This window comes from Pantoea allii, from assembly GCF_002307475.1.
GTDB classification, from domain to species: domain Bacteria; phylum Pseudomonadota; class Gammaproteobacteria; order Enterobacterales; family Enterobacteriaceae; genus Pantoea; species Pantoea allii.
This window is the reverse complement of sequence record NZ_NTMH01000035.1, coordinates 1-56,965: the sequence shown is the minus strand read 5'-3', so window position 1 is coordinate 56,965 and position 56,965 is coordinate 1. Positions and strand designations below refer to the sequence as shown.

General features: G+C 54.5%; 53 protein-coding genes, 1 tRNA gene and 5 pseudogenes (1 of these 59 cut by a window edge). 36 read left to right on the top strand and 23 right to left on the bottom strand.

Features of this window, described 5'->3' with window-relative positions:
* Nucleotides 1-274, bottom strand: partial view of a spore coat protein U domain-containing protein gene (locus tag CMR03_RS14530; protein ID WP_063880923.1) — the 5' portion only. Its footprint begins 293 nt before the window's first position; 274 of the gene's 567 nt are visible here — the first part of the coding sequence; its start codon is at nt 272-274; the stop codon falls past the left edge of the window.
* A gap of 705 nt (nt 275-979) precedes the next feature.
* Between CMR03_RS14530 and CMR03_RS14525 the strand changes: the two genes are divergently transcribed.
* Both CMR03_RS14525 and CMR03_RS14520 read left to right on the top strand, forming a co-directional pair.
* The gene (locus tag CMR03_RS14525; protein WP_063880922.1) at nt 980-3,076 is read left to right on the top strand and encodes a putative bifunctional diguanylate cyclase/phosphodiesterase; all 2,097 of its coding nucleotides are present in this window, start codon (nt 980-982) and stop codon (nt 3,074-3,076) included.
* Between the two features lie 79 nt (nt 3,077-3,155).
* On the top strand, nt 3,156-4,559 hold the full coding sequence (locus tag CMR03_RS14520; RefSeq protein ID WP_063881257.1) for an aminotransferase-like domain-containing protein: 1,404 nt from the start codon (nt 3,156-3,158) through the stop codon (nt 4,557-4,559).
* Here CMR03_RS14520 and CMR03_RS14515 read toward each other — a convergent pair.
* Together CMR03_RS14515 and CMR03_RS14510 are read right to left on the bottom strand one after the other, a co-directional pair.
* Nucleotides 4,556-5,038, bottom strand: coding sequence for a YlaC family protein (locus tag CMR03_RS14515; RefSeq protein ID WP_014594608.1), 483 nt, complete (start codon nt 5,036-5,038; stop codon nt 4,556-4,558). The genes CMR03_RS14520 and CMR03_RS14515 overlap by 4 nt on opposite strands.
* 76 nt (nt 5,039-5,114) lie before the next feature.
* Nucleotides 5,115-6,281 (bottom strand): amidohydrolase, encoded by a 1,167-nt coding sequence (locus CMR03_RS14510; protein ID WP_096011858.1) that lies wholly within the window; start codon nt 6,279-6,281, stop codon nt 5,115-5,117.
* Nucleotides 6,282-6,895: 614 nt separating this feature from the next.
* On the opposite strand from CMR03_RS14510, the gene CMR03_RS14505 reads away from it, so the two are divergent.
* The 12 genes and pseudogenes from CMR03_RS14505 (at nt 6,896) to CMR03_RS14450 (ending at nt 16,561) form a co-directional block, all read left to right on the top strand.
* Nucleotides 6,896-7,894 (top strand): LLM class flavin-dependent oxidoreductase, encoded by a 999-nt coding sequence (locus tag CMR03_RS14505; RefSeq protein WP_096011857.1) that lies wholly within the window; start codon nt 6,896-6,898, stop codon nt 7,892-7,894.
* Between the two features lie 26 nt (nt 7,895-7,920).
* Nucleotides 7,921-9,065, top strand: a pseudogene (locus CMR03_RS14500) (amidohydrolase).
* 76 nt (nt 9,066-9,141) lie between these two features.
* The gene (locus CMR03_RS14495) at nt 9,142-10,455 is read left to right on the top strand and encodes an LLM class flavin-dependent oxidoreductase (RefSeq protein WP_096011856.1); all 1,314 of its coding nucleotides are present in this window, start codon (nt 9,142-9,144) and stop codon (nt 10,453-10,455) included.
* An 11-nt stretch (nt 10,456-10,466) separates the two neighbouring features.
* Entirely contained in the window at nt 10,467-11,405 is a 939-nt protein-coding gene (locus tag CMR03_RS14490) for an ABC transporter substrate-binding protein (RefSeq protein WP_063880916.1), read from the top strand.
* Nucleotides 11,406-11,415: 10 nt separating this feature from the next.
* Nucleotides 11,416-11,928 carry a GNAT family N-acetyltransferase gene (locus CMR03_RS14485; protein WP_096011855.1) on the top strand — a complete coding sequence of 171 codons (513 nt, stop codon included), beginning with the start codon at nt 11,416-11,418 and terminating at the stop codon, nt 11,926-11,928.
* Between the two features lie 9 nt (nt 11,929-11,937).
* Nucleotides 11,938-12,864: an amino acid ABC transporter permease gene (locus tag CMR03_RS14480; RefSeq protein WP_063880914.1), complete on the top strand. Its 927-nt coding sequence runs from the start codon at nt 11,938-11,940 to the stop codon at nt 12,862-12,864.
* Nucleotides 12,848-13,642 (top strand): amino acid ABC transporter ATP-binding protein, encoded by a 795-nt coding sequence (locus CMR03_RS14475; RefSeq protein WP_063880913.1) that lies wholly within the window; start codon nt 12,848-12,850, stop codon nt 13,640-13,642. The genes CMR03_RS14480 and CMR03_RS14475 overlap by 17 nt, the downstream gene beginning before the upstream one ends.
* A gap of 9 nt (nt 13,643-13,651) precedes the next feature.
* Nucleotides 13,652-14,551, top strand: a complete 900-nt coding sequence (locus CMR03_RS14470; protein WP_096011854.1) for an ABC transporter substrate-binding protein — start codon at nt 13,652-13,654, stop codon at nt 14,549-14,551.
* A gap of 17 nt (nt 14,552-14,568) precedes the next feature.
* Nucleotides 14,569-14,766 (top strand): hypothetical protein, encoded by a 198-nt coding sequence (locus CMR03_RS14465; RefSeq protein ID WP_141248568.1) that lies wholly within the window; start codon nt 14,569-14,571, stop codon nt 14,764-14,766.
* Between the two features lie 158 nt (nt 14,767-14,924).
* Complete coding sequence (locus tag CMR03_RS14460; RefSeq protein ID WP_063880910.1) at nt 14,925-15,527, top strand: cupin domain-containing protein; 603 nt, start codon at nt 14,925-14,927, stop codon at nt 15,525-15,527.
* Nucleotides 15,528-15,672: 145 nt separating this feature from the next.
* Nucleotides 15,673-15,966, top strand: a pseudogene (locus CMR03_RS14455) (hypothetical protein); the annotation flags it as partial.
* A gap of 286 nt (nt 15,967-16,252) precedes the next feature.
* Nucleotides 16,253-16,561: a hypothetical protein gene (locus CMR03_RS14450; protein ID WP_096011852.1), complete on the top strand. Its 309-nt coding sequence runs from the start codon at nt 16,253-16,255 to the stop codon at nt 16,559-16,561.
* Nucleotides 16,562-16,595: 34 nt separating this feature from the next.
* Here CMR03_RS14450 and CMR03_RS14445 read toward each other — a convergent pair whose 3' ends face one another.
* Nucleotides 16,596-17,129 carry a DUF2335 domain-containing protein gene (locus CMR03_RS14445; RefSeq protein ID WP_096011851.1) on the bottom strand — a complete coding sequence of 178 codons (534 nt, stop codon included), beginning with the start codon at nt 17,127-17,129 and terminating at the stop codon, nt 16,596-16,598.
* A complete protein-coding gene (locus tag CMR03_RS14440) occupies nt 17,080-17,292 on the bottom strand; it encodes a hypothetical protein (RefSeq protein WP_072015855.1) in 213 nt (70 codons plus the stop codon). Before CMR03_RS14440 ends, CMR03_RS14445 begins: the two co-directional genes overlap by 50 nt.
* A 653-nt stretch (nt 17,293-17,945) precedes the next feature.
* Between CMR03_RS14440 and olsF the strand changes: the two genes are divergently transcribed.
* The 5 genes from olsF (at nt 17,946) to CMR03_RS14410 (ending at nt 24,623) form a co-directional block, all read left to right on the top strand.
* Nucleotides 17,946-19,652 (top strand): bifunctional ornithine lipid synthase OlsF, encoded by a 1,707-nt coding sequence (gene olsF, locus CMR03_RS14430; RefSeq protein WP_096011849.1) that lies wholly within the window; start codon nt 17,946-17,948, stop codon nt 19,650-19,652.
* A gap of 74 nt (nt 19,653-19,726) precedes the next feature.
* A complete protein-coding gene (locus CMR03_RS14425) occupies nt 19,727-20,794 on the top strand; it encodes an ABC transporter ATP-binding protein (protein WP_096011848.1) in 1,068 nt (355 codons plus the stop codon).
* Between the two features lie 15 nt (nt 20,795-20,809).
* Nucleotides 20,810-21,802, top strand: coding sequence for an ABC transporter substrate-binding protein (locus CMR03_RS14420; RefSeq protein WP_096011847.1), 993 nt, complete (start codon nt 20,810-20,812; stop codon nt 21,800-21,802).
* A 2-nt stretch (nt 21,803-21,804) separates the two neighbouring features.
* On the top strand, nt 21,805-23,547 hold the full coding sequence (locus CMR03_RS14415) for an ABC transporter permease (protein WP_096011846.1): 1,743 nt from the start codon (nt 21,805-21,807) through the stop codon (nt 23,545-23,547).
* Nucleotides 23,535-24,623: an MBL fold metallo-hydrolase gene (locus CMR03_RS14410; protein WP_096011845.1), complete on the top strand. Its 1,089-nt coding sequence runs from the start codon at nt 23,535-23,537 to the stop codon at nt 24,621-24,623. The genes CMR03_RS14415 and CMR03_RS14410 overlap by 13 nt, the downstream gene beginning before the upstream one ends.
* Before the next feature lie 15 nt (nt 24,624-24,638).
* Here the strand turns inward: CMR03_RS14410 and CMR03_RS14405 are convergent, their stop codons facing one another.
* On the bottom strand, nt 24,639-25,703 hold the full coding sequence (locus CMR03_RS14405; protein WP_063880904.1) for a LacI family DNA-binding transcriptional regulator: 1,065 nt from the start codon (nt 25,701-25,703) through the stop codon (nt 24,639-24,641).
* Nucleotides 25,704-25,923: 220 nt separating this feature from the next.
* Here CMR03_RS14405 and CMR03_RS14400 point away from each other — a divergent pair, with 220 nt between their 5' ends.
* Together CMR03_RS14400 and CMR03_RS14395 are read left to right on the top strand one after the other, a co-directional pair.
* Nucleotides 25,924-27,231, top strand: a complete 1,308-nt coding sequence (locus tag CMR03_RS14400; RefSeq protein WP_063880903.1) for an MFS transporter — start codon at nt 25,924-25,926, stop codon at nt 27,229-27,231.
* 10 nt (nt 27,232-27,241) lie between these two features.
* The gene (locus CMR03_RS14395) at nt 27,242-29,605 is read left to right on the top strand and encodes a glycoside hydrolase family 31 protein (protein WP_096011844.1); all 2,364 of its coding nucleotides are present in this window, start codon (nt 27,242-27,244) and stop codon (nt 29,603-29,605) included.
* A gap of 70 nt (nt 29,606-29,675) precedes the next feature.
* On the opposite strand, the gene ftnA is transcribed toward CMR03_RS14395, so the two are convergent.
* On the bottom strand, nt 29,676-30,182 hold the full coding sequence (ftnA, locus tag CMR03_RS14390; RefSeq protein ID WP_063880901.1) for a non-heme ferritin: 507 nt from the start codon (nt 30,180-30,182) through the stop codon (nt 29,676-29,678).
* 444 nt (nt 30,183-30,626) lie between these two features.
* On the opposite strand from ftnA, the gene CMR03_RS14385 reads away from it, so the two are divergent.
* The 11 genes from CMR03_RS14385 (at nt 30,627) to mrdA (ending at nt 42,925) form a co-directional block, all read left to right on the top strand.
* Nucleotides 30,627-31,226 (top strand): pentapeptide repeat-containing protein, encoded by a 600-nt coding sequence (locus tag CMR03_RS14385; protein ID WP_063880900.1) that lies wholly within the window; start codon nt 30,627-30,629, stop codon nt 31,224-31,226.
* Nucleotides 31,227-31,581: 355 nt separating this feature from the next.
* Entirely contained in the window at nt 31,582-33,168 is a 1,587-nt protein-coding gene (gene prfC / locus CMR03_RS14380; protein ID WP_063881256.1) for a peptide chain release factor 3, read from the top strand.
* 256 nt (nt 33,169-33,424) lie between these two features.
* Nucleotides 33,425-34,039 carry a molecular chaperone OsmY gene (osmY, locus tag CMR03_RS14375; RefSeq protein WP_063880899.1) on the top strand — a complete coding sequence of 205 codons (615 nt, stop codon included), beginning with the start codon at nt 33,425-33,427 and terminating at the stop codon, nt 34,037-34,039.
* 99 nt (nt 34,040-34,138) lie between these two features.
* Nucleotides 34,139-34,300 (top strand): DUF1328 domain-containing protein, encoded by a 162-nt coding sequence (locus CMR03_RS14370; protein ID WP_003848537.1) that lies wholly within the window; start codon nt 34,139-34,141, stop codon nt 34,298-34,300.
* A gap of 240 nt (nt 34,301-34,540) precedes the next feature.
* Nucleotides 34,541-35,590, top strand: a complete 1,050-nt coding sequence (locus CMR03_RS14365; RefSeq protein ID WP_063880898.1) for a patatin-like phospholipase family protein — start codon at nt 34,541-34,543, stop codon at nt 35,588-35,590.
* Nucleotides 35,587-36,360: a TatD family hydrolase gene (locus CMR03_RS14360; protein ID WP_096011843.1), complete on the top strand. Its 774-nt coding sequence runs from the start codon at nt 35,587-35,589 to the stop codon at nt 36,358-36,360. Before CMR03_RS14365 ends, CMR03_RS14360 begins: the two co-directional genes overlap by 4 nt.
* 232 nt (nt 36,361-36,592) lie before the next feature.
* Nucleotides 36,593-37,372, top strand: a complete 780-nt coding sequence (gene deoC, locus CMR03_RS14355; RefSeq protein ID WP_096011842.1) for a deoxyribose-phosphate aldolase — start codon at nt 36,593-36,595, stop codon at nt 37,370-37,372.
* A 59-nt stretch (nt 37,373-37,431) separates the two neighbouring features.
* On the top strand, nt 37,432-38,760 hold the full coding sequence (deoA, locus tag CMR03_RS14350; RefSeq protein ID WP_096011841.1) for a thymidine phosphorylase: 1,329 nt from the start codon (nt 37,432-37,434) through the stop codon (nt 38,758-38,760).
* Nucleotides 38,761-38,854: 94 nt separating this feature from the next.
* Nucleotides 38,855-40,078 carry a phosphopentomutase gene (deoB, locus tag CMR03_RS14345; protein WP_063880894.1) on the top strand — a complete coding sequence of 408 codons (1,224 nt, stop codon included), beginning with the start codon at nt 38,855-38,857 and terminating at the stop codon, nt 40,076-40,078.
* Between the two features lie 33 nt (nt 40,079-40,111).
* Nucleotides 40,112-40,825: a purine-nucleoside phosphorylase gene (gene deoD / locus CMR03_RS14340; RefSeq protein WP_063880893.1), complete on the top strand. Its 714-nt coding sequence runs from the start codon at nt 40,112-40,114 to the stop codon at nt 40,823-40,825.
* A 216-nt stretch (nt 40,826-41,041) separates the two neighbouring features.
* Nucleotides 41,042-42,925 carry a penicillin-binding protein 2 gene (gene mrdA, locus CMR03_RS14335; protein WP_096011840.1) on the top strand — a complete coding sequence of 628 codons (1,884 nt, stop codon included), beginning with the start codon at nt 41,042-41,044 and terminating at the stop codon, nt 42,923-42,925.
* Here mrdA and CMR03_RS14330 read toward each other — a convergent pair.
* The 4 genes from CMR03_RS14330 to CMR03_RS14315 are packed head-to-tail and all read right to left on the bottom strand — an operon-like array spanning nt 42,922 to nt 45,838.
* Nucleotides 42,922-43,632 (bottom strand): GGDEF domain-containing protein, encoded by a 711-nt coding sequence (locus tag CMR03_RS14330; protein WP_063880891.1) that lies wholly within the window; start codon nt 43,630-43,632, stop codon nt 42,922-42,924. The genes mrdA and CMR03_RS14330 overlap by 4 nt on opposite strands.
* Nucleotides 43,629-44,033 (bottom strand): DUF1987 domain-containing protein, encoded by a 405-nt coding sequence (locus CMR03_RS14325; RefSeq protein WP_096011839.1) that lies wholly within the window; start codon nt 44,031-44,033, stop codon nt 43,629-43,631. The genes CMR03_RS14330 and CMR03_RS14325 overlap by 4 nt, the downstream gene beginning before the upstream one ends.
* Nucleotides 44,026-44,592 (bottom strand): SiaB family protein kinase, encoded by a 567-nt coding sequence (locus CMR03_RS14320; protein WP_063881255.1) that lies wholly within the window; start codon nt 44,590-44,592, stop codon nt 44,026-44,028. The genes CMR03_RS14325 and CMR03_RS14320 overlap by 8 nt, the downstream gene beginning before the upstream one ends.
* Before the next feature lie 16 nt (nt 44,593-44,608).
* Nucleotides 44,609-45,838, bottom strand: coding sequence for a SpoIIE family protein phosphatase (locus CMR03_RS14315; RefSeq protein ID WP_063880890.1), 1,230 nt, complete (start codon nt 45,836-45,838; stop codon nt 44,609-44,611).
* A 294-nt stretch (nt 45,839-46,132) separates the two neighbouring features.
* Between CMR03_RS14315 and CMR03_RS14310 the strand changes: the two genes are divergently transcribed.
* Nucleotides 46,133-46,208 (top strand) — tRNA-Phe (locus CMR03_RS14310).
* 325 nt (nt 46,209-46,533) lie between these two features.
* On the opposite strand, the gene CMR03_RS25805 is transcribed toward CMR03_RS14310, so the two are convergent.
* The 4 genes from CMR03_RS25805 to CMR03_RS14290 form a co-directional block, all read right to left on the bottom strand.
* Entirely contained in the window at nt 46,534-46,941 is a 408-nt protein-coding gene (locus CMR03_RS25805; protein WP_341865404.1) for a DinB/UmuC family translesion DNA polymerase, read from the bottom strand.
* A 339-nt stretch (nt 46,942-47,280) separates the two neighbouring features.
* Nucleotides 47,281-48,273 (bottom strand): Vgb family protein, encoded by a 993-nt coding sequence (locus tag CMR03_RS14300; protein ID WP_244181381.1) that lies wholly within the window; start codon nt 48,271-48,273, stop codon nt 47,281-47,283.
* A 30-nt stretch (nt 48,274-48,303) separates the two neighbouring features.
* A complete protein-coding gene (locus CMR03_RS14295) occupies nt 48,304-49,275 on the bottom strand; it encodes an aldo/keto reductase (protein WP_096011838.1) in 972 nt (323 codons plus the stop codon).
* A 12-nt stretch (nt 49,276-49,287) separates the two neighbouring features.
* Nucleotides 49,288-50,085, bottom strand: a complete 798-nt coding sequence (locus CMR03_RS14290) for an SDR family NAD(P)-dependent oxidoreductase (protein WP_096011898.1) — start codon at nt 50,083-50,085, stop codon at nt 49,288-49,290.
* A 109-nt stretch (nt 50,086-50,194) separates the two neighbouring features.
* Between CMR03_RS14290 and CMR03_RS14285 the strand changes: the two genes are divergently transcribed.
* Nucleotides 50,195-51,088 (top strand): LysR family transcriptional regulator, encoded by an 894-nt coding sequence (locus CMR03_RS14285; RefSeq protein ID WP_096011837.1) that lies wholly within the window; start codon nt 50,195-50,197, stop codon nt 51,086-51,088.
* A 79-nt stretch (nt 51,089-51,167) separates the two neighbouring features.
* Here the strand turns inward: CMR03_RS14285 and CMR03_RS25595 are convergent.
* A pseudogene (locus tag CMR03_RS25595) lies at nt 51,168-51,305 on the bottom strand (SAM-dependent DNA methyltransferase); the annotation flags it as partial.
* Nucleotides 51,306-51,460 (bottom strand): annotated as a pseudogene (locus tag CMR03_RS14275) (transposase); the annotation flags it as partial.
* Between the two features lie 1,063 nt (nt 51,461-52,523).
* On the opposite strand from CMR03_RS14275, the gene CMR03_RS25040 reads away from it, so the two are divergent.
* Nucleotides 52,524-52,910: a hypothetical protein gene (locus CMR03_RS25040; RefSeq protein WP_128604170.1), complete on the top strand. Its 387-nt coding sequence runs from the start codon at nt 52,524-52,526 to the stop codon at nt 52,908-52,910.
* Nucleotides 52,911-53,092: 182 nt separating this feature from the next.
* On the opposite strand, the gene CMR03_RS25400 is transcribed toward CMR03_RS25040, so the two are convergent.
* Both CMR03_RS25400 and CMR03_RS25395 read right to left on the bottom strand, forming a co-directional pair.
* Nucleotides 53,093-53,287, bottom strand: a complete 195-nt coding sequence (locus CMR03_RS25400) for a hypothetical protein (protein WP_208625027.1) — start codon at nt 53,285-53,287, stop codon at nt 53,093-53,095.
* 206 nt (nt 53,288-53,493) lie between these two features.
* On the bottom strand, nt 53,494-53,694 hold the full coding sequence (locus CMR03_RS25395) for a hypothetical protein (protein ID WP_172897903.1): 201 nt from the start codon (nt 53,692-53,694) through the stop codon (nt 53,494-53,496).
* Nucleotides 53,695-53,803: 109 nt separating this feature from the next.
* Between CMR03_RS25395 and CMR03_RS14265 the strand changes: the two genes are divergently transcribed.
* On the top strand, nt 53,804-53,980 hold the full coding sequence (locus CMR03_RS14265; protein WP_096011897.1) for a PerC family transcriptional regulator: 177 nt from the start codon (nt 53,804-53,806) through the stop codon (nt 53,978-53,980).
* A gap of 202 nt (nt 53,981-54,182) precedes the next feature.
* Here CMR03_RS14265 and CMR03_RS14260 read toward each other — a convergent pair whose 3' ends face one another.
* The 4 genes and pseudogenes from CMR03_RS14260 to CMR03_RS14250 all read right to left on the bottom strand — a co-directional run.
* Complete coding sequence (locus CMR03_RS14260; RefSeq protein ID WP_096011836.1) at nt 54,183-54,941, bottom strand: hypothetical protein; 759 nt, start codon at nt 54,939-54,941, stop codon at nt 54,183-54,185.
* 442 nt (nt 54,942-55,383) lie between these two features.
* Nucleotides 55,384-55,787 (bottom strand): annotated as a pseudogene (locus CMR03_RS25590) (hypothetical protein).
* A gap of 265 nt (nt 55,788-56,052) precedes the next feature.
* Nucleotides 56,053-56,229, bottom strand: coding sequence for a hypothetical protein (locus CMR03_RS25245; RefSeq protein ID WP_158087006.1), 177 nt, complete (start codon nt 56,227-56,229; stop codon nt 56,053-56,055).
* Between the two features lie 275 nt (nt 56,230-56,504).
* On the bottom strand, nt 56,505-56,965 hold a 461-nt coding region (locus CMR03_RS14250), incomplete at its 5' end, for an MFS transporter (RefSeq protein WP_141248567.1).

Here is a 56,965-nt window from a genome sequence, read left to right as displayed (position 1 = left end):
GGACGTTAAACGTTTGCCCGGTAGTACAACGCACATAGATACCGTTTCCTGCCGCGCCCACCAGGGTGGCATTCAGGGTATCGAAGGTGGCGGCACTGCTACCAAAGTTCAACGAACCAAAGTTTACGCCCGTGGTGGCTGACTGGCCGTTCACCAGACAACCTGTGGTTAATGTCAGCGTAGCGTTAATTGCACCCGTGGTGGTGGCAGCAAACGTCACGGACGGCAGCGCCGTGGTGAAACTGACAGCTAACAGAAAAAGCTTGAATTTCATAATCATTCCTTACCGATTATTCAGGACTTGTGCTTTTTCACCTGATGGCGTAATACAAAAAAACCAGAGAAAAGAAAACCTAACCGTAGAGTGTCAGCATCCTGCCGTTGTTTTTCCCGACAATCCAGAAAACAGGTAAGTCGATTTATATTAATTTTTTTTACTATACATCAGCCTGGCCGTTGTAGCGAAACCCGACGATAAATTTTTTATTAATTTGTTACATTCGTGCCCCCGGACACCCTTCATGGCCGCTCATTCTCGGTAAATGAAAATAAAAACAGGGGCATATTTTGCGCACCGTGACCCTTTCGAATCAGGTGGGATAGTCTTGCGCCGGTCAGAAACGGTTTCAGAATAATCGTCTAAGATAAGCAGATGTGGACGGAGGCGAGCAGACGAGTTGGCGGTATGTTTAATTATAATTTATTGGAATAGCAGTCTTTTTTAATTTTTTCTGCGTTTCTGTGCCTGTCGTTCCATGCCGGGAGAGCGGTAATCGCCTGGATAGCGCCCTGCGGACAACAACAAATTTCCTCGGTCGGCAGACCAGGTTGATTGGTCCGGACGCTCGGAAGCATTGGGAACCTCTATTAAAAAAGCCTAATTTAGTCTTTTTTCGCGCCGATAACCGGTAAATAAGACAAAACATCTTTTCAACGTCAACATCACAGCTGCGCGCTCGGCGCTGTTCGGATAAACACTATGCTAGTGGCCTCATATAACGCATTCATCGTCGTCATTTCGGTATTAGTGGCGATGCTGGCTTCCTTTACCGCGCTGGATATGGCGGGACGTGTAGCCACTTCAACCGGTAAGGTCGCACTCGTGTGGCTGTTTGGCGGTGGCTTTGCCATGGGCATTGGTATTTGGGCCATGCACTTTATTGGCATGCTTTCCATGGACCTGGACATGATGATGAGTTATGACGCATCCCTGACGGCGCTGTCTGCCGGTATTGCGGTGTGTGCATCCATTTTCGCCCTGTGGCTGGTCTGTCAGGGGGACCTGCCTCTGCCGCGCTTAGCCGGCGGTGCTGTTGTCCTCGGCAGCGGCATTGTCGCTATGCATTACACCGGCATGGCCGCCCTGGTGCTCTCGACCCGTATCATCTGGAACTGGGGCTGGGTGCTGATTTCGGTGATCATTGCGCTGGCCGCCTCCGTTGCCGCCCTGTGGCTGGCGTTTAAGCTGCGCGAAGGGCATCAGGGACGCGTCGCCACACTGCGGCTGTGTGCATCGGTGGTGATGGGCGCCGCGATTGCCGGTATGCACTACACCGGCATGATGGCGGCTTCATTCCCTGCAGGCAGCCATACCATGTCTTCGGGCGTTAACAGCAACTGGTTAGCCATTGTGGTCACCGTAGTGACCATCGCCATACTCGGTATCACCCTGCTGGTTTCCATGCTGGATGCGCGCATGCAGGCACGTACCTCTATCCTGGCCAGTTCACTGGCTGAGGCCAATCGTGAACTGGCCCAGCTGGCGCTCCACGATAATCTTACCCGACTGCCAAACCGCATCCTGCTGGAAGACCGCCTTGAACAGGCGATGAATAAAGCCAATCGTGAGAGCAGCCAGTTTGCTCTGATGTTTATGGATCTCGATGGGTTTAAAGCGGTCAACGATGCCTTTGGTCACCACATTGGCGACAGTTTGCTGGTCAGCGTCACGGAAAGAATGAGTGAACAGATGAAAGGCTACTACACGCTGGCGCGTCTGGGTGGCGATGAATTTGTCCTGCTGATTGAAATCACCGAGCCAAATGATGCGGCGGCGGTCGCCGATCAACTGGTAAAAGCGGTGGTTCGCCCGTTCTCGATTTCCCGTTACGAGTTAGTGGTCTCCTTGAGCATCGGCATTGTGGTATATCCCGGTGACGGCGAGGATGAGCGCGAGCTGATGTTCAATGCGGATGCCGCGATGTACCACACCAAAAATAACGGCCGCAACGGCTATACCTTTTTCCAGCCCTCCATGAATCTGCTGGCGCAAAGTCAGTTACAGCTGAATAACGATCTGTGGCATGCGCTGGATAACAACGAGCTGCGGCTGTTTTACCAACCCAAATACTGTGCACCGCACGGCCCGATTATGGGCTTTGAAGCCCTGCTGCGCTGGCAGCATCCGAAACACGGCTTGCTGACGCCGGACTGCTTTCTGCCGATGGCGGAAAAAACCGGCATGATAGTGAATATCGGTAACTGGGTAATTAACGAAGCCTGCCGTCAATTGCATCAGTGGCACCTGCAGGGCCATCTGGCATGGTCCGTGGCGGTGAACCTGTCGGCGCTGCAGTTTGAGCAGAGCAATCTGGTCGAAACGGTTAAAGCGGCGCTGGCGCTGCACCATATTCCCGCCACGCAGTTAACGCTGGAGGTGACGGAAACGACGGCAATGCGTAATCCCGATGAAAGCGTCCGTATTCTGACCGAACTGACGGAGCTCGGCGTCAAAGCCTCGATTGACGATTTTGGAACCGGCTATTCCAGTTTGTTGTATCTCAAACGCCTGCCAGCCAGTGAGCTGAAGATCGATCGGGCCTTCGTGAACGAGCTTCAGCACCAGTCGGAAGATGCGACCATCGTCTCGGCGATTGTGGCGCTGGCGCAGTCTTTACAGTTAAAAGTCGTGGCTGAAGGCGTCGAAACGCCCGAGCAGCAGGCCTTTCTGACCCAACTTGGCTGCAACACGCTACAGGGATATCTGTTGGGTCGCCCCCTTCCACCGGAGCGTATCGAAGAGCTTAACGAGTTTGTGGGCACTGAAGCAGACAAACCCGCAGCGCTGGAGTGCTAAGGCGTTAACCGCCACGGCTTTTTTTGTTACAGGTGATCAACATGATAAAGTGACGCCTCAGCATCAGGAGCGACATGCCGTGGCGAAATATCAGCAGTTAATGGATGACATTCAGCAGCAAATCGAAGCCGGTATCTGGCCGCCGGGCACCCGTTTGCCTTCGCTGCGCCAGCAGGTCGCCCGGCAGGGGCTGAGCCTGATGACCGTGCTGCATGCTTATGAATTGCTGGAAAGTCAGGGATGGATTGTGTCGCGCCCGCAGTCCGGTTATTACGTCGCGCCACGGGCGCTGGCAGCCGCACCGCTCAGCGTGGCTATCAGCGAGCGGGTGGATATTAATGACTTTGTGTTCGACGTTTTGCAGGCCACGCGCGATCCGGCCATTGTGCCGTTTGGTTCGGCGTTCCCCGACCCGGCTTTATTTCCCCAGCGTCAGCTGATGCGTTCGCTGGCGAACGTCTCACACCAGCTGACGCCCACCGATGCATTGCATAATCTGCCCCCCGGCAACGCCACGCTGCGCCAGCTGCTGGCGCAGCGTTACGCCCGACAGGGCATCACGTTATCCCCCGATGAAATCGTGATTACCAGCGGGGCGCTGGAAGCGCTGAATCTCAGTCTGCAATCCCTTACCGAACCCGGCGATTATGTGGTGATTGAACAGCCCAGTTTCTATGGCGCACTGCAGGCGATTGAACGGCTTAAGCTCAAGGCGCTGGCTATTCCCGTCGACACGCAGAACGGCATTGATTTGCAGCAGCTTGAGGACGCGCTTCAGCGCTGGCCTGTTAAAGCCTGTTGGTTAATGACGACCCTGCAAAACCCCTCAGGTGCCACGCTGACCCCCGAGCGTAAACAGCAGTTGGTGGAATTGCTTGCCCGTCATCGGGTGCCGCTGATCGAAGATGATGTCTACGCTGAGCTGTCGGGTGAGGGCGCGCCGCCCCTGCCGGCAAAAGCCTGGGACAGTCATGGCAATGTGCTGCACTGCGGTTCTTTTTCAAAATCGCTGGTGGCGGGGTTTCGTGTGGGATGGGTCGCTGCGGGCCAGCATGCTCAACGTATTCAACGCCTGCAGTTGATGAGTACGCTTTCGACCAGTGCACCGATGCAGTTGGCACTGGCGGATTTTCTGGCGACCCGCCGCTACGATAATCATCTGAAACGGCTTCGGCAAAGTCTGGCAAAGCGCCAGCAACTGGCGCGTCAGGCACTGATGAAGGTGCTGCCCGCACCGTCCACGGTGAGCGACGCCGCCGGGGGCTACTTTTTATGGGTGACGCTACCGGACAGTATTAATACCACCCAGCTTTACCAGCGCGCGCTGGCAAAAGGTATCAGTATTGCACCGGGGCAGTTGTTTGCCGCTGGCGAACAGTTCAGCCACTGTTTTCGGCTTAACACCGCCTGGCCCTGGGATTCGCGAGCCGAGGCGGCGGTCGTCACCCTGGGTGAGATCATGGCCGACATGGCGCGCGGTTAAACCTGCGCAGCCTGGCGGTGCCCCCAGGTCAGGTAATAAACGTCGTAAAAGTCCACTTCCCCTTTCTGCTTCAGCAAACGGTCAATCCCTGTTTTGACGCGCTCTGGCGCATCCGGCAAAGACATAATGCGCGATACCGCCTGTTCAGGCACCGGCTGCACGTAATACCATTCGCCGTTGTAGCAAACCCGCAGATCCAGCGCATCGATATCTTCAAAACGGTATTTGGGATTGATATCCAGCAACATCAGAAAGCTCATCACCAGTACAAAGGCAGTCGCGAACCAGAAGGCTGGCCAGCCCAACATCTCAGTGGAAAAAATCAGTGCCACGCACAGGCCGTAGCACAGGTACATCACTGCCCACAGTCCAGGATGTTTTTTCAAAAAAGAGAAGCTGAAGCGCGGCAGGTTATCCCGGCGTTCTTCACGGTTGAGCGTATTAATTTCGTCGATCAAGATCTGTTTAATGGCGTCCATCGTTCCCCTCACTTTCAACTGATAGCTATTAGAACAGATAACAGTCAAGGCGTTCAGACACAGATTAGGCCATTTTTTATATAACAGTTTCGCGTTTGCTGACCGACTGCGCCGCCACCCGCGCCAGGGCGCGCGGTGCCAACTGTGTAAAATAGTCGACAGCGGGCCCCAGCATGGCTTCATCGGGATTAAACGCCGGATGATGCAGGCCATATTCGCTGGCACTGCCAATATTCACAAAGGCCCCCGGCACCTGTTGCAGATAAAAGGCAAAATCTTCACCGCCCATTAGCGGCGTAACGGCCTGTTCAGCGCGATAACCGCTTTGGGCGGCCTGATCCAGGGCCATTTCTGTCCATTCTGGCGTGTTTATCAGGGCAGGTGGCCCCGCTATCCATTCCAGCCCGGCGCGAGCGCCAAAGCCCGATGCGATTCCCTGAATCAGCGCCGTCATACGTTCAGGGATTTGCTGACGCAGCGCAGCATGGTGAGTGCGGACCGTGCCTTCCAGTTCCACTTCCTGCGGAAGCACGTTCCAGGTATTACCCGCCGTGAAACGGGTGACGCTCAGCACGACCGTTTCCAGGGCGCTAAACACCCGCGCAGGTAACGTCTGTAATGCCGTCACGATGTGGCTGGCAATCACAATGGCATCAATACCTTCCTGAGGCCGGGCGGCATGTGCGCCCTTGCCGTGCACCCGAATAATAAAGCGGTCGACATTGGCGTAAAACGCGCCAGGCCGGGTTCGCAGCGTACCCAGTGGCAGATCCGGCGCGTTGTGCATACCAAATATGGCCTGCACGCCGTCCAGCGCGCCTGCGGCAAGCAGCTGTCGGGCACCTTCAAACGTCTCTTCTGCGGGCTGAAAAAGAATACGTACCCGGCCCGGAAGCGTGGCTTCACGCTGCTTAAGCTGATGGGCCACGCCGAGCATTACCGACGTATGAATATCGTGTCCGCAGGCGTGCATCACGCCGGGTTGTTGGGACATCCAGGCAGAACGCACTTCCTCGTTGACAGGCAGAGCATCAATATCGGCGCGCAGGGCAATAAGGGGCTCGCCCTGGCCGATTTCCGCGACCACGCCGGTCGTCAATGGCAAGGGCAGCAAACGAATATCGCCCTGCTGCAACCAGCGCGTAATACGTTCCGTGGTGGCAAACTCCTGATTTGAGCGTTCAGGATGTTGGTGCAGTTCACGACGCCACTGCACCAGTCGTTCCAGTAAAAATGAAGTCATGGGTCTCCTTATTCAAACAGTCCAACGCAATCTCGGCTATACCTGCTTAGCCGTTACAGGTTATTGGGTTGCCAGGGGTAATCGGGCAATTGCGTCAGGGCATGATCCTGGGTTGATAACACCGACACAGACGTCGAGTACGCATCATAATGATGATTTTTATTCTCTCTGCCTGAATAATCGCGGGTGGATAATTCTCTGTCAGACCCAGAGCAAGCACCTGCTCGGGGCTTTTTTACGGGACTGCGCTGGCAAGCCGCCTCGCTGTTATGCGTGAACAGCATTTGTAATAAGCTACTGACTTTTAACATACTTTATCCCTCTCTCTCACCTGTTTGACCCGATGGATCATCATCGGGCAATACCGTGAGTCGATAAAGTAAGGAATTAATCAAAGCTTAGCGAAAATTAGCAAATACAGCATGGTTAAACGCGGACGTAATATCGATTCTGGTGGGATTGGCAGGAAGGTAATAAATAATGTCATCGCGGAATGCGTTTATTCATTTAATTCTATTGCCACTTTTTAACTTCATATTGTCATATTTATTGTTTTACGAAATATACCCGCATCGCCACACTGAGCCTTAACGGAAATGAGTGAGGACAGGTGAATGGCATATCAATTAAGTCTGTTAGATAAATCGCCCGTGGCAGAAGGTGAAACACCGGCGGCGGCGCTTCAGCGCACGTTGCAGCTGGCGAAACAGGCTGAGAAATGGGGCTATCACCGTTTTTGGCTGGCGGAACATCACAATATTGAACAGCTGGCGAGCCCGTCACCTGAAGTTTTAATCGCCTGGCTTGTGGCGCAAACCCAGCACATTCGTATTGGCTCTGGCGGGGTGATGTTACAGCACTACAGCCCCTATAAAGTGGCGGAAAATTTTAATTTGCTGGCGTCGCTGGCACCGGGGCGGATCGATCTGGGCATCGGTAAAGCGCCTGGCGGCCTGCCGCTTTCAACCCGGGCGCTACAGCTTGGGGTGCATCAGGATGAAAAGGGCAGTTTTGCCGAGCAGCTTCAGCAACTGGACAGCTGGCTGCAACCTGAGGTGGAACGGCACGACGACGAAAGGCTACGGGCCACGCCCTTGCCCGCGCGTCCGGCGCAGCGGTTTCTGTTGGGGGGGAGCGAGCAGAGCGCCCAGCTGGCGGCGCAGTTGGGCTGGCAGTTTGTATTTGCCGCGCACATCAATGGCGATCGCCAGCGTCTTGAGCGATCCCTGCAGGCCTATTCACGGCAGGCACAGGGTAAACGGGCGCTGGTAGCGGTGCAGGTCGTGGTCGCTGATTCGCCAGCGCAGGCCGATTTGCTGGTTGCCGATCTCAAACATTTCCACGTGCAGGTGAAAGGCGGCCCGGGCGTCAACGTTGCCAGCCTGGAACAGGCGGAACGCTATGTTCGTCAGGGCGGCTTTACCGATTATCTGATTGAGCCGCGCACGCCATCCCTGCTGAAAGGCACCGCGTCCCAGGTTCATGCCCAGCTCGACGCGCTACAGCATAACTTCGGTATTGATGAGTTTGTTATCGACACGCCGATTGCCGATGCCCGCGCACGTTACCGATCGCTGGAGTTACTAGCAACCCATCAGTGGGTCGCCGCCTGAGCATGATGTGTTAGCCGAGGTACACCATGAGTCTGAACGAAGCACAGTTAATTGCGTGGCGACGTGAGCTGCATACCTGGCCCGAACTCTCCGGCCAGGAGTTCGCCACCACCGCGCGGTTGCGCCAGTGGCTCCATAACGCCGGTATCCGTTTACTCGACTACCCGCTTGAAACCGGCGTGGTCGCGGAAATCGGCAACGGTGAAAACCTGATTGCGTTGCGTGCCGATATTGATGCGCTGCCGATCCATGAGGCCAGCGGCGTCAGTTTTCACTCTCGCCAGCCAGGCGTGATGCACGCCTGTGGTCACGATCTGCACAGTGCCGTGATGCTGGGCGCGGCCCTTGAACTGCAGGCACAGCAGCAGCAACTGCGCGGTCGGGTACGCATCTTATTTCAGCCCGCCGAAGAGATTGCACGCGGTGCCAGACAGTTTATCCAGGCCGGCGTACTGGATCAGGTACAGGCTATTTTTGGTATGCATAACGAACCCGGCCTGCCGAGCGGGACCTTTGCCACGCGTTTTATGCCAACGCCGACAAGTTTGTTATCCACGTGACAGGTAAGGGCGCGCACGCGGCGCATCCAGAGCAGGGCGTGGATGCCATCGTGGTCGCCAGCCAGATTATTCAGGCACTCCAGACGCTGACCAGTCGCAGCTTTAACACGCTCGACAGCCTGGTGCTCAGTATTACCCGCATTGACGGCGGTAAAACCTGGAATGTGCTGCCGGGAACGGTGGAGTTTGGCGGCACCGCCCGCACTCACGATCTGCACCTGCGCGCCGAACTGGAAAAACGCGTACGCACGCTGGTGGAGAACATCGCGCAGGCCAATGGCGCGCAGGCCAGCCTGAGCTGGCACGCCGGGCCGCCCGTGCTGATCAATGACGCGCGCTGGGCGCAGTTCAGCAGTGAGGTGGCTCGCCAGGTGGGCTATCGGGTACAGACTGCCGATTTACATCTGGGGGGCGAGGATTTTGCCTTCTACCTGCAGCAGGTACCGGGCGCGTTTGTCAGCATTGGCAGCGCCAGCGACTTTGGCCTGCATCATGCCGGTTTTACGCCCGACGAATCCTCGATAGCGCCCGCCGCCCACTACTTTGCACAGCTCGCCCGGCAGGCGTTGCACCATCTTCACGACCGATGTCGTGAACCCGCCCTGAATTAAGTTCAACTTTCTGACTTGCCTGAGCGGCTGTCCCGGACAACCGCCTGGCATCCTGACGCATAAAAGAGAGCACATCATGACCACAAGACAGCTTCGACTGGGTACCATTTTGCATGGCGCGTCCGGAAATATGTCGGCCTGGCGCCACCCGGCCGCCCAGGCGGACGCCAGCATCAGCTTTGACTATGCGAAAAAAATCGCGCGGAAAGCCGAGGAGGGCAAACTGGATTTTCTGTTTGTCGCCGACGGCTTATATATTAATGAAAAATCGATCCCCCACTTTCTGAACCGGTTTGAACCCTTAACGCTGCTGTCGGCGCTGGCCGGTGTCACCGAACATTTAGGGCTGGTGGGCACGGTCTCGACCTCCTACAGCGAACCCTTCACCGTGGCACGACAGTTTGCCAGTCTGGATCACCTGAGCGGAGGACGTGCCGGCTGGAACGTAGTGACCTCACCGCTGGAAGGATCGGCAAAGAATTTCTCACGGCAGCAGCATCCTGAACATGCACTGCGTTATCGCATTGCGGATGAGTACCTTGAGGTGGTGAAAGGATTATGGGATTCCTGGGAACAGGACGCGTTTGTCCGCAATAAAGACAGCGGCCAGTTTTTTGACCCCGCTAAGCTGCACACCCTTAACCATCACGGCGACTTCTTCCAGGTACAGGGACCGCTCAATATTTCACGCACGCCACAGGGCCGACCGATCATTTTTCAGGCGGGCGCCTCTGACGACGGTAAAAAGCTGGCAGCCCGTCATGCCGATGCCATCTTTACGCATCAGCCGACGCGCGAGGAAGCCCAGGCATTTTATCGTGACGTCAAAGCGCTACAGGTGAAAAACGGCCGTCAGCCGCAGGATCTGCATATTTTCCAGGGCGTGAGCGTCATCGTTGGCAACGATGCTGAGGACGTGGAGCAGCAATATCAAACCACCGCCGCGCTGGTTTCCCTTCATGATGCGCTCAACTATCTTGGCCGCTTCTTCGACCATCACGACTTTTCCCAGTACCCGCTCGATGCGCCTTTCCCCGATATTGGCGACATCGGCCAGAACAGTTTCCGCAGTACCACCGACGAGATTAAACACAAAGCGCGTGAGCAGGGTCATTCACTGCGCCAGGCAGCACTGGAAGCGGCAACGCCGCGTCCGCTGTTTCATGGCACGCCCGAGCAGGTCGCCGACGGTCTGCAACTGTGGTTTGAGAGCGAGGCCGCAGACGGTTTCATTATCAATGGCGGTACGCCAGACACTTTTGAACGTTTTGTTGACCAGGTGGTGCCTGTACTACAGGCGCGCGGTTTAGCGCGCCGTCACTATCCGGGCTCCACGCTGCGTGACAGCTTTGCCCTGTCGCAGCCGGTTAATCAATTCACATCACAATAAGAGCCTTTGCTATGCAGAAAAATATGCTTATCGCCTTGCTGATGCTGACCGCCAGTGGTAGCAGCCTTGCGGAAGGAACCCGTGTTGCCGTGAATGGTCAGCGCGTCAGTCTTGAGGCCAATAAAACCCCCATCCACACCGTTAAAAATGCGCAAGCCGTGGCGCAACTACCTGCCCACTATCGCTTCGCCGTACCGGGCGCGTTTACCGTGGCGGTGGCGGCTCTGAACTCACCGCCGCTGACCGTTTTCTCTGATGACAACAAAACGTTGTTGGGCAGCGAAGTCGATATTGCCCGGCTGGTGGCGGACAGCCTGGGGCTGAAACTTAACGTCGTGCCGGCTTCCTGGGAAGACTGGCCGCTTGGTGTGGCATCGGGGAAATATGATGCTGCCATCACCAACATCACCGTGACGAAGGCGCGCAAAGAGAAGTTCGATTTCGCCACCTACCGAAAAGATTCTCTGGGGTTTTACGTGAAAACCAGCAGCCCCATCCAGTCGCTGACCAAAGCCGAAGATATCGCCGGGCTGCGCATCATTGTCGGTTCCGGGACCAACCAGGAGGCCATTTTACTGGCCTGGGATAAAGAAAATCAGGCCAAAGGCCGTAAGCCGTTTACGCCGATTTATACCAAAGATGACGCCGCCCAAACGCTGGCGCTGCAGGCGGGACGTGCGGATGCCTATTTTGGTCCAAACGTGATTGGGGCCTGGAAGGCGTCACTGAACGGCAAAACCCGCCTGGTCGGCAGTGTGGATGGCGGCTGGCCTAACGCCGCGCACATCGCCGTCACGGTCAAAAAAGGCAGCGGATTAGCGGAACCCATCAGCACGGCTCTGAATGGCGTCATGCAAAATGGTGACTACCAGAAGGTGCTGGATCGCTGGGGAGAAGGCGTTGAACGCATCGATCATTCCGAGATTAATCCACCGGGTCTGGGTGACTGAGGAGCGCACAATGAGTGAACTGCAATTTCGCGAGCTGTCACCGGATGCGCCTGAACTGGTGCCGATCCTGACCGGTTTGTTCGGTGAGTATGCGGCCCGCTATGGCGATTATTTTAGCCGCCACCAGGAACAGGAGCGGGACGAATGGTATCTGCCCCCGCACGGCTTATTTATTGTGCTGGAGCGCGACGACGAGATTATTGCCATGGGCGCGTACAAACCTTATGACGCACAAACCGCCGAACTAAAACGGATCTGGACGCGTGGCGATCTGCGCCGCCAGGGATTAGCGCTGGTGGTGCTGAAAGAGCTGGAGCGGCGAGCAAAACGGGCGGGTTATCAGCGTCTGTTTTTGACCACCGGCTTTCGCCAGCCCGAGGCCGTGCGCCTGTATATCGGCCACGGTTATCAGCCGCAGTTCGACCTGAATGGCGATCTGGAACGTTTTGGTCAGCCGCCACACGATGGTCGCCTGCGTTTTATCAAAATTATCGATGTGCACAGCGTTGCGCAGGCAAGCTAAGGATCGCTCATGAGTCATCATCAACAGTTACAGGTGGTGCCCGCCCGCTATCCAGCCCGAACGCTGGGTGCCGTGGTGGCGCTGTTTATTCTGGCAGGCGTTGTACAGTCGGTGGCGTTTAATCCCCGCTGGGAATGGGGCGTATTTGCCCGCTGGTTCTTCGACCCGGTGATCTTGCATGGCCTGGGGCAGACACTGCTGTTGACCCTGCTGGGCACGGTGTTCAGCCTGCTGTTAGGCGGTTTGCTGGCGCTGGCGCGGCTCTCCTCTTCCTGGCTGTTAAGCAGTCTGGCATGGGGATACATCTGGCTGTTTCGATCGCTGCCGTTGATTGTCGTGCTGATCATTCTCTACAACTTCTCCTATCTCTACGACACGTTGTCCGTTGGGGTGCCATTTACCCACCTGTCATGGGGCCACTTTCAGACGATTAACGTGCTGGGGCAGTTTCCCGCAGCGGTGATTGGTCTGACGCTGGTTCAGGCGGCGTACAGTGCCGAGATCATTCGCGGCGGCTTTTTAGGCGTCGATCACGGTCAGGTGGAGGCGGCCTCTGCCCTGGGGCTGTCAGCCTCGCGGCGTACTTTTCGCATCATTTTGCCCCAGGCCTTACGCGCCATTATTCCGACCGCCTTTAACGAAATTATCAGTCTCGCGAAGGGCACGGCGATGGTCTATGTGCTGGCGATGCCGGAGCTGTTTTACACCATTCAGATGATCTACAACCGCAATCAGGAAGTGATCCCCTTACTGATGGTCGGCGCAGCCTGGTATCTGATTATCACCACCGTCCTGTCAGTGATTCAGCACAGCGTTGAACGCTGGCTGGCTCGCAGCGTCAGCCGTGAACCGCAACCGTCGCGCTGGCGACAATGGCGCACGCGCGTCGCACCGCTTAATCCTGTTGAGGAGATCAGCCATGTCCGAAGCCATTGATTACCGTTTATCCCCTGCGCAGGGGGCCATTAGCATGACCGGCGTCAGCAAACGTTTCGGCAAGCTCAAGGCGCTGGACGATGTCTCACTGGCGCTGGAGCCGGGTTCCGTCACGGTAATTCTTGGCCCCTCAGGATCAGGAAAATCGACCCTGCTGCGGACCATTAACCATCTGGAGCGGGTAGACGAAGGATTTATCCAGATTGACGGGGAGTACATTGGCTATCAGCGCCGGGGTGACCGGTTGTATGAACTGAAGGAGCGGGCGATTCTGCGTCAGCGCATTAACGTTGGCTATGTCTTTCAGAACTTCAACCTGTTTCCCCATCTCACGGTGCTGGAAAATTTAATCGAAGCGCCCATCGCCCATCGCCAGCTCTCAAAGCGCGAGGCGATAACCCGGGCGGGCGAGCTCCTGGATATTGTGGGCCTGCGCCATAAAGCCGATGCCTGGCCTCGTCATCTGTCTGGCGGTCAGCAGCAGCGCATAGCGATTGCCCGGGCCTTGATGCTGCAACCGCGCGTCATGCTGTTTGATGAGCCGACGTCAGCGCTGGACCCCGAACTGGTGGGGGAGGTGCTGGACGTGATTAAAAAGCTCGCCCGGTCAGGTACGACGCTGGTGATCGTCACGCATGAAGTGGGCTTTGCCCGTGAGGTGGCCGACAACGTGGTGTTCATGGTGGACGGTAAAATTGTGGAGCAGGGCAGCAGTACGCAAGTGTTAAACCATCCACGTCATGAAAGAACGCGCCGCTTTCTGGCTCGCGTATTATAAGAGGCCGAGATGAAATATGCGTATCTGACGCTATTGGCGATGCTGGTGAGCGGCGCGGTGTTTGCCGGGGAAAAACGGGATGCCGCCAACAATGAACAGCCGATTCATGCGCCGGTGAATCCCGACGCGGTAAAAAAAATCCCGGCGGATTTTCATTTTGTTGAGCCGGGCACCTTAACCGTGGCGACCTCTGCCACCAATTCGCCCCCGCTGGCGCTGCTGGCGTCGGATAACCTGACCCGCATTGGCAGCGATCCTGACATTGCCCGCCTGCTGGCGGACAGTCTGGGGCTGAAACTTAAGCTGGTCCCCGCGTCCTGGGAGGACTGGCCGCTGGGGATTCGCGCCGGACGCTACGACGTGGCCATGTTTAACATTGCGGTCACCGAAGAGCGGAAAAAGAAGTTTGATTTTGCCACCTATCGTGCCGATAACCACGCCTTTGTCGTCAAAGCGGACAGTCCTGTCAGCACGATCAACTCACCGGCAGACGTGGCGGGCAAGCGCATCATCGTGGCATCAGGCACCAATCAGGAGCGCATTTTACTCAGTTGGGACGCGCAGAACCGGGCCAAAGGGTTGCCCCCTGTCCAACCCATCTACCTGACGGATGATGCCTCGGCGACGCTCTCTCTGCTCTCCGGGCGGGCCGATGCGCTGTTTGGCCCGCATTCTACGGCGGCATGGAAAGTGGCGTCGCGCGGGCAAACGAAAATAGTCGGCGAGGGGCCGTTCCGCGCCTGGGTGGCGGTGACCACCAAAAAGGGCAACGGCCTGGCTGCGGCGCTGCAAACCGCGCTGGATGGCACCATTGCCGGCGGGCAGTATCAGCAGGTTCTCCAGCGTTGGGGCGAAGAGGATGAAGCGGTCGCCCATTCCACCGTCAATCCACCCGGCATTGTTTACTGAGTCAGATGAGCCTGAAAATGGCGTCAGCCACAGGACATCACCGCGCATCGACCCGCCAGCCCTGGCGGGTTTTTTTTGTCTTCGCGAAACAGATTAATGCCTTGTCATCGGCCCGTCATTTTCTGGGGTTATTAGCCTTAATCTTCACTTTGACGGATGCGCAGCGACTGCCGGTTCAGCGTGCAACCACGGGCGTTGTCTCTTTTACAGATTAATCCTACCACGTAAAAGAGACTTACTTACTTAGGGTGAAATTGTTAACAACTAATTTGGCTTTGGTTAGCGAGTTAGGGTGGTTGTGTAAATTGTGATGCATAGCGCACATTACAAACCCTGCGACCTTTGTCACACTAAAGAAAAAAGGAGACATTGTATGACTGCCCAAACTTCCAGTCTGATGTTGCTGATGTCTTTCGCAGCAGGAACATTTTCAGCCGGGGCATCAGATAACCCTCAGCATTTGATGTTCGCCAGTCCGTCTGGCGGAGTGCCGAATAATCCGTTACCGCTCATTATCTGGCCGCGCGTGGTGCCAGAGGATGAAGAGTATATCGCCGCCTGGTTCGAGCAGACGTTTGAAAAAAATGGCTGGCCACCCGACTGGCGCGATCAGCTGTTCCCTTACATGCATTACCATCCCAACACGCATGAGCTCCTCGGCGTGGCTGAAGGCTGGGCGGAAGTGCTGTTTGGTGGCGACAGTGGTCGTATGATTACTCTGCGGGCAGGCGATGCCGTGCTGATCCCGGCCGGTGTCGGACATCGACAGGTGTCTGCCAGCGAAGATTTCCTGGCGGTGGGTGCCTATCCGGAAGGCCTGAAACCTGAAATCCTGCGCGATGAAATTGCCCATTTGAAGCTGTCGCAGGAAAAAGTGAAAACAGTAGCGCTGCCGAAACGGGACCCGTTCACCGGTAAAGCGGGCGCGATGACCGAGATCTGGCTCCCGGTTGCGACCATGATGCACAACCAGTAACGCGAAACGGGACCGGCTGCTCAGGATTAATGACAGTGCCGCTGCCGACAAACCGGCAGCGGAAACCGGTTCCGCCTTTTCTTGTCAAGCGGTGGCGAACGAGTACGAATGCCGTTATCGCCAGCAGTATTAAGATTTTGCATAAATGATAGGCCCGGTTGCCTGGTTGGTGGACGACGTGGTTAAGCTGAGGTAGGGAATATCGCTCAATGCCGTGGAAGGTAAGCGAGAACAGACCGGCGGCGGCCTGGTAAAACTTGAAAAAGGATTAAGTCCTGGTGCTAATCTTTGGTACGCAAAAGCGGCTTTGGATCATATGATCTTCAATCAAATGCAGGAATACGTCTCATCTCGATATCTCCGCAAGGTTGAGCAACGGTCAAAAAAAGATTTTAATCAGACTTATTGGTGGAAGCCACAAAACATCACTCCGCAGTAGGGTAGAACACGGATGGTTTTCTTTTATTCGCAATAATCTCTGGCGTAATTCTTGCTTACGATAACTTAAGCAATTACGGAGTAAATGACGCCCTCAAGGTATTCATTTGATTTGTATTTTTCGTAAGCGTAATCGTTTTCATCGGTAGGAATATATAATTAGTTGAAGGGCGGTGGGTTCGGTGCCGATGGCGACTTCTGACTGATAATGACTGCTATTTTTGTTGGACGTGCTGGGCTCTTAGAATTGCTATGGTCCCGAAAAAATTTTAATAATAGGAATTTAAGTGAGAAAAATTTTAATACTCTGTGTTTTATTTCTGGCTGGATGTGCAACAAAACAGTATCCACAGTCACCTCAACTCACACCTGAGGAGTCTGCAGCTTTTGATTGCCGAGCTATTGAGCAGGAAATCGCAAAGATGCATAGTATTCAAAGCGAGATCGACCGAACGGGGCAGTTCGATGCCAGGACTGTTTTAGGTTTTATTGCTGATTTTGGTATAGGTAACGGGTTGGCTAAGGAAAGCGCCAAAGATAAAGCACAACAACGTTTGAATCAGCTTCAAATCCTGAAAACCACGAAATGCCATTAGAAAAAAGCCCGCTTTCGCGGGCTGATTTTTAATATTAGTTATCATCTTTTTCAGATGGCGATATGCTAGTTCTGCCCAAAAGAAACACTGATGCCAGACCAATGAGATCAATGGTGATAAGTGTACCAGCGAAAACAGTGTTACCTTTCCAGGCAAAAATGGCCGCAATGGCGAGGACAAATACAGTGATTGTAAACGCCATCCACTGACCACGAGTATCTCGCGCGAGTGTGCCATCGACGATTTTATCTTTTACTGCATGGCGATGAGCTTGTTCTTTCTCGCCTTTTGCCATAATACGCTCTGCGCCATTTTCAACAATTTCATTGTATTCGCGAAGCATGGCAGGCGGAGGCAAGGGGCCTCTGAAAGACTGCTGACTGATTATTGCTCTGAACTGTGGTCTTGAGAGAAGCCTCTCAAGAACCACGGGATTTTCGTTAAGCTCTTCCTCAATCTTGAGGGCTAGCTCGGTTGTTTCTGCATCTTCTTCAGCGGCAGTGTTTTCAATTTCTTCTTCAGCGAGTGGCCAACTGGCGCTTTGTTGCTTTGGCTCTGATCCTTGCATAAGACCTCATTGATTTCCTTATATCATCACCAATCGCCTGGAAATCTGAACTAATGGCTTCAGCATCACTACGACGATCAACAAACTCTGAGTAGTCTGTAGCCGGAATCAGATCAAACACACTACCTGCCGCTGTCATAAAACGACGAGTCGATCTCTTCATGTTTACTCCTTAGGCATTCAACCTTTGGTTGACTTACCAATCTGGTTGCAGTTTATGCATAGCGTGAATAATACGCAACTAATACCACTAGTCTTATCGCAACAATTGCCAAACGAATGCGCCTTAGTTATCGGCGCATTCAGGCTAACGTTGAGGCTTCATTTTGCCGCTAGCTGGGTGATGTATTGTCCATGAGTCGTCAGTGCTGCTAACAGCTTTCTCTGTTCTGCCAGATGCAGGCGGATCGCTTCAAGCTCCCTCCACTTTATGGTCGTTACTAGTCAGTTCTGCCAGTAGAGCATGTAACTGAAGCCCGCGGCGATGCTTCGACAACAGTGCCGGAATCACCTCAGCGGGGCCAATGCCACAGTTCGAGTAGTGATACTGACTTTCGCGCATTTCCCTCATGACCTCGGGTACGCACTTTTCGCCAATGCGCGCGGCAGTCTTTTGTCCGTTTCCTTTTTTACCGTATCGCCCCGGTGAAATATCCTGCCTTATCCCTCTGTTTTTATGGCTAAAAACCTGATGTGGCACCCATGTGTCGCTGACTGCGCCAACATATTTGCCTCTCGACCACTCGTTATTCATAAAAGTGCAAACAATGCGACTTACTTTCGCTGTATCTCCGGGACAGGCACGAAAGGTTAACTATGTTTTCAGTCGATCAGGTTATTGAGAGTTTCTGGCCCAACCAGCATCCCGCCAACTGGCAGAAACGGATTCTGAAGTGGATCTTACGTGAAGATGAATTCCAGCGATTTGCCGCGCGCTATCCTCACCTGAAAGGCCTGGATATGGTCGAGCAGGTGCTGGAGCACCTTGATGTACGTTGCGAGCTTAGCGAGCGCGATCTGGAGCAGATCCCCCCGCGCGGGCCAGTGGTCATCGTGGCCAACCATCCACTGGGAACCATTGACGGCATGGCGTTACTGCATGCGATATCACAGGTGCGCCCCGACGTGAAAATTGTGGCTAACCGGTTGATTATGCTGCTGGAACCGCTCAACAGCCTGATGTTGCCCGTCGACAATATTGGGAACCGCACCAGCCGCCAGCAGTTGCAGAGCATGCAGCAGCATCTTAGCAATCAGGGCGTGCTGATTATCTTCCCGGCGGGTGAAGTGTCCCGTCTTAGCAGTGCGGGCGTGCGTGACCGTGAATGGCATCACAGCTTCCTGCGTCTTGCGGCGAAAGCGCGGGCACCGCTGGTGCCGGTACACGTTGAGGGCCGAAACAGCTGGCTGTTCTATGCTACCGCCAAAGTCGCACCGCCTGTGGCAATGTTAATGCTGGTGCGGGAAATGTTTAAACAGCGCGGAATGCGCATCAAACTGCGTATCGGTGCGCAGATTCCGTTTGCGCACTGGCACGACGGCCACACGCCAGGCAAAGAGCTGGCAAAGCGCGTGCGTAAACATGTCTATCGTCTGGGGCAGGGAAAAAAGGGCCTTTTTCAGACTGAATCCGCCATTGCGCTGGCGGAAGATCGTGCCGACCTGAAAAAAGCGCTGCTGCAAAGCGAACTGTTGGGGAATACCCCGGATGGCAAGCAGATCTATCTGTGGCGGCGTAACGGTGCCACCTCAGTGCCGATACTGCGTGAGCTGGGCCGACTGCGGGAGATTGCCTTTCGTGCCGTGGGCGAGGGCAGCGGTCGCCGACGTGATTTAGACAGCTACGATGATGACTACTATCACCTGATCCTGTGGGACGATGCAGAGCTGGAAATCGTCGGTGCCTATCGGTTTATTCCCGGTGGCGAACAGTTGGAACGCCGCGGCATGGAAGGACTCTACAGTCACAGCCTGTTTCATTACGACGAACGCATGATCCCTATCCTGCGTCAGGGCATCGAGCTGGGACGTAGCTTTATCCAGCCTGCTTACTGGGGCAAACGCGGGCTGGATTATCTCTGGCTGGGCATCGGGGCTTACGTCGCCAGATACCCTGAGGTGCGCTATCTGTTCGGACCGGTCTCTATTTCTGGCACCATGCCGCTGGCGGCGCGTGATTTGCTGGTGGCCTTCTACCGCATCTATTTTCCGACGGACTTCCCTCTGGCCACGTCGCGCTGTCCTTATCCGGCCTCGCTGCCTGACGTGCTGGCCCAGTTCAGCGGCAATGATTACAAAGAGGATCTCCAGCGGCTGAAGCAGTTGCTCAGCAACCTCGGCGTGGCAATCCCGACGCTCTACAAACAGTATTGCGAAGTGTACGAACCCGGCGGCGTGCAGTTTATTGATTTTGGCAGCGACCCCGACTTCAACAACTGTATTGACGGGCTGGTTCTGGCGGATCTCACCAAAATTAAGCCGTCGCGCTATGAGCGCTACGTGGCGGTCCATCTGCCGAAGTAGCCTGCTGTCACGGTGTTGTCATCAATGTGTCGTAACGTTTTGCATAGAACGTTTATGGCACAGGCGACGTAATCATGGCCGCAATTTCACTCTCCGGGCTGCATAAAGCCTTCGCGGCGCAGCCGGTTCTTAACGCGGTATCGCTGGAGATCCAGCAGGGTGAATTTATCGCCGTGCTGGGTCCCTCCGGCTGCGGCAAGACAACCTTACTCCGCTTGATAGCCGGATTCGAAACTCTGGAACGCGGTGAGATCTGGGTAGGCGACACCTTGTTTGCCACTCAGGGTTTTCATCTTCCCCCCGAAAGTCGCGATCTTGGCGTGGTATTTCAAAACTACGCGCTCTGGCCGCACATGACGGTAGCCGAAAACGTGGGCTACAGCCTGAAAGTCAACGGCGTGAACCGTACAGAGCGGGCGGATCGTATCCGGCAAGCCCTGACGCTGGTCGATCTGTTGCCCTTTGCCGATCGTCGCCCGGCCGATCTGTCCGGCGGCCAACGTCAGCGCGTGGCGCTGGCCCGCTGCCTGGTGGCAAAGCCCAGGCTGGTCCTGCTTGATGAACCTCTGGCTAACCTTGACGTGCATTTGCGTAGCGCGATGGAAGAGGAGTTTCGCCGCTTTCATCGTCACAGTGGGGCAACGCTGGTCTACATCACCCACGATCAGCGCGAAGCGATGGCGCTGGCCGATCGCGTTGTGGTGCTGAATGCGGGGCAGGTCATGCAGTTTGCTTCGCCCCAAACGCTGTGGCGCGAGCCCGCCAACGAGATGGTCGCCACCTTCATTGATGAGGGACGGGTTCTGCCGGTACAGGATATTGAACCGGTGGGACAGGGGCAGGCATCGGTCATGCTGTTCGGCGCACGACTGCTGCTGCGCTGCTCAGCGCAGCAGGCAACGTTACCCCACGGCAAAGCCAGCTTTCATCGTGCCAGTTTCCGCCTGATGCCTGTTAATCGCGGTCAGTTTAACGCGCAGGTTGAACGCATTATCTACCGTGGCGGTCATTACGACATTCACCTGTGCCCGCTGGCGCAGCCGGATGTCTCTTTCACCCTGGCCCTTGATGATGTTTCTGCGCTTGCGGTGAACGACACCGTAAGTATTGCTGTTAATGACGGCTGGATTCTTCCCGCATAAAGGACTTCAGACAATATGAAAAAGGTCATTCTTTTCTCGCTACTGTTCACGGCTGTGCTGACAGGTTCAACGCTGGCGCAGGCGGCTGACAAGCCCAGCGGCAAGCTGGTGGTGTACACCTCGCAGGCACCGGAAATTGCGCAGCAAACCATGGATGCGTTCAAAGCCGCTTATCCCGCGATTCAGGTGGAATGGACGCGCAACGGCACCACGCAGTTAATGAATGTCCTGCACACGGAAATGATGAGCGGCAAGGTCAAGCCTGACGTGCTGCTGGTGGCGGATGCCATCAACCTCGGCGCGCTGAAGAAAGAGAAGCAGCTGTATGCGTATCAGGATGCGCCTGTGGATCACCTGAAGCCTGCGTTTTATGACCGTGATAAAACCTTTTTTGGTACCAAAATCATCGCCACCGTGATTGCCTATAACACGCAACGTGCCAAACCGGTCAACAGCTGGAAAGCGTTGCTCAATGCTGATAACAAAGGGCAAATAGCCGTACCCAGCCCGCTCTACTCCGGGGCGGCCCTGTATAAACTGCACACCGATATTACGACGCCGGACATCGGCTGGAACTTCTATAAGCAGTTGGCGGCGCTGGGTATTGCGCCGCAGGGCGGCAACGGACCGGCTTTAAAAGCCGTGGCCAGCGGGATGGATAAATATGGCGTGATTACCGATGCTGACATCATCCGGGCCAAAAAACAGGGTTCGCCCATCGACCTGGTTTATCCCGAAGAAGGGGTTTCTTACGTCACCGAACCGGTTGCCATTATGAAATCGGTACATAACCTGCCTGCCGCCAAAACCTTTGTGGACTTTTTACTCTCCGAACAGGGGCAGAAACTGGTGGTGCAGCAGGGTAACCGGCCGGTCGATGACCGCGTTGCCGCGCCTGAAGGATTTGTCCCTGTCGACCAGATCAAACTGCTGACGCCGGACGTTGAGAAGGCGGTCGCGGACGATGCGCAGGTGCGGGAGCAGTTTACCGCGCTGTTTGGTGGCTGAACATGAGCGTGCTGAGTAACGACTGTCGGCCCCGCCGTTTGCAGCCCGCACGCTGGCGTTTTCGCGCCGAGCCGTGGGTGCTGGGGCTGCTGGTGCTGACGATCGGACTGCTCTCCGTCGCGCCCTTTGGGCGGCTGATCTGGACAGCGGTGGCGCCGCAGGGCGTGCCGGATCTGGCCCGGCTGACGCAGTTGCTGGTCAGCCGTCGGGTTCTCAGCGCCACGCTAAATACCTTAAGCGTCGGGCTGAGTGCCACCCTGCTGTCGCTGCTGCTCGGTACATTTGCCGCCTGGCTGGTCGCGCTGAGCGATATGCGCGCCAAAGCGGCCTGGGTCTTTGCGTTTATCTTACCGTTAATGATTCCGCCGCAGGTGACGGCGCTCGCCTGGCTCCAGGCACTGGCACCGGGTAGCCTGCTGGCATCGCTGTTTCAGCGGCTGGGTTTACCCTGGTTTGCGCCGGGTGAGCAGCCGCTCTGTTCGTGGGGCGGAATCGTGCTGCTGCTGGGTTTGCACAATGCGCCGCTGGTGTTTCTGACGGTACGAGCCGGCCTTCGGCGTTTACCCGCCGAACTGGTGGAGGCGGCGCAGATCAGCGGTGCGTCGCACGGGCAAATCCTGCGTACCATCATTCTGCCGCTGGCGCGCCCCGCCATTTTTGCCGGGGCGGCGCTGGCATTTGTGGCGGCCGTCGGTAATTTTGGTATTCAGGCGATGCTGGGCATTCCGGCGCGATTACCGACCTTAATTACCCTGGTCTATCAACAGCTCAACGCCATCGGCCCCAGCGCGTTGCCGGATACCGCCGTCTATTCCTTGCTGATTGCGCTGATCACGCTGACCGGCATGATGCTAAGCGCGTGGCTGGGCGGTCGGCAGGATGTCCGGGTCAGTGGCTCGCCGCGCCCGTTCCATCAACCGCTAAAAGGCGCTCGCTTGCCCATGGAAGTCATGGCCTGGCTGTGGATGGCCGCCACGCTTATCATGCCCGTCAGCGCGCTGCTGACCACGGCGCTGACGCGGGGTTTTGGTCAGGCCTTAACGTGGCAAACCCTGACGCTGGAGAACATTTATCAGGCGCTGTGGGGCTATCCTGCAATCCGTCATGCTTTCGCGACCAGCCTGTGGCTGACCTCCCTGGCGACGCTGATCCTGACCACCATGGCGTTGTTTCTGGCTTTTTTCCTGAGCTGGCAGCGCACCCGACTGGTTCGCGGCCTGTGGTTTGCCAGTGAACTGACGTACGCGCTGCCCGGCATTGTGACAGGCGTGGCGGCCATACTGTTCTTTCTGCCGCCGCTTCCGCTGCTGGAGGTGTCGATTTACGGCACGGTCTGGATCATTCTTGCTGCCTATCTGTCCAACTTTCTGGCTTTAGTCTTGCGGCCCACGCTGGCAGGCTTCGCACAAATTGAGCCGTCGCTGGATGAAGCCGCCCGTCTGTGCGGGGCTGGTTTTATGCGTCGTATGCGCGATATTTTACTGCCGCTGGCGGCACCGTCGGCGCTGGCGGGAAGCCTGTTGGTGTTTCTGACCGCGTTAAATGAAATTCAGGTATCGGTACTGCTGGTGACGTCTGACACACAAACCCTGGGGCCTACCATCATCTTTCTCGATGAAGGCGGTTCCGCCCCGCTGGCTGCCGCCGTGGGATGCCTGATGATTCTGGTTGTTCTGACCTTAATGCTGCTGGCAACGCGTCTGACGCGCCGCCTGCCGCAAGGAGTATTGCCATGGCAAGCCTGACGGTGGTGAGCGGCGTGGGCGGTAAATTGCCCGCCGCTTTCCTGCTTGAGATTCAGGGATATCGCCTGTTGTGGGACCTGGGCGCAGGGCCTGAACCGGGCGTAAAGCCTGATCTGACTAAGACAGGCCAGGTTGATGCGATTTGCCTTACCCACTCCCACGGCGACCATGCCGGTGCGCTCGACAGCTGGCAACAGCTGGGATCGCCGCCGGTTTATGCTACGGAGCTGACCTGGCAGCAGTTGGCTGCTTGCCCGGTGCCCGCCCGCTGGCGGCATTCTCTGCCGTTGCACGGGCAGTGCGCGATGGGGCCGCTTAACCTGTTTACCGGCCGGAGCGGGCACTCGCCCGGCTCCGTCTGGTTTCATCTGCCGGTCGCGGGCGGGATTACCTATATGGGAGACTGGAGCTGTGAGTCGCTGCTGCTGCCTTTTGACCGGCCGCCACGGGCGCGCTGGCTGATTACCGATGCATCCTACGGCGACCGCAATCAGCGTCTGGATCAGCAGGTTGATGCCCTGGTGCAGGCAGCGCGAAAAGGCGCGGTGGTCACGGCGCCGTTGCATGGCAGAGGCCCGGAGATGGCATTATGGCTGCGTAGCCAGGGTTTATCTGTCGTACTTTGCCCGCAGGTACGTGAGGAAGTGTCACAGCTGCTGGCGCAAAATACATTACCTGCCGCTACCGCGCTGGCGTTACTGCCGCTACTGCGCGAGCCGACGCCAACGCAATGGCGGCCTGACAGCATTATTGTCGCAGCCGATGCGGTGGCAGACAGTGGCCTGGCTGCCACGCTGAGCCAGCGACCCGAATTCAATCTGATTTTTAGTAGCCATGTGGCACGCGGCACGCGGGCCTTCGAGATGCTGCAAAACGGGTTGGCGCAGTGGCTACCCTGGAATGTTCACCCACCACTGGACGATCAACTGGCGCTGATCCAACACAGCGGGGCGGAACAGGTGATCCCCGCTTTTGTCGAGCCGGCATTGTGTCAGCAGTTAATCGCCCGAACGCCCGCGACGCTGAACTGGCAGCGTCATTTCACGCTGTCATCCCGCTGGGAAAGCTTTGCCTGAGCGCGCGATGCCTCCTCAGCTGTAAAGCCCGTGTTGCTGCACCGAGGCATGGCCCGGATTATCCCGGATGCGGCGGACAGAGTCGCGTACCACCAGCTTGCCGTTCAGCAGCAGATTGCCGGGTGGCAGGTCCGGGTCTAAACGCAGGGCCTGAAGGACTTTGACCGCGGCTTCTCCCAGCTCATCCCGCGGCACCTGCACCGAGGTTAACGGAATCTCCTGTACGGTCGCCAGATTAAAACCATCCATGCTCATGACGGACACATCCTGCGGCACCCGCAGGCCGGCCTGTTGTAATGCCTGCACGGTTCCCGCCGCAATATAATCCCCACTTGCCAGAATCGCCGTGGGCCGCTGTGCCTGAGGACAATGACGCAGATATTCACCCAGACAGGCGCTGGCTTCGCTGCTGCTAAAGCTGTTGAGCGTAATCAGGTGCTGGCGGCTGTCGAAGCGCAGATTCATGGCATGCCAGGCATCGCGCACTCCCTGCAGCCGCTGCTCCATGGTGTAACGCCGCAGGCAGTGCAGCGACAGAATTTGCCGGTGACCCTGTTCAAACAAATAGCGCGCCGAAAACTCCCCAATGAGCTGATGATCGGGCGATACCGAGGGCAGCCGCATTCGGCGATCGCGGGCATTGATCAGCACGCAGGGCTTATTCATTTCGGCTGCCAACTGATGGATGTGCTCGTCGTCGATACCGATTAACAGCGCCGCCTCCGTCTGCTGCATCTTGTCGATAAACAGGGCGGCATCGCTTTCCACCTCTTCCAGCGGGCAGTAGCGCAACCGGACATCGTGCGGTTTGACGGCCTCGCTGATGCCCTGGATCACCTTGTAATAAAAGATATCCGTGCGGATATCAAACGCGCGCGGCGGTGCAAACACCATCAGATCGTTAAGCAGCAGCCGCCCATGATGAAGGTTGTCCAGTACGCCTTGCTGTTGGGCAATGCGCAGGACTTTATCGCGCGTGGCGGTGCGGATATTGGCTTTCCCGGCCAGGACGCGAGAAACCGTGCTGACTGACACGCCGCTCAGGGCGGCAATCTCGCTCACTTTTAAGCTTTGTTTCATTCTGTGATCGCCCTCAAATCTGCAAATGAAAAAATTTTCATAACGTGCTGAATCGTGTCCCTACTGGTCTGAGAGGGGTTTTTTGTTATTTCCAGATAGTGTCATGAAAAGAGTTGCAAAAAATGGGCTGTACCCACGTTTTGCGCTTTTTTAAGGTCGGATCAGACAAAAAGGTTTGCTTCGCGGCAACGCGGTTATTACTGGCTACAGGAGTTTCATCATGAGTCTCGACTCGACCACCCGCACCAGCGCATCGCGCACGGTGCGGGTTATTAAAAATCTGCGCTGGTGGATGCTGGGGATGTTCCTGCTGGGCGTGACGGTGAACTACATCACCCGTAACTCCCTGGGCATTTTGGCCCCCGAACTGAAAAACACCCTGAATATGACTACGGAGCAATATTCCTGGGTGGTAGCCGCCTTTCAGCTGGCCTATACGCTGTTTCAGCCTCTTTGCGGTTGGTTGATCGATATTATCGGCCTGAAGATGGGCTTTTTAATCTGCGCCGTTATCTGGTCCATTACCTGTCTGCTGCACGCCGGAGCCGGAAGCTGGCTGCATCTGGCGCTGCTGCGCTTTGTGATGGGGGCATCCGAGGCCGCAGCCACGCCTGCGAATGCCAAAGCCATTGGGGAATGGTTTCCGAAAAAGGAACGACCGGTAGCAGCAGGCTGGGCTGGCGTGGGGTTCTCCATTGGCGCGATGCTGGCACCGCCCATTATTTATGTCGCGCATATCTCGTTTGGCTGGCAGGGCGCATTTCTGCTGACCGGTGGGCTGGGCCTGATCTGGGTCGCGCTCTGGTGGTGGGGTTATCACTCACCTGAACATCATCCGCGTCTGTCGGAGGAAGAACGGGCGTTTATCACCCAGGACAAAGAAGTCATCGGCGAAAAGCTGCCGTTTTTCACCGCCATGAAAGAGATTGGTAAAGAGAAGAAATTTTACGGTATTGCCATTCCGGCCTTTCTGGCTGAACCCGCATGGGCGGTACTGAGCTTCTGGGTGCCGCTCTACCTGGCCAACGAACGCGGCATGGATCTGAAACAGATCGTGATGTTTGCCTGGCTACCCTTCCTGGCTGCGGATCTGGGCAGCATCGCCAGTGGTTATCTGACCAAACTCTATGTGCGCTGGTTTGGCTGCTCCCGCGTCAACTCTATCGTTGCCAGTTCTGTGACCGGGGCTGCCCTGATGATCTCTCTGGCACTAATGACGCTGGTTAAAGATCCCTATCTGGCCATCGCCCTGATCTCCATCGGCGGGTTCGGTCACCAGGTGATCTCCTGCATGTTGAGTGCGCTGGTGGTCGAGCGTTTTGATCGCCGCCAGATGGCAACGGTTAACGGGATGCGCGGCTCCTGTGCCTGGATCGCCAGCTTTATTTTCTCGCTGATTATCGGCGTCACGGCCGACACCATTGGCTTTAATCCCCTGTTTATTGCCATGGGCTTTTTTGACCTGATTGGCGCGGTTTTCCTGGTGATGTTTATCGCCGAACGCCGCCAACGTACTGCTAAAAATTGAGGGTAACCTGATGAAAACGCTTAAGACATGGACGCTTCATCACCAGGCGGCGAATTTCGTCGAACTGAAAGTCGAGCAACGTCACTTTTTACGTATTTACGTATTAGAAAATGGCCTGATGCGCGTGCTGCTGAAACGCGATGGAGAGCTGGCGCTCAACCGCACCTGGAGCATTGCTCCCCAGGAGGATGTGCCATGGGAGGGACGCGATCGCGAATCGTTAGAAGGCTTTACGCTGCCCGCCTTTACCGTTGAGCAGGAGGCGCAGCAAATCCGTCTGGCCACTGACCGGCTGCGCGTCACCGTGCATTATCCGCTGTGCCTCAGTTGGGAACATTTTGACGGCACTGGCTGGCAACCGCTGGCGGTCGATCGCCATACCGGGGCTTACCTGCTGAACATGCATGGCGATGGCGTGGAACATTATCAGCGCCGCCAGCCGCAGGATCGGGTTTACGGCCTGGGTGAAAAAAGTGGCGACCTCAACCGGGTTAACCGTCGTTATGAGATGCGTAACCTGGACGCCATGGGCTATAACGCGGCCAGTACCGATCCGCTCTACAAGCATATTCCCTTCACGCTGACCCAGCGTGACGGCGTCAGCTTTGGCCTGTTTTACGATAACCTCAGCAGCAGCTGGCTGGATCTGGGCAATGAGTTAGATAATTACCATCTGCCTTATCGTCGCTACCGTGCGGAGGCGGGCGATCTGGATTACTACATGATGCTGGGTCCGACGCTGCTGGACGTCACCAAGGCCTTTGTTCGCCTTACCGGTCGTACCCTGTTTCAGCCGAAGTGGAGTCTGGGCTATAGCGGTTCCACCATGCACTACACGGATGCGCCAGATGCGCAGCAGCAACTCCTGTCCTTTATCCAGCTGTGCCGCGAGCATGAAATTCCCTGCGATTCGTTTCAGCTGTCGTCGGGTTACACCTCCATTAACAACAAGCGCTACGTGTTTAACTGGAACTACGACAAGGTGCCGAACCCGGAGGGGATGAGCGCTTCTTTCCATCAGGCCGGGATGAAGCTGGCAGCCAATATCAAGCCTTGTCTGCTGCAGGATCATCCACGTTACAAAGAAGTGGCGGACCAGGGACTGTTTATCCGCGATTCGGAACATGACCGGCCTGAACGCTCGGTGTTCTGGGATGACGAAGGCTCGCATCTGGATTTTACCCACCCACAAACCGTGGCGTGGTGGCAACAAAACGTCACTGAGCAGTTGCTGAAAAAAGGCATCGATTCAACCTGGAACGACAATAACGAATATGAAGTCTGGGACGGCGAAGCGCGCTGCTATGGCTTTGGTCAGCCCATCGCCATCAAGCATATTCGTCCGGTGATGCCGCTAATGATGATGCGGGCCTCGATGGAAGCTCAGCAGCGCTTTGCCCCGGAGAAGCGGCCGTATCTGATCTCGCGCTCTGGCTGTGCAGGGATGCAGCGCTATGTGCAGACCTGGAGCGGCGACAACCGGACAAACTGGCAAACCCTGCGCTACAACATCCGCATGGGATTAGGGATGAGCCTGTCAGGCCTGTTTAACGTGGGGCACGATGTGGGCGGCTTTGCCGGGGATAAACCCGATCCGGAGCTGTTTGTGCGCTGGGTGCAGAATGGCGTGATGCACCCACGGTTTACCATTCACTCCTGGAATGACGATCATACGGTGAACGAGCCCTGGATGTATCCGGAAGCCACACCGATGATCCGCGAGGCGATCCGCCTGCGTTATCGTCTGATGCCTTATCTGTATACGCTTGCCTGGCAGGCCAGCGAGCAGGATGAACCCATGCTGAGGCCGACCTTCCTCGATCATGAGGACGATCCCCGTACGTACGACGAGTGCGATGATTTTATGCTGGGACGCGATCTGCTGGTGGCCAGCGTGGTGGAGCAGGGCGCACGCCAGCGCCAGGTTTATCTGCCGGAAAATACCCACGGCTGGTATGACTGGCACACCGGCAACTGGCTGGCGGGCGGACAAACCGTGACGCTGGATGCACCGCTGGATCGGTTGCCGTTGCTGGTCCGTGCCGGGGCCGCACTCCCACTGGGACAGTGCGAAACCACCACCGATGCGCAACGTGATAACGTGCGTGAGCTGCAGATTTGGCCTGCGCCGGGCGATGCCACCACCCAGGGTGAGGTGTTCGATGACGACGGCGAAACCCACGGTTGGCAGAAAGGCAATGCGTTATGGTTGAACTGGTCTTTAACCAGTAGCGCGTCACGGCTGGATCTGACCATTGAAAAGCGCGGCGATTATCTGCCGGCGTGGCGTGAGATAGCGATTATGTTGCCGCCGGGTGAGCAGCGTTCGCTGTGGATCAACGGTGAAAGGACGTCATGTTATCGGCTGGCGTAAGCGATAGCGCATCAGGCTGTCGTTATCCGCAATCCTGATAACCGGCCCACCTGCGTGGGCCGGTTTATTTTCAGGCTGAGTGGTTTTCGGTGCTCATGCGTCCAAGGTCTTTATCGACCAGGAACAGACCGTTACCGCTGTCGCCCACCATCGCCAGTTTATCCAGCACGGTTTTAAACAGTTTCTCTTCTTCATGCTGTTCTGCAACATACCACTGCAGGAAGTTGAAGGTTGAATAGTCCTGCGTCGTCATGGCAGAGTGCGCCAGTTCGTTGATTTTGCTGGTGATCAGCTTTTCGTGATCCAGCGCCTGAATCAACACTTCGTTCAGCGAATTGTAAGCAACGGGCGGTGCAGCAATGCTGCCCAGCACCGGCATACCACCTGTATCACTCAGATAGTCGAACAGGCGCTGCATGTGTTGCATCTCTTCACGCGAATGCATTTTCAGGAAGGACGCTGCGCCCTCGTAGCCTTTATCGCTGCACCACGCACTCATTTGTAAATAGAGATTGGCGGAGAAGAATTCCAGGTTCAGCTGGTCGTTTAAACGTCCAGTCATTTCAGCAGTCAGCATGGCCGCGTCCTTTTGATTGTCATTAAATTAGTGGTGAATTATGCAACAGTCTGGTAACGAATGGGAAGCCTTTTGTTGAAAAAGTTGCAATTTATCTGATTGATTTAAAAAGAATTATTTCAACTGTTGAATGCGAGCGATTATCATTGTGGTCTGCTTTTCGCGCGGTCAATTTTCTCCCTGAATGTTAGCCAGGCGGGGCGTGCGCCGATCCTCTGCGATGTTGCGGACGGCTGAGGCGCAGTCTGTATGCGGCCTGGGGAGTCGACAGAGGAAAATCAGGTGTGCGATCGGACCGCGCATTTTTTTGCCCGCCACGCTGAACAGACATATTCGATGGCGGTTCATGAGGCAAAATGTGAAGGGTGATCGTGAGAAGGTTCCGTCGCGAAAAAATCGCATAAGCTTTTGGTAAAATGCCACCGTTAACCGATAAGGGTGAATATGCAACGTATCGACAGTCACGCTGAATTTTATGATACCCATTTTTCAAAAGAGGATTTCACCGGTCTGACCATCGCTGAAACCCATTTTGAAGACTGCGACTTTAGTAACGTCAACTTCACCTCTGCGCAGTTTACCGCCTGTAAGTTCATTAACTGCACTTTCAGTCACTGTAATCTGAGCCTGTTGGATGCGCCGAATACCCGCTTTTATGGCCTGCAGTTCACGGAGTGCAAGCTGACCGGCATCGACTGGACAAAAGCCTACTGGCCTGATTTTCATCTGGATCATGAGCTGTATTTTGTGAACTGCATGCTGACCAGCGCATCCTTTTATGGCCTTAAGCTCCAGGGGCTAAAAATGGAGGCGTGCAGAGTGGCGGAGGTTGACTTCAGAGAGTGCGATCTGACTGGCGCAACGTTCAGCGGATCGGAGCTGACAGGCAGCTTATTCAATCATACGCTGTTGCGGGGCGCAGATTTTACTGACGCATGGAATTACAGCATTGATGTCTTAAACAATACGGTCACTAAAGCCAAATTTTCGCGCCTTGAGGCGGTGTCTCTGCTGGAAAGCTTAGGGATTGAATTGGTGGATTAACCGGCACCGGGCCGCAGTGACGTGAGGGTTTTCACTTTCACAGCCGCGGCTGGCGGCGGGATGACTGCGCCGCGCGCACTGGCCGCCGCATCTGTACTAAGCCTCGCTGAGCGGTGTTTCAGGCGGACGTGACTTTCTCTTCGGTACGCTGTAGGCCATTAGCACAAAATATTGTATGCTATGCCGCCTTAAAGTTGACCAGGTAACCGGAAGCACGCCAATGTAACTTTGCGCTCACCCCGCGACGACATAAAGTCGCATTTGGCACCGTTTACCTGCCGGTAAGGTTCTGCCGGCCACCGTGATTTATCTGCTGCGCCTGTTAGTGCGTGGCTACGTTGAGAAGAATTCACTCATGTCTAATCCCTTTTTAGAAGAGGTGGCACGCCGCCGCACCTTCGCAATTATCTCGCACCCGGATGCCGGTAAAACCACCATTACCGAAAAAGTCCTGCTGTTCGGACAGGCGATTCAGACCGCCGGAACGGTAAAAGGCCGTGGCTCTAACCAGCATGCTAAGTCTGACTGGATGGAGATGGAAAAGCAGCGTGGTATTTCGATTACGACGTCGGTTATGCAGTTTCCCTATCGTGACAGCCTGGTAAACCTGCTGGATACGCCGGGGCACGAAGACTTTTCTGAAGATACCTACCGTACGCTGACTGCCGTTGACTGCTGTCTGATGGTGATCGATGCGGCAAAAGGCGTTGAAGATCGTACCCGCAAGCTGATGGAAGTCACCCGCCTGCGTGATACGCCCATCCTCACCTTTATGAACAAACTCGACCGTGACATCCGCGATCCGATGGAAGTGCTGGATGAAGTGGAAAGCGAGTTAAAAATTGCCTGTGCGCCCATCACCTGGCCGATAGGCTGCGGTAAGTTGTTTAAAGGGGTTTATCACCTTTATAAAGATGAAACCTATCTCTATCAGACCGGTAAAGGGCACACCATTCAGGAAGTCCGCACCGTCAAAGGCCTGGATAACCCGGAACTCGACGCGGCGGTAGGCGAAGAGCTGGCCGCTCAGTTGCGTGACGAGCTGGAGCTGGTGCAGGGTGCTTCAAACGAATTTGATGAAGAGGCATTCCTCAGCGGTCAGCTCTCTCCGGTGTTCTTTGGAACCGCGCTGGGTAACTTCGGCGTTGATCATATGCTGGATGGCCTGGTGGCGTGGGCGCCACGTCCCATGCCGCGCGATACCGATACCCGCAAGGTTGAAGCCAAAGAAGAGAAATTCACCGGCTTCGTGTTTAAGATTCAGGCCAACATGGACCCTAAACACCGTGACCGGGTGGCGTTTATGCGCGTGGTTTCCGGCCGCTATGAAAAAGGCATGAAGCTGCGCCAGGTGCGCACCGGCAAAGACGTGGTGATTTCTGATGCCCTGACCTTTATGGCAGGCGACCGTTCGCATGTGGAAGAAGCCTATCCGGGCGATATTATCGGCCTGCACAACCACGGCACCATTCAGATTGGCGACACCTTTACTCAGGGTGAGAACATGAAGTTCACCGGGATTCCGAACTTCGCCCCAGAACTGTTCCGCCGTATCCGCCTGCGCGATCCGTTGAAGCAAAAGCAGCTGCTGAAAGGGCTGGTACAGCTGTCGGAAGAGGGCGCGGTGCAGGTGTTCCGCCCGGTGCATAACAATGACCTGATTGTGGGCGCCGTGGGTGTACTGCAGTTTGACGTGGTCGTTGCGCGTCTGAAAAGCGAGTACAACGTTGAAGCCATCTATGAGGCGATTAACGTCTCTACGGCGCGTTGGGTCGAGTGCAGTGACGCCAAAAAATTTGAAGATTTCCAGCGTAAAAACGAGGTTAACCTCGCGCTGGATGGCGGGGATAACCTGACCTATATCGCGCCGACCATGGTGAATCTGAACATTACGCAGGAACGTTATCCTGATGTGACGTTCCGCAAAACCCGCGAACATTAATCCGCGCCTGCAGGGCCATTCCAGCGCGGGATGGCCCTGTTTTAACCGATACAGAACCCTCCTAAAACACGCTTTTTCCTCGCTTTTGACGCACGATCAACCAGTTACCCAAGCAAATCTCTAAATCCCGACTATGATTACTTCATCGGACGGTTAAAGAGACTTATTTCTCCCTGCGTCCAGTGCCGCAGCAGCACTGTTTGCTGCTCTTGCGCCCACAGTTTTGGGCGAGTTAACAGATAGAAGGATGATATCGATGCACACAACGAAGATTACTAAAACATTGATGGCTGCGATGATCGGTACTGCTCTGCTGAGCGGAAGCGCATTTGCAGAGGAATCCGCGTCTCAGAAAGCGTCACAGACGGCTGACAGCGCCGGTTCTAAAATCGACAGCTCAATGAAATCAGTGGGCGGCTTTATGGATGACAGCGCCGTGACCGCCAAAGCGAAAGCGGCCCTGGTTGATGACGACTCCATCAAAAGCACCGACATTTCTGTCAAAACCCATAAAGGCGTGGTGACGCTGAGCGGTTTTGTCACCTCACAAGACCAGGCTGAAAAAGCCGTGGCCGTGGTGAAAAAAGTGGAAGGCGTGAAATCCGTCAGCGACAAACTGCACGTGAAAGACGCAAAAAACCAGTCAATGAAAGGTTATGCCGGTGACGCTGCTACAACCAGCGAAATTAAAGCTAAGCTATTAGCTGATGACATGGTTCCTTCACGTAACGTGAAAGTTGAAACCACCGATGGTGTGGTTCAGCTCTCAGGTGAAGTGGCGAACCAGGCACAGTCTGACCGTGCTGAGAGCATCGCTAAAGCTATCGAAGGCGTTAAAAGTGTTAAAAATGACCTGAAGGTCAAGTCTTAACACGACCCGGTGCGGCTTCCTCGCGAGGCCGCACTGATAAAAATACCCATCGTTGGGATGAAACAAGCAGTTCAATATTAAATGGTGAAGGAGAGGCTTATGTTTCGTTGGGGCATTATTTTTCTGGTGATTGCACTGATCGCTGCTGCATTAGGTTTTGGTGGCCTGGCCGGTACCGCAGCCTGGGCTGCTAAAGTGGTCTTCGTGGTGGGTATTATTCTGTTCCTCATCAGCTTGTTCACTGGCCGTAAAAAGCTATAGCGATGACCCAGACAGTTTAATGCTGGCGTAGCCAGTATTAAACGGAGACCAGTTATTTGTAGCGAATGTTATTGTGAAGCAAAGGATGCTTCATATTCGCAACGATGTGTTAAACGGCGCAACGCCAATAGCACAATTTATGGACACCATAGCTGGTTCTCCGTGCTAGTATCGATCCACAATTCTACTCCCTGCATTCCCTACATTTGTCTATCGGGAACCCAATCTGAGGTCGGTACATTGGGTATACGTATTCCCGTGACGCTGGGGGCGATTGAACCCCTTGCTCTCACACCTTTTAAAGCCAGGAAAATCGCCTTAGTCTGCGAGGGCGGCGGTCAACGCGGCATCTTTACCGCTGGCGTTTTAGATGAGTTTCAGCGGGCTAAATTCAACCCCTTCCAGTTACTGCTTGGCACCTCAGCCGGGGCACAGAACCTGTCTGCCTTTGTGTGTGCACAGCCGGGCTACGCACGTCGGGTCATTACGCGCTATACCACCAGCAAGCTGTTTTTCGATCCGCTACGTTTCTTACGCGGGGGCAATCTTATTGACCTCGACTGGTTGATCGATATTACCCGAAGTGAATTTCCCCTGGCGATGAGCAGTGCCGAAACGCTGTTTGCGAACGGGCGCGAATTCTATATGTGTGCCTGTCGCAGTGATGACTATGCGCCCAGTTATTTTGCGCCCACCAGCGATAACTGGCTGGAAATTATTAAAGCTTCCAGTGCGATTCCGGGCTTTTATCGGCTGGGCGTGGATCTGGAAGGAATAAGCTATCTGGATGGCGGCGTCAGTGACGCGATTCCCGTCCGGGAGGCCGCAAAACGCGGCGCGGATACCATTGTGGTGATCCGCACCGTGCCCTCGCAGATGTTTGACACGCCGCGCTGGATGACGCGCATGGAGCGCTGGTTCAACGGCAGTGCGCTGCAGCCGATGATCAATATCCTGCATCATCACGAGCAGAGCTACCGTGAAACCCAGCAGTTTATTGAGAAGCCACCGGGTGATTTACGCATCATCGAAATCTTCCCGCCGCGCGCCTTAGCCAGTAACGCGCTGGGCAGCCGGGTCGCTTCGCTCAATCAGGACTACCATCTTGGACGTCGCTGTGGCCGCTATTTTATGGCCACGCTTGGCCAGTGGCTGAGCGATGCCGAACCCGCAACCGGGCTGGATATCGTGTTGCCATCAGCGCCGGTGGCGAATGAACCGGAGCGCGCGGCGGTGATCACGCCGTTGGCAGGCAACGATGATGCCTACAGTAAAGGTTCGCTGGCATGAGGTTTGTGGATACCCACTGCCACTTTGATTTTCCGCCGTTCGTGGATGAGGTCGACGCCAGTCTGCGCCAGGCCGCGAACGCGGGCGTTGAAAAAATTATTGTGCCGTCGGTAGAGGCCGGGCGCTTTGACCTGGTTTGCCAGTTAGCCCGCGAGCATCAGGCCCTTTATGCTGCCCTGGGGCTGCATCCGATTGTGATTGAACATCATAAAGAGCCGCACCTCGCTGAGCTTGAAAGGTTGCTGCAACAGCGGCCCGCTAAACTGGTCGCCCTCGGTGAGATCGGTCTGGATCGTTATCGTGAAGATCCCCATTTTGATCAGCAGACATATTTTCTGGATGCGCAGCTGAAGCTGGCGAAACGTTACGATCTGCCGGTGATCCTGCACTCGCGCCGCACGCACGATCAACTGGCGTTGCATCTGCGCCGTCACGATCTTCCGCGCCGCGGTGTGGTTCACGGTTTTGCCGGTAGCCTGCAACAGGCACAGGCGTTTATCAAACTCGGCTATGCGATTGGCGTGGGCGGCACCATTACCTATCCCCGAGCCAGTAAAACCCGGCAGACCATTGCGCAGCTACCGCTCTCCTCGCTGTTGCTGGAGACCGATGCACCGGATATGCCCCTCAACGGTTTTCAGGGACAGCCTAACCGGCCAGAGCGTGCCTTTCAGGTGTGGCAGGTGTTGTGTGAACTGCGTGACGAATCGCCCGAGACGATCGCCGATGCGCTATGGCATAACAGCCACAGACTTTTTCTTCTTCCGTAATCCCGCCGGTTTACCCCTTTCTCACCAAAATGTTATAATAGTAACATTCTCAGTGCTGGCTTATACTGGGTTGACTCGGCCGGATAGCGTGCATTAATCCACTTTCTTGTTAGATATTGCAGTTGTTTCATACTTTGATGTGACGTATGGCACATATTACCCGGCCCCGAATTGTTACTATTATCACATGCAAGGGTGATTCAACGATTCACCCCATGTTCTGGAGATCGCTATGACCGATATCAAACAGCAGGCCCTGCGCGCGCTGAAACTGATGGATTTAACCACCCTGAATGAAGATGACACCGATGAGAAAGTGATTGCACTGTGTCATCAGGCTAAATCCCCGGCGGGCAATACCGCAGCCGTCTGCATTTATCCGCGTTTTATTCCCATTGCCCGTAAAACACTGCGTGAGCAGGGAACCCCGGATGTGCGTATTGCCACCGTGACCAACTTCCCCCACGGCAATGACGACATTGAGATTGCGCTGGCCGAAACCCGTGCGGCTATCGCTTACGGTGCCGACGAAGTGGACGTGGTTTTCCCGTACCGCGCGCTGATGGCGGGCAATGCCCAGGTGGGTTTTGATTTGGTCAAGGCGTGTAAAACCGCCTGCGCTGACGCCAATGTTCTGCTGAAAGTAATTATCGAAACCGGCGAGCTGAAGCAGGAAGCGCTGATTCGTCAGGCCTCAGAAATTGCCATTGACGCCGGGGCTGACTTTATCAAAACCTCAACCGGTAAAGTGGCGGTAAACGCGACGCCAGAGGTGGCGCAGATCATGATGAGCGTGATCCGCGATAAAGGCGTTAAAGCGCAGGTCGGTTTTAAACCTGCCGGTGGTGTGCGCACGGCGGAAGATGCCGCCATCTATCTGCAACTGGCAGAAGATACGCTGGGCGCTGACTGGGCTGATGCGCGCCACTTCCGTTTTGGTGCCTCCAGCCTGTTGGCAAGCCTGCTGAACACCCTTGGACACAGCAGCGATACTCGTCAGTCAGGCTACTGATATCTCTGGGCGGCATCCGGCCGCCTTTTCTCCTCTTTCCCTGACGTAAGGGGGCAACTTTGTACCTCGCACAAGAAATCATTCGAAAAAAACGTGACGGCCACGCGCTGAGTGAAGACGAGATTCGTTTCTTCATTAACGGCGTGCGCGATAACAGCGTTTCCGAAGGACAAATTGCCGCACTGGCAATGACCATTTATTTTCACGATATGTCGCTAGCCGAACGGGTGGCGCTGACGATGGCGATGCGTGACTCAGGCACCGTGCTGAACTGGAAATCCCTGAACCTCAACGGGCCGGTGGTCGACAAGCATTCCACGGGCGGCGTCGGCGATGTCACGTCGCTGATGCTGGGGCCGATGGTGGCCGCCTGTGGCGGTTATATCCCGATGATCTCAGGTCGCGGGCTGGGGCATACCGGCGGCACCTTAGATAAGCTGGAGGCGATTCCTGGTTTTGATATTTTCCCCAGTGATGACCACTTTCGCCAGACCATTAAACAGGTTGGCGTGGCGATTATCGGCCAGACCAACTCCCTGGCGCCGGCGGATAAACGGTTTTATGCCACACGTGATATCACGGCCACCGTGGATTCCATTCCGCTGATCACCGCCTCGATCCTGGCGAAAAAGCTGGCCGAAGGCCTGGATGCATTGGTGATGGATGTCAAAGTCGGCTCAGGGGCATTTATGCCGACCTATGAGGCGTCTGAAAACCTGGCGCAGGCCATTGTCGGCGTGGCCAACGGCGCGGGCTGCCGAACCACAGCGCTGTTAACAGATATGAATCAGGTGCTGGCCTCCACGGCCGGTAACGCGCTGGAAGTGCGTGAAGCGGTGCGCTTCTTAACCGGTGCGCAGCGTAACCCGCGCCTGCTGGAAGTGACGCTGGCGCTGTGCAGCGAAATGCTGATCTCCGGCAAACTGGCAGAAAATGATGCTGAGGCACGCGAAAAATTAATGACGGTGCTGGATAACGGCAAGGCCGCAGAGGTGTTTGCCCGCATGGTGGCGGCGCAAAACGGCCCGAGCGATTTTGTTGAGCGCTACGACAGCTATTTACCTGCGCCGACGATGAGCAAAGCGGTTTATGCCGACAGCGCGGGCTGTGTTACCCATATGGATACCCGCGCGCTGGGCATGGCGGTGGTAGCAATGGGCGGTGGACGCCAGCGCGCCAGCGATGCCATTGATTACAGCGTCGGGTTGAGCGACATGATTACCCTGGGTGAGCAGGTGGATGCCTCCCGTCCGTTAGCCGTTATTCATGCCAGCAGCGAAGCGCACTGGCAGCAGGCCGCTGCCGCCGTAAAAGCGGCCATCACGCTGGGTGAAAGCGCGCCAGCAGCAACGCCCGTCGTGTATCGCCGGGTGACTGAGGCGGGTTGACGCGGATAGCGACTGTATACCGCACAGGATTCGGGTATACTGATCTGATCGCTTTTTTTTGACTTGTCGCGCGCTTTTGGCGCAGGAGACTGGCATGAAACGTGCTTTTATTATGGTGCTGGATTCCTTTGGAATCGGTGCCAGCAAAGATGCCGATAAATTCGGTGATGCAGGTTCAGATACGTTAGGTCATATCGCAGAAGCCTGTTTTAACGGTCAGGCAGATAAAGGTCGTAAAGGGCCGCTGCACTTACCAAATCTGACCGCGCTGGGGCTGGGCAAAGCGGCAGCGCTTTCAACCGGGCGTTTTCCGCCGGGACTGGACCCTGAGGCTAAGATCACGGGCGCTTATGCTTACGCCCGTGAACTGTCATCTGGCAAAGATACGCCGTCAGGCCACTGGGAAATCGCCGGTGTGCCTGTTCTGTTTGACTGGGGTTACTTCAGTGATAAGCAGAACAGCTTCCCGCAGGAACTGCTGGACAAACTGGTGGAACGCGCCGGTTTACCGGGCTATCTCGGTAACTGTCACTCATCGGGTACGGTGATCCTCGACCAGTTAGGCGAAGAGCACATGGCTTCCGGTAAGCCGATTTTCTATACCTCGGCGGACTCGGTATTCCAGATCGCCTGCCACGAAGAAACCTTCGGGCTGGAGCGGCTGTATGAACTGTGTGAAATCGCCCGCGAAGAGCTGACCGAAGGCGGCTATAACATTGGCCGGGTGATTGCCCGTCCGTTTGTGGGTGACAAAGCAGGCAGCTTTGAGCGCACAGGCAATCGCCACGATTTGGCCGTTGAGCCACCATCGCCGACCATGCTGAAAAAGCTGGTGGACGAAAAGGGCGGTCATGTGATTTCCGTCGGTAAAATTGCCGATATCTATGCCGAGCAGGGCATCACGAAAAAAGTGAAAGCCACCGGGCTGGACGCGCTGTTTGATGCGACCATTCAGGAAATGAAAACTGCGCCGGATCAGGCGATTGTGTTCACCAACTTTGTCGACTTCGATTCCACCTGGGGCCATCGCCGCGACGTTGCGGGTTACGCGGGCGGGCTGGAGCTGTTCGATCGCCGTTTGCCAGAGCTCATGGAATGGGTCAAAGAGGATGATATTTTGATCCTCACGGCGGATCACGGTTGCGATCCGACCTGGCAGGGCACTGAACATACGCGCGAGCACATTCCGATCTTAATCTACGGACCGAAGGTGGAGCCGGGATCGCTGGGCTATCGTGAAACCTTTGCCGATATCGGCCAGACGATCGCGCACTATTTTGACCTGTCCCCCATGGACTACGGCAAGAACATGCTGTAAAAACAGCGAAATTTTTAAAAAGGATAGAGAATTATGGCAACTCCTCACATTAATGCAGAAATGGGTGATTTCGCAGACGTCGTACTGATGCCGGGCGATCCGCTGCGTGCGAAGCACATTGCAGAAACCTTTCTGGAAAATGCCGTTGAGGTGAATAACGTGCGCGGCATGCTGGGTTATACCGGCACCTACAAAGGCCGCAAAATCTCGGTAATGGGCCACGGTATGGGTATTCCCTCCTGCTCCATCTATACGAAAGAGCTGATCACCGAGTTTGGCGTGAAGAAAATTATCCGTGTGGGTTCCTGTGGTGCCGTGCGTGCTGATGTGAAACTGCGTGATATCGTTATCGGCATGGGCGCGTCTACCGACTCGAAAGTCAACCGTATGCGCTTCAAAGATCACGATTTTGCCGCGATTGCGGACTTCGATATGGTGCGTAACGCCGTTGATGCGGCTAAAAATCTGGGCGTCGACGCGCGCGTGGGGAATATCTTCTCTGCCGACCTGTTCTACACGCCCGATCCGCAGATGTTTGACGTAATGGAGAAGTACGGCATTCTCGGCGTTGAAATGGAAGCCGCAGGCATTTACGGCGTAGCCGCCGAGTTTGGTGCGAAAGCGCTGACTATCTGCACCGTGTCGGATCATATCCGTACCCATGAGCAGACCACCGCGGCAGAACGTCAGACAACCTTTAATGACATGATCAAGATTGCGCTGGAATCAGTACTGCTGGGTGATTAAACCCCGACGTCATTAATGTCATCCTTAACCCGGCAGCGTACTGTTGCCGGGTTAACGCGTCAGAAATTTACGCTTCCCGTTCTTTTCGCAACATTCTCATCAAATGACACACTTTTCATCAGGCTTGTGCATCTTGGCACTGGCAAGGATCGCTTATGTCACTATCATGAAGACGAACAATAAATAACAATATGCCAGACTGAAAATACCTGCCTGATGAATTTCCGAAATTTCGACGCTGAAGAGAAGTTATTTGTACGCCGTGCCGTGATGGCATTTGTGCTGGTCTGCATCTGCTTCACCATTCTTGGTTTAAACCTGTATCGCCTGCAGGTACGCGATCACAGCTATTACCAGACACGTTCAAATCAAAACGACATCAAGATGATCCCTATCGCGCCTACGCGCGGGCTGATTTTTGACCGTAACGGCATTCCGCTGGTGCGCAACGTAACCTGGTACGACATCACCATCACCCCGTATAAAGTTGATGATATGAAAGACGTGCTGCGCCAGCTCACGCCGCTTATCGATCTGACCCCGGACGATATAGAACGTTTTCAGCACGATCTTCACCAGAGCAGCCGCTATAAGCCGGTTATCCTCAAAGAGGAACTCACCGACGAAGAGGTGGCGCGCTTTTCGGTAAACCAGTTTCGCTTTACCGGCGTCAGCATTGATACCTATCAGGACAGAGAATATCCCTATGGGGCCGATCTGGCACACGTCATCGGCTACGTTTCTAAAATCAATGACAATGACTACAAACGGCTGAATGCAGAAGGTATTGCAGAAAACTACGCGGCTGACCACAACATCGGTAAACAGGGGATTGAAGGCTATTATGAATCCCTGCTGCACGGTAAGCCGGGTTATCAGGAAGTGGAAGTGGATAACCATGGGCGCATTGTCCGGGTGCTGAAAGAAGTGCCCCCGGTGGCGGGTAAGAACATCACCCTGACACTGGACCTGCATCTGCAGCAGTATATTGAAAGCCTGCTGGCCGGGCAGCGTGCCGCGTTGCTGGTGGAGGACCCTCACGACGGCTCCGTGCTGGCCATGGTTTCCAGCCCCAGCTACGATCCTAACCCGTTTGTGAAAGGCATCAGCTACAAGGCCTACAAAACGCTGCTGCAGGATAAAAATCTGCCGCTGATCAACCGTGTTACGCAGGGCCTTTATCCCCCGGCTTCCACCGTAAAACCCTATATGGCGATGTCTGCGCTGTTAACCCATGTGATTACCCCGCAAACCACCTTTTTTGGTGGGCCGACATGGACCTTACCGGGCACCGATCGTCGCTATCGTGACTGGAAAAAAAGCGGGCACGGCACGCTCGATGTCACCAAAGCTATCGAAGAGTCTGCCGACACCTTCTTCTATCAGGTGGCCTTTATGATGGGCATCGATCGTATTCACACCATGCTCAGCAAATTCGGTTACGGTCAGCCCACGGGCATCGACCTGAACGAAGAGTACAGCGGGCTGCTACCGAGCCGCGACTGGAAAATGAAAGTGCATAAAAAGCCGTGGTATCAGGGCGATACGGTGTCGGTGGGGATTGGGCAGGGCTACTGGATTGCCACCCCGATACAGATGGTGAAAGCGCTGGTGACGTTAATTAATAATGGCCGGGTGATTGCGCCGCATCTGCTGGAAAAATCGCAGCGCGGCACCAGCGTTCAGCTCTATCAGGCTAAACTGCCCCAGGCGCAGGTTGGCGATCCGCATTCACCGTACTGGTCACTGGTGCGACATGCCATGTTTGGCATGGCCAACGCACCGAACGGGACAGGCTATAAATATTTCCATACTGCGCCCTACGGCATTGCTGCGAAAAGCGGGACATCGCAGGTATTTAGCCTGAAAGAAAACCAGACCTATAACGCCAAAATGATTCCGGTACGGCTGCGCGACCATACGTTTTACACTGCCTTCGCGCCCTTCAACGATCCCAAAGTGGCGGTGGCCCTGATTCTGGAAAACGGCGGAGGTGAAGGCGTGGTTGCCGCGCCGGTCATGCGCCAGCTGCTTGACCATATCTTCCTGCCGCCGACCACCACACCGCCGGTCGAGGTGGTACAGCATCGGGCAGGCTAGCGGAAGAACACCCGATTACGCCCGTGCTTTTTGGCATCGTAGAGCGCCGCATCGGCATGGGTATACAGCGTTTCAAACCGGGTGCCCGCCGCGCCCCAGCTGACGCCGAGGCTGGCCGTGACCAGCCGCTCTGGCAGGGCATTAAGCGGCGAGGCGTTTAATGAGGCAAGAATGGCCCCGGCAACGATCACCGCATCACCCAGCCAGGTGTTGGGTAACATGATGGTGAACTCTTCACCGCCAATACGGCCGATGCTGGCCATGTCGGGCGTATTACGCTGAATGCGCTGCACCAGCTCGCAAATCACCTTATCTCCGACGGGATGCCCGTATTCATCATTGATGCGTTTAAAAAAGTCGATATCGAGGATGATTAAGGCCGCTGGTGTTTGATCCAGCGTGTCGCTGATGCGTTGAATAATGGCGCTGCGGTTCCAGACATTGGTCAGGGGATCGTGCGTGGCTTTGTACTCCAGCTCTGTTGCCAGCTCATTAAGCTGTTCATTCACCCGGTTCAGCTCACGCTCTGCCCGATCGCTGCGCGAGATTAGCCGGTAGGTTTCCCGCATCAGCCGCTGGTAGTGGCTGTTAAGCTGCAGCAACGCCTGGCGATACTCTTCGGCGTGCAGGCTTTGCTGCGCCGCGATATGGCTGGCCTGATTGAGTGCCTGGGTTTCTTCCAGAAACAGCTCGTTAAGTTGCGTCATTGGCGCTGTTCCGCATGCAGCTTCACGGTTAACGCGGTGAAATCCAGCGACAGCTCCTCGCCAAACTCTTCCGAAACGTCGTCTTCGGCATCATAGAACCAGTTGAGTATTATCGTGCAGCCGTTCTGCGCCAGCCTGTTGAACTGATCGAACAGCCCAAACAGCATCTTGGTGCTTGAGCTGTTGAAATAGCTCAGGTCAATATTCACCTCTGCCGGTTGGCTGGCCTGCGGTTGCCAGCACTCCAGCGCGCTTTGCAGCGGCCGGTAAAAGGCGGCGGCGTTCTCGGGCCAGGATTCTCCTTTCAGGGAGAATCGGTGGGCCGCAAAGTCAAACTCTACGGCGGGCGTACATTCAGTGGCGGTAAGTTGAATGGTTTGCATAAGGGTTTCTTCAGTCATGGCAGATAGTGGCCTTTAACCAAAAGGCAGAGAGCTCGCTGGCCTCCAGTGGCTGGAAACAATATTCCAGCGGTTCACTGACGTCGCGCGCCAGGGTAAGCAAGCCGATATTTGCGCCTTTGCTCCAGACCGGACTCTCAGCGCGTAACCGGTTTCGATAAGCTTGTTTAATTTCATCCGCATTCATCACCCGCAGCGAATCCAAATCACCGCGCAGCTGATGAGTGGCGTCACTGGCGACCAGGTTAGCGCTTTCCAGATAGTAGCGACCATCATCGTAGCGCAGGCTCAATGAACCAAAGCGATACAGCTGATCGTTATGGCTCAGCGCCCGGCTGTCCTGAGAGTAACGTAAAATGTTTTGTGCAATCTCGACAAAGCTGGAGAACAGCCGCCGTCTGACCTTTTGCGACTGCTCATGGTTTTCCAGAAACAGTTTGACCACTTCACCCATTGCCGTGATGTTCTGGGGTGAAAAAAAGCCGGTGTACTGTAGTGCAATAAGGCCGGACTGCGATTCGGTATTGAAGGGCAGACCCCGTAGTGACTCGTTTTTCATTTTCTTCCCGGTGCGGTCAATAGCGAAAGCCAAACCAGGTGACGTCATCGCGTCGCGCCTGGTTACCTTGCCAGCTTAAATAATCTTGCTGAAACGCCAGTGATAATTGCGGCATGGGCAACTGCTGATAACGCATCAGCAGAGACTGGATGCGCTTATTACCAAACATGATATTGCGCTCGCCACCCGGCTGGTCGGTGACGCCATCTGTCAGCACAAACAGCATGTCGCCACGGTTAAACGCTAAGCTCTGCTCAGGCCAGTGATAGTCTTCTGGCGTATCGGTATAGCCGACGCCGACGCGATCCTGACTGAGCGAGGTAATTTCTTTACTGATGTGGCTGAGCATAAACGCCTGGGTTCGGGCGCTGGCCCAGCGCAGCTGATGCCGCTCGGTATCGACCGATATCACAATGGCATCGCAGCCGTCGTTAGAGAGTGACGTTTGCTGAGAGGCATTCAGCTGGCCGAGCGTCTGTTTGATATGGTGGTTAAGGGCATGCAGTATGCTGGACGGGGCCTGGAGATCGGCCTCGCGCAGCGCGTTTTCCAGCGCAGACTGCAAAATCACCGTCATAAAGGCTCCGGGAATCCCGTGGCCTGTGCAGTCGGCGATCACCGCCAGCCAGCCGCTGTCGTGACGGTGAAAGGCATAGTAATCTCCCCCCACACCGTCACGTGGTTGCCAGTACAAACACCAGTCGTCGAGCAGGGAAGCGATTAACTGGTTGGAGCGGTCCAGCATCGCGTCCTGAATCACCCGCGCATAATCAATGCTCTGTAAAATCTGCTGATGCTGGCGCGCCTGTAGATCGGAGACGCGGCGAATCAGATCGATCCCTAAACCAATGCCGATATAGTGCCCGTGCTCGGTCAGGATAAACCCATCGGCCACAGACTTATCGCCGTTAGCCACCACCTGCTGTGCGACGCTTTCCAGGGTATTTTCCACGTCAATCACCAGCGGGAACTTATCCATAAAGGCGATACAGCTTTTGCGGTCATAGAGTTCGGGGAAAAACGGGCGCGCCATCTGCGACAAAAAGATGTGGCGGTTAATCATGCCAAACGGCTTGCCGTTTTCAACCACGGGCAGGCCGATAAGATCTTTATGCTCGGCAAAGAGCGCCATCACGGCACGGTTATCCGTGTCGGGGCTGACAAAAGGAACATCAATGCAGAGCACCCGTGCGTCATAACGGCTTGAGGCGGAAATCACAGTATTCACAGAGGCGGGTAACTGCATGATGCGGCTCTTGATTGTCCAGGAATAATCTTAGAGTAATGAGCGCAGATGACGGATTTATGGCAAAAAAACGGTTGGGAAAAAGAGCGCGGATAAATCGTGGATAAAGCAAAATAGCAGCGAAAAATCGCCTGTCAGAGGGCGTTCGGCAGCGCGAAAATCCGGTGTCTTTTTGAGCGCATCGTTAAATTTTCGTCCGTGACTATCCGGGTTGATGGAAAACCCGTCAGTTGATTTCATTTTTGTGAAAAGCGTTTGACGCTGGGGCCTGCATAAGGTTTAATGCGCCCCGTTGCCCGAATAGCTCAGTCGGTAGAGCAGGGGATTGAAAATCCCCGTGTCCCTGGTTCGATTCCGGGTTCGGGCACCACAAATTTGAAACCCTCGCTTCGGCGGGGGTTTTTGCGTTGGGGGGGCTTTAAAGCTGTACTTCAGTGGGTGAGTGGGCTTGATTTAGGTGATGGTAAGGTTTTGGTTTCCGGGATTGGGTGAAAGCCGAGATTTCTACGAAAGGATGCGCGGAGCAGACGGGCGGTGATAGCACTGATGAGCAATGCCTCCATCGCCGAGAGCAACAAGCAGGTTCGGCATAGATAAGCTCGTACTAAATTACAGAAATGCATTAATGGGGAGCACTAACCAAGTTTATTAAGGGAAAACTACATAATGAGACGTGTATTATTTTTAGGCATCTTTTATCCCGCTTTGGCATTTTCAAACACTCCCGGTTTTATAACACCCGAAGTTGAATGCCTCAATAACAATACGATTCCTTTGACCCGCATCAGATGCTTACTGTTCGCTCTGGGTTGAATTTCATCAAAGAGGTTGAGCTGGGCTACACCTGAAGGAGTGAAGTCGTTAAGCATAACGCCTGCTTTGGCATAGCGATGGCCACTTATCCATACCCGGTCAAGCGCTCTCATTGCAGCTTCAATAGTGTCCCTGGAATCCTGACTGGGAGACATCAGTGTCTCTGAAGCAACATTCCCGTAGTAAGTCTCACCGGGCGAAAAAGGTGAGGTTTTTATGAATGCACAAACCTGTCTGCAGTATTGCTTTTCCCCCTCAATTTTACGGCCGCCCGTTCGGCATGCTGACAGATTGCCTGCCTCATGTGTTCATACTCAATGACCCTTTCCCAAACGAACGGGAGCACACGATCTGCTGCTTTGCTGGCGGCGCCTCTTCCAGGCTGATACAACTCTCGCTGTTCAGTTCGCGCACCGTCCGCTCCAGACCACACTGAAGTGTTTACGGGTCATGGCAGGATTGGCGCGAGAGAGTTCCAATGCAGTACTTAGCGTAGGATATTTTCCTTTTTCCAGGCAGCCCCTACTAGCCCTGCGTGCAATCTGGCTGTCACAGGTAAAAATGGGGAACGTTGCACACGGCGGGTTTGTAACGCAGTGAGATTGCCGCCCGCAGAGACGGCGTAGAGTTTATTGCACGGCGCTGAGAGGCAAGGGCAGTTGATAGAGGTGGAAGCTGTCGGGCACTTCGGTTTCATGGCCGGGCAGCAGGCGATGGCGGATGCGCGCCTCGCTGACGAATGCGCAGCCTTGTGGAGTGATAGTCAGATTGACCGGCGACTCCATGCCTTCGCGCAATACCTCAAGCTGGTGCATGCCTGCCGCCTTAGGGGATGCAATCCGCAGAATCCGCCCTTGGCCGCTCTGGATCCCGTTCTCCAGCACGATCAGCGCGCCGTCCGGCGCCTGGCCCATTCCGTCCGGATTTTCAATCAGTCGCGGCAGCTGCATTTCTGTCAGCTGCGGTTTTGGATCGTTATAGCTGAGGGTGTAGAGCTTACCGGTGCCGAAATTGGCGACAGCCATCTGCCGGTCGTCGAGCAGTACGATACCGGCGGCGCCCAACCCGCCGGGGGCCACTAACCGCCCATCCTGATACAAATTACTGAATGCCGTTTCACCCGGCCGCAGGCGTAGAATGCCACCGCCGCGGGTTTCCGTCACGTACACCGTACCGTCTGCGCTGAGCACGATATCGTTGCCCATTTCCCCCGCTGGCAGCGCCAGGCTGCGGTTGAGCGTGCCATCCGCAACGTTCAGCGCATAGATGCGGTTGGCGCGCGTTTTGCCGCCGGGGAGGAAGTCCGGTGAATTGCCCCACAGCAGCCCGCGCCGTTCGTCCAGCCGCAGCGCGTTTGAGGCGAACACCGTGTCAGCGCCGGGGAAAAAGGTGTCCCACGCTTTACCCGGCTGTTTGCGCAGCACGTTGCCGCTGGTGATCAGGCCGACATACAGCGTGCCGTCCGCCGCGCGGGCGATGCCGTTGGGGTAAAGCGCGCCGGGCGGCAACGTCATGCTGCTTTCGGCGCAGTGGGTATTGGCGGCGGCCTGCGCCGGAGTGGTCAGGGGAAGCGCGGCGGCGAGGGTGAACAACGCTGCTCGCGCGGTAAGCGCATATGACATGTCTTCTCTCCTGGAATGAAGGAAAAGGGCCTACCAGCGTTCGGGGCGGACAGCATGCGCCATTGGCGCCTCCAGCGCGGCCACGTCTTGCGGCGATAAGTTGAGGGTGAGCGCCGCCAGCGCATCCTGCAGATGATGCGGCTTGGACATGCCTACCAGCGGCGACGCCACGCCGGGTTTGGCCAACAGCCAGGCCAGCGCGAGCTGCGCCGGTGGAACGCCGCGCGCGGCCGCCACCTCCGCTACCGCCGCGACGGTGCGTTCCACCTCGTTTCTACCGCCGTACCAACGAGGCGCCTGTTCGTCGGTAGCGGCGCGCAGCGTGCCGGCGCTGCCGGAACCGGCCAGCACGCCGCGGGCCAGCGGCGACCAAGGTGTCAGGCCGAGCCCCTCCTCCAGGCACAGCGGGATCAGTTCCTCTTCGTCTTCACGCGTCACCAGGTTGTATTGGCTCTGCAGCGAAATAAACGGCGCCAGGCGGTGTCGGCGTTGAAAGGCCAGCATTTTCATCAGGCGCCAGGCGTGCAGCGAGGAGGCGCCGAGATAGCGGATCTTGCCCGCCCGCACCAGGCCGTCGAGGGTATCGGCGGTTTCTTCGATCGGCGTTTCGGTGTCGAAGCGATGCAGCACAAACAGATCGAGGTAATCCGTCCCCAGCCGCTGCAAAGAGGCGTCGACGCTGTGCAGCAGGTGCTTGCGCGATAGACCCCGACTGTTCGGCTGCGCGTCCATCGGAAAGTAGGCCTTGGTGGCGATCACGACGTCTTCGCGACGGGCGAAGGCCTTCAGCGCGCGGCCGAGGAGACGCTCGCTTTCTCCGCCGGAGTAAATGTTGGCGGTATCGAAAAAATTGATGCCCGCTTCCAGTGCTTCGCGGATAAAGGGGCGCGCTTCATCTTCCTTCAGCACCCAGGGGCGCCAGGCCGGATCGCCATAGGTCATACAGCCCAGGCAGAGACGAGACACCTTTAGGCCGCTGTCGCCAAGCCGAACGTAGTTCATGGCATCGTCTCCTCAGCGTATGCCGGCGATGGTGTAACCGCCGTCCACCAGCAGACTTTGGCCGGTGATGAAGCGGGCCTCGTCCGTCGCCAGCCACAGGGCCACATCCCCGATGTCTTCCGATTCACCCAGGCGGCCGGCGGGTGTGTGGGCGATAAAGGGCGCGAATGCCGCGCTGTCGGCCACGCTGCCGCGCGCCATCGGCGTATCGATGATGCCGGGGTTGATGTTGTTGACGCGGATACCCTGGCCGCTGTATTCGAGCGCCACTGCGCGGATCATCGCATCGAGCGCGCCCTTGCTGGCGGAGTAGCTGGATGAGCCGGCCATCGCACCGTGGGTCAGCCAGGAGGAGGTGTTGATGATCACGCCGCCAGAGCGCTGAGCCAGGAAGGTTTCAATCTCGTATTTCATCGCCAGCCAGACGCCTCTGAGGTTAATGGCGATCACCCGGTCAAAATCCTCGCTGCTCTGTTCGGTGATGGGGGCGAAGTTGCCGATGATGCCGGCGTTGTTGAAAGCGACATCGAGCCGGCCGTAATGGGCGGTCACCGCAGCTAGCAACCGGCGGATATCGTCTTCCTGGGAGACGTCGGTCACGATGGGCAGGGCGGCGCCGCCAGCCAGCGCGATATCGCGCGCCGTGGCTTCGATCTCCGCCGCGCGCCGGCCGGCGAGTGCCACTTTGGCTCCCTCTCGGGCATAGGCCAGCGCGGCGGCGCGGCCTATGCCGGTGCCGCCGCCGCTCACCAGTACGACTTTGCCCGCCAGACGGCGCGGCGTTTCATGGATTGGAGCTGTAGCATTCATCATCGCATCGATACCTGGTAATGGGTTCGATCACAATGCTATGTTGTTAGATGAAGGATAACTATCTGCTAAAAATTCATCTCACTATTAGATAATTTATATCAATAGCATGAAGAAACCCGAATTGTCCGGCCTGGCGGCTTTCGTTGCTATCGCCAGTGAACGCAGCTTCCGCCGCGCAGCCGCCCGATTGGGCGTGACGCCGCCGACGCTGACCCACACCCTACGCGAATTGGAAGCGCAGGTGGGCATTCGCCTGCTGAACCGCACCACCCGCAACGTCTCGCCGACGGAGGCCGGAGAGCATCTGCTCGCACAGCTGGTGCCGGCTTTTACAGACATCGACGCCGCGCTGGAGAGCCTGAATGCGTTTCGCGAAGGACCGCGTGGCCTGGTGCGCATCAACGCGCCGCGTTCGGCGATCGAGCTAGCCATCGTGCCACATCTGGGGCAGCTGGCCAGCGAGTACCCCGGCATTACGCTGGAGGTGGTGGCGGACGAGGGATTGGCCAATATCGTCGAGCAAGGCTTTGACGCCGGTATTCGGCTCGGCGAGGATTTGCACAACGATATGCGCGCGGTGCGCCTGACGCCGGACCTGCGTTTCGCCATCGTGGCCACACCGGATTATTTTCAACGGCACGGCGAACCGAAGCACCCGCAGGATTTACTGCAGCATCGCTGCATCGGTTGGCGCAAGGCCTCTTCGGGCGAGCGCTACAAATGGACATTTCAGCAGGGGGAGCAGCGGTTTTCCGTGGCGGTCAACAGCCCGCTTATCGTGGATGACGCCAGATTGCTGCTGCAGGCGGCTCTGGCGCATGTCGGCATTGCTTTCGCCATTGAGCAGGAGGCAGAGGAACACCTGACGAGCGGGCGGCTGCGGCGGGTGCTGGACGATTGGTGCGTGCCGTTTCCCGGTTTTTACCTCTATTACCCCAACCGCAGAAACCATTCCGTGGCGCTAGCCACAGTGATCGAGCTGCTGCGTTTTTCTGCTTAATTTAAGTGGCTTCTTGATCGGTTTATTAAGTGGTAAAAAAATACTCTTTGATGATTAACAGATTCGAATTTGTTTCCCGTCATGCAGCTTCTTTATTTTGCTTTTCGGCATACTTCTGCAGACGTCTGGACCACCCCTCCCAGTAATGCACTGGTGTCAGCAGAACCCGACGCCGTTCGTCACCCAATGCATTCCCGATAACAACCTCACCGGGTATAACCTCGGGCGCCTCAATACCGCCTACTTTTTACGCCAGGTGTAAAACATGGCATCGGAAGTGGCGTGTTTGTGGCAGAGTTCACGGGCTGATACTCCAGCTTCAGCTTCGCGGAGAATACTGATGATCTGTTCGTCGGAAAATTGCTTCTTCAAGGGGATGTCCTCATGTGACTTATGAAGACATTACCAACATCGCGGTGTATTAATCAAAAGTGGCAGGTGGCTACGCATGGCGATAAACCTTGTAGCGAACAAAATACTGAATTTATCGACTTGTAATTTATCCTCCTGTCGAGAAAAAATAAAGTTACAAGGAGTTTCAGAATCATTCTGGAAGTGCGACATTCAAATAATCACACATATGAAATGTCCTGCTGGCATGGCAGATAGTGTACACTTATATAAGATTTTCTTTTGTAATAAACCGCGCTGAGTATCATAAATTAATGCAAAATGAGTTATTCTTATTTTTTATTCTTGAACTAAATATGGTTTTATTTGTCTCTTTTTTTAATGGTTTTAGTGTATTTATTAATATTTTCATGGCGTTACATGTGTTAGGGGTGGTTTGACTTTGCTGTTAATGAATTAAAATTATTCTTATCTTTTATCATAAGTATTATTTAATTATTTTTCTGATGTTTTGTAAGGGTAATAATTATAAGAGAACTACACGTTTTGATATTTTTTATAAGTATAAATTGTTGCAGCTTACATTTTTTTACGTTAGCTTAATATCTAAACTGACACCGTAAGAGCTAGATAAGTATATGAATGCAAAGTAACAATAGATACTCATCAAGCTTTGATATACATCATTTATGAAACAGTGAACGTGCTGGCATTAATGCACATATAATGCCAGGGTTTATTAATGGAAAGCAGTTAGTAAAGTACAGCAGTAAAAGCTCATATTTGGCATGTTTTTGTGATTTAAATATTCTCCCTGTGAACTGAAAGCATATTTCAAACCTTTTTATGGACTTAAAAATAATTAAAAACTATTTATTTAGCATGTTATGCGCATCGAGCACACGAAGATTTTGTATGTAAGGCATCTCTAAAATATTCTAATTTTGATAAGGCCGAAGTTTTGAGTGTAGCCCATTAGTGATGCATGGTTTAAATTTCAGCATGGTGTTTTTTTAATTCAACCTCTCTTTTTTGTAAAAACTATCAACCTTCTGAATAGCTCAGAACAACCGTGAGATGAAAGATGAAAAAAATATTCGGTTTATTCGCCTTGTTAACAACTTTGATGTTGAATGGATGCGCAGATCGCGCTGGAGCCAGTGATCTTGTAGGGAAAAATATTTCGGTCGCGATATCTCGTTATGGTCAGGCAGTTAAGGTTGAAAGAACAGATAACCCAGACGTTGATCTGGTTTACTTCGATAAAGATAATGGAACTTATCTGTCAAATAAACAAGTTGGGCAAGATGTTTCTTTCTCGGGAGGTCAGCCAGTTATTAATAAATATTATGATAATCAATGGAAGAAAAATAGTTGTACAATTGGAGTGTATGTAAATAAGTCCACAAGAATAATTAATGACTATAAAGTTTGGGGATGTGCACCAGAGTGGGCGCGGGAGATGTTCTAAAAATCACTTGTAGCATAAGCACGAAATATTATACTCTCACCTGCTGACAGTGAGGGTATAATGTTCAGAAGAGCACTGAATTTCTACGCATGAGTATGGGAAAATAAGAGAAATATTTACGTGATGATAATTACATATTAAAGCGATTCAGAGTTCATTAAGAGCATGAGACCTCCAACGCACTAGTTATTATCCGGATCATGACGTACAAGCACGCCCATATTATAGATGGATATGGCATCGTTTTCGCGCAGGCGATACCAGGTCACTTCATTCTCCTCGTCCCATTTTTCGAGCTCAAGCTTTTGCGCAATAAAATTTCCTTTCAGGTTCACAGGGGCGGGAGTGTAACGAACAAGGTCGCAAATCTCCTGCATGCAAGACATGTGTTCCTGAGTGGAAAGCGGCTCATATCACTCTCCCTGATTGCGCATTCTTCCTGAATCTCGCCAGACTCTGTCAGTTCATATTCATAGCCCATTACGCACATGTCGACATCCATTTGCCAGCACTGCAGGCGCCATAATCTGGCCAGTAAACGGCGGTAAGTGGCCTCGCTTTCACGGTGTAGGGTGTCAAAGAATCAAAAATAGCGCTTCACGTCTTCACGCGATGCAGAACCTCGGCCATCATCACGGCAGGTGAAATCTTCCGGGGTAATATCCAGAATGATCGAGCTGGCGTCGGCATCAACGCTGTTTATAATGAATTTGATAAGGGCATTGGCAGCAGAGCCGGCCTGGCTGTAGATGATTTGGGGATCGAGCTCAAAGGGATGTTGCATCAGGTTGCTCCTGTTATGGGGTCAGGGCCATTTTCCTGATGAGAACTCCGGTTTAAATGAAGAAGTCATAATGTGAGTCTGAAAGAATAGCGGGTATGATCAGAAAGGCATAAAGAAACTGGAAGACAGTATTGCTGAATCACTTGAACAACGAGGGCTCTGTCATTGTGCCGAACGACTCTGGCTGTCAATAACGGATGCAGCTGCTGATGAAGCAATACGGAAGATGATTGCCAGGCGACGTGAGCAGTGCCTGAAAATGGCGGCGGACATGCCGCCAGACTGACGCAGGACGGAGACAAGGTGATTACATTAAGCGAGTGATCGTTGTAACGAAGGATATTAATTAAAATATTAGGTTGATATGTGCTCTTAAAACATGGTGTTAAGCCCATAATTATTTCTCAGTAACTAAGTGTGAGTTTTTTAATAGAGTTGCAGATGTGGAATATTTCTGGAAAGATTTTAATATCTAGGTGGTTTTTATTCTAATTAGTGTTTTTGTCATTTTCAACCTTGCTGTTAACTTTACTTTTAACACCCCCATTATTTTTTAACTTTATATCTTTTGTAGCCTCAAATAACTTGCGCCGTTCTTCCAATACTTTTTCTCTCTCCTGATTTTCGCTAGCTTCCTCTTTGTATTTAGCAGCCTTTTTTAATGCATCTTGTGCTTTTTTAATGTATTCAAAAGTAGTTATAGTCGCAATGTTATTAGTGTTGTTAATCGCTAAAATTTTCGTCTTAATTACAATCTCTCGTCCCGATTCGCCACCACTGCTGCCTTCGCTATCATCATAGTCACCGTTTTTGCAAGCCGTAAATTTAGTAGCATATTGGTTGAGCTGAGTTATATCCATCCCGCCCTTAAAATTATTACGTATTGATTTTTTACTTTTTTCCCAAACGCCAAAATATTTATTAACATAAATACCAAACTTCTGATTTGATGGCGTGTAGTAACCATGGATTATGTAGTGGTATTCCCAGTGGGGACTTTTAGTCATTGTTATTTTGGTTTTTTTAAAACCTTCAATACCATCTTTGTATTTTTCGTATTCTGATGGAATACTTTCGAAGTCTCTCTTGAATTCGATAATATAATAGCGATTGCTCGCAGATACAATTCCATCACCTATTACCTCTGGATTGCCAGCCAGGGGAGAAAGTAAATCTATGCCCCAAAGCCTCTTTGCCATAAAAACAAATTTATACTCAACTGTCTTTTCATACCATACAGCCTCCATGAAACCCCCTCATAAAAGATGCAAAAGAAATAATATTAAACTGGGAATAATCGTTAGCTAAACACAGATTTATAACTAACGTTAGGCCATATTGACCGAGAACTTTCGCTTCTGTTAACGAACTCAGCCCAGTGTTTATGCCATGAATCTTTTGATCAGTATACTGTTTAAATCCAATCCAGTAACAGTGCGCATAAATAATTTATGGCCTGACAACAAATGCAGTGAAAGAGGTGCTGAGGAGTGCAAAAAAGCTAAGGATTGCAGCATGCATGTGTCATGCGCAATACAACCCACTTATATGCCATGTTATGGCGAAAGCCCAGCTTACGTTGCCAGTGGTCAGAGTCGAAAATAAAGCGGGTTCTATGCCGCCCGCACCCTCATCCTTCTTACCCGCCCAACACAGCTCAACGGTGAAGAACGAGAAGGGAGGGACTGTTTAATGGCTAATATCAGCTTCTGTCGCGCAGTCTATCTCTTTAAGCACCCACAGTATATCTGTCGCATCAGGCACACAAATATTACAGCGAATGCCGGTCCTTTACTCAGGCACGGATAGTAGCAGCGTATTGCCTGTGACGATGATGAGAATATCCAGTGCCTTATTATTGGCACCAGAAAGATGTAAAGCCATCCAGCTGCGCCGCCCGACCCGATACGGATCGACCCATACCACCAGCGGATGCTCAAGGCGCTGACATATCTCTTCCCGAAGCTGCAGGATAGCAATGTCATCCGTCTCACCGACCGAAGCCTGTCCTGTGGCTTGACGGTAAAAATGATAATGGCGACTAAAGCCTTGTCCCGGATAACCAGCGGCGGTGCCATAGTCAGGTTATTAATTATTTCAGCTGCCAGTGAATAGGCCACGGTTGTCGATTTATCGGTTTACGACGCGGTGAATAGTCGCAAATTATGTACTTTTCATTTCGTACGTAATCGCACGCGTTATGCCGTCTCATTATTTGGTCATCCCTAACCAGCGTTTTGGAATGAACAATCGTTTTAGGTAGCTTTCAATTGGCTGCCAGGCGATGCTTAAGTACAGCATGTTCAGCGGATTAAATTACGCATCATCAAAAACGCTCAAATCACTCCAACCACAACCTCACCCCTTCGGCTCAACGCCCCTTGCCTTAAGCTCTTTCCGCAGCACCCGCTTTATCCACGTCGCCAGATTGATGTCACCATCCTCACGCGCCTGTTCTTCGAGCTGCGCTCGAAATTCGTGAGAAAGTCGGATTTGGTACTGATCTGTTTTGGTCTTTTCCTTAGATATTGTCATTCCATCATCCTTGTTATGAGAGAGGTAAACACTTTAATGACAGGGCATGATGCAACAAAAAGAGTGAAGCCCGGTCATGCTGAAATCGGACCGAGCTGCTGACTACACCGTAAAGATGAACCATGCGCCAGAACGCGTAAACGATTAAGGCTGCCATGACGAACTGCGGAAATCTGACATGGATGACAAAAATGGGAATCCCTTTCCAAAATCACGCTGTCTGTTCATCACGGCGATAAAATCCGTCAGGTGCACAACCCTGTGCACCTGTTCTCTCACCGAATGCGCTTCTGACTCCGCAGCAGCGCCAGTCCGCTCAGCACCGACATCGCCATCAGGTAATAGCCGGGTGCCAGGCTGGTGCCGGTGGCCGTAATCAACAGCGTACAGATCAGCGGCGCAAATCCGCCAAATACCGTCACCGCGATGTTATAGCTGATCGCCATCCCGCTGGCGCGGGTGCCCATCGGAAACAGATCGGCCATGACCGACGGCACCGTGGAGAAGTAAATCGACTTGAGCAACGCCATCCAGCAGACCATAACGATCAACGTGGTGGGCGTGGTGTGATTCACCACCAGCTTAAAGGCAGGGTAGATGGTGACGATCAGTAAAATCAGCGATCCCCACATCAACGGGACACGGCCCACGCGTTCCGCCCACAGGCCCATAATCGGCGTTACTACGGTCAGGATCACGCCCGCCAGCAAAGTGGCGGTGAAGGCGACAGAGCCGG

What these genes read in the sequence shown, in the direction of transcription:
- CMR03_RS14525 (WP_063880922.1), top strand. Translation starts at nt 980, where the DNA reads ATGCTAGTGGCCTCATATAACGCATTCATCGTCGTCATTTCGGTATTA.
- CMR03_RS14515 (WP_014594608.1), bottom strand. Translation starts at nt 5,038, where the DNA reads ATGGACGCCATTAAACAGATCTTGATCGACGAAATTAATACGCTCAAC.
- CMR03_RS14510 (WP_096011858.1), bottom strand. Translation starts at nt 6,281, where the DNA reads ATGACTTCATTTTTACTGGAACGACTGGTGCAGTGGCGTCGTGAACTG.
- CMR03_RS14505 (WP_096011857.1), top strand. Translation starts at nt 6,896, where the DNA reads ATGGCATATCAATTAAGTCTGTTAGATAAATCGCCCGTGGCAGAAGGT.
- CMR03_RS14495 (WP_096011856.1), top strand. Translation starts at nt 9,142, where the DNA reads ATGACCACAAGACAGCTTCGACTGGGTACCATTTTGCATGGCGCGTCC.
- CMR03_RS14490 (WP_063880916.1), top strand. Translation starts at nt 10,467, where the DNA reads ATGCAGAAAAATATGCTTATCGCCTTGCTGATGCTGACCGCCAGTGGT.
- CMR03_RS14485 (WP_096011855.1), top strand. Translation starts at nt 11,416, where the DNA reads ATGAGTGAACTGCAATTTCGCGAGCTGTCACCGGATGCGCCTGAACTG.
- CMR03_RS14480 (WP_063880914.1), top strand. Translation starts at nt 11,938, where the DNA reads ATGAGTCATCATCAACAGTTACAGGTGGTGCCCGCCCGCTATCCAGCC.
- CMR03_RS14475 (WP_063880913.1), top strand. Translation starts at nt 12,848, where the DNA reads ATGTCCGAAGCCATTGATTACCGTTTATCCCCTGCGCAGGGGGCCATT.
- CMR03_RS14470 (WP_096011854.1), top strand. Translation starts at nt 13,652, where the DNA reads ATGAAATATGCGTATCTGACGCTATTGGCGATGCTGGTGAGCGGCGCG.
- CMR03_RS14465 (WP_141248568.1), top strand. Translation starts at nt 14,569, where the DNA reads ATGGCGTCAGCCACAGGACATCACCGCGCATCGACCCGCCAGCCCTGG.
- CMR03_RS14460 (WP_063880910.1), top strand. Translation starts at nt 14,925, where the DNA reads ATGACTGCCCAAACTTCCAGTCTGATGTTGCTGATGTCTTTCGCAGCA.
- CMR03_RS14445 (WP_096011851.1), bottom strand. Translation starts at nt 17,129, where the DNA reads ATGCAAGGATCAGAGCCAAAGCAACAAAGCGCCAGTTGGCCACTCGCT.
- CMR03_RS14440 (WP_072015855.1), bottom strand. Translation starts at nt 17,292, where the DNA reads ATGAAGAGATCGACTCGTCGTTTTATGACAGCGGCAGGTAGTGTGTTT.
- olsF (WP_096011849.1), top strand. Translation starts at nt 17,946, where the DNA reads ATGTTTTCAGTCGATCAGGTTATTGAGAGTTTCTGGCCCAACCAGCAT.
- CMR03_RS14425 (WP_096011848.1), top strand. Translation starts at nt 19,727, where the DNA reads ATGGCCGCAATTTCACTCTCCGGGCTGCATAAAGCCTTCGCGGCGCAG.
- CMR03_RS14420 (WP_096011847.1), top strand. Translation starts at nt 20,810, where the DNA reads ATGAAAAAGGTCATTCTTTTCTCGCTACTGTTCACGGCTGTGCTGACA.
- CMR03_RS14415 (WP_096011846.1), top strand. Translation starts at nt 21,805, where the DNA reads ATGAGCGTGCTGAGTAACGACTGTCGGCCCCGCCGTTTGCAGCCCGCA.
- CMR03_RS14410 (WP_096011845.1), top strand. Translation starts at nt 23,535, where the DNA reads ATGGCAAGCCTGACGGTGGTGAGCGGCGTGGGCGGTAAATTGCCCGCC.
- CMR03_RS14405 (WP_063880904.1), bottom strand. Translation starts at nt 25,703, where the DNA reads ATGAAACAAAGCTTAAAAGTGAGCGAGATTGCCGCCCTGAGCGGCGTG.
- CMR03_RS14400 (WP_063880903.1), top strand. Translation starts at nt 25,924, where the DNA reads ATGAGTCTCGACTCGACCACCCGCACCAGCGCATCGCGCACGGTGCGG.
- CMR03_RS14395 (WP_096011844.1), top strand. Translation starts at nt 27,242, where the DNA reads ATGAAAACGCTTAAGACATGGACGCTTCATCACCAGGCGGCGAATTTC.
- ftnA (WP_063880901.1), bottom strand. Translation starts at nt 30,182, where the DNA reads ATGCTGACTGCTGAAATGACTGGACGTTTAAACGACCAGCTGAACCTG.
- CMR03_RS14385 (WP_063880900.1), top strand. Translation starts at nt 30,627, where the DNA reads ATGCAACGTATCGACAGTCACGCTGAATTTTATGATACCCATTTTTCA.
- prfC (WP_063881256.1), top strand. Translation starts at nt 31,582, where the DNA reads ATGTCTAATCCCTTTTTAGAAGAGGTGGCACGCCGCCGCACCTTCGCA.
- osmY (WP_063880899.1), top strand. Translation starts at nt 33,425, where the DNA reads ATGCACACAACGAAGATTACTAAAACATTGATGGCTGCGATGATCGGT.
- CMR03_RS14370 (WP_003848537.1), top strand. Translation starts at nt 34,139, where the DNA reads ATGTTTCGTTGGGGCATTATTTTTCTGGTGATTGCACTGATCGCTGCT.
- CMR03_RS14360 (WP_096011843.1), top strand. Translation starts at nt 35,587, where the DNA reads ATGAGGTTTGTGGATACCCACTGCCACTTTGATTTTCCGCCGTTCGTG.
- deoC (WP_096011842.1), top strand. Translation starts at nt 36,593, where the DNA reads ATGACCGATATCAAACAGCAGGCCCTGCGCGCGCTGAAACTGATGGAT.
- deoB (WP_063880894.1), top strand. Translation starts at nt 38,855, where the DNA reads ATGAAACGTGCTTTTATTATGGTGCTGGATTCCTTTGGAATCGGTGCC.
- deoD (WP_063880893.1), top strand. Translation starts at nt 40,112, where the DNA reads ATGGCAACTCCTCACATTAATGCAGAAATGGGTGATTTCGCAGACGTC.
- mrdA (WP_096011840.1), top strand. Translation starts at nt 41,042, where the DNA reads ATGAATTTCCGAAATTTCGACGCTGAAGAGAAGTTATTTGTACGCCGT.
- CMR03_RS14330 (WP_063880891.1), bottom strand. Translation starts at nt 43,632, where the DNA reads ATGACGCAACTTAACGAGCTGTTTCTGGAAGAAACCCAGGCACTCAAT.
- CMR03_RS14325 (WP_096011839.1), bottom strand. Translation starts at nt 44,033, where the DNA reads ATGACTGAAGAAACCCTTATGCAAACCATTCAACTTACCGCCACTGAA.
- CMR03_RS14320 (WP_063881255.1), bottom strand. Translation starts at nt 44,592, where the DNA reads ATGAAAAACGAGTCACTACGGGGTCTGCCCTTCAATACCGAATCGCAG.
- CMR03_RS14315 (WP_063880890.1), bottom strand. Translation starts at nt 45,838, where the DNA reads ATGCAGTTACCCGCCTCTGTGAATACTGTGATTTCCGCCTCAAGCCGT.
- CMR03_RS14300 (WP_244181381.1), bottom strand. Translation starts at nt 48,273, where the DNA reads ATGTCATATGCGCTTACCGCGCGAGCAGCGTTGTTCACCCTCGCCGCC.
- CMR03_RS14295 (WP_096011838.1), bottom strand. Translation starts at nt 49,275, where the DNA reads ATGAACTACGTTCGGCTTGGCGACAGCGGCCTAAAGGTGTCTCGTCTC.
- CMR03_RS14290 (WP_096011898.1), bottom strand. Translation starts at nt 50,085, where the DNA reads ATGAATGCTACAGCTCCAATCCATGAAACGCCGCGCCGTCTGGCGGGC.
- CMR03_RS14285 (WP_096011837.1), top strand. Translation starts at nt 50,195, where the DNA reads ATGAAGAAACCCGAATTGTCCGGCCTGGCGGCTTTCGTTGCTATCGCC.
- CMR03_RS25040 (WP_128604170.1), top strand. Translation starts at nt 52,524, where the DNA reads ATGAAAAAAATATTCGGTTTATTCGCCTTGTTAACAACTTTGATGTTG.
- CMR03_RS25400 (WP_208625027.1), bottom strand. Translation starts at nt 53,287, where the DNA reads ATGCAGGAGATTTGCGACCTTGTTCGTTACACTCCCGCCCCTGTGAAC.
- CMR03_RS25395 (WP_172897903.1), bottom strand. Translation starts at nt 53,694, where the DNA reads ATGCAACATCCCTTTGAGCTCGATCCCCAAATCATCTACAGCCAGGCC.
- CMR03_RS14260 (WP_096011836.1), bottom strand. Translation starts at nt 54,941, where the DNA reads ATGGAGGCTGTATGGTATGAAAAGACAGTTGAGTATAAATTTGTTTTT.
- CMR03_RS25245 (WP_158087006.1), bottom strand. Translation starts at nt 56,229, where the DNA reads ATGACAATATCTAAGGAAAAGACCAAAACAGATCAGTACCAAATCCGA.